The organism is Methylobacterium sp. WL64, assembly GCF_008039945.1.
Lineage (GTDB): Bacteria > Pseudomonadota > Alphaproteobacteria > Rhizobiales > Beijerinckiaceae > Methylobacterium.
Genome location: NZ_VRVA01000017.1, coordinates 1 through 55,002, shown reverse-complemented (window position 1 = coordinate 55,002; position 55,002 = coordinate 1). Strand labels below are relative to the sequence as shown.

Genomic DNA, 55,002 nt, shown 5'->3' with positions numbered 1-55,002 from the left:
CGACAAGATCGGCACCTACCACCTCTATTGCTCGGAATATTGCGGCACCGACCATTCGGTGATGGGCGGCGAGATCAGCTTCATGAATCCCGGCGACTACCAGGACTGGCTGACCCATTCCGGCGCGCAGCAGGGCAAGGTCGCGGCCGGCCGCACCCTCTACGAGGCCTATGGCTGCGCCGGCTGCCACGATCCCGGCTCCTCCGTGAAGGCCCCGAGCCTGGCCGGCCTCTACGGCAGCCCGGTGAAGCTCGCCGACGGCCGCACGGTGACGGCCGACGACGCCTGGCTGCGCGAGAAGATCCTGAACCCGAACGGCGACCGCCTCGCCGAGGGCTACAAGCAGGTGATGCCGAGCTTCGCCGGTCGGATCCCGGAGGGCGAACTCGGGACGATCATCGATTTCCTCAAATCCTACACGGCGCCGGCCTCCGGCAAGGCCGCGCAGGCCACTCCATGACGGCCAATCCATGACGGCGACGAGGGCGACATCATGAGCGCATCGGGCAGCGTCGGCGGCACGGCCCGCCGCGAGCCGCACGCGCCGGAGGCCACCCTCGGGCGCAAGGCCGACTACCTTCACGCAGATTCGACCCTGCGCTCGTGGTTCCTCACCACCGACCACAAGCGCATCGCGATCCTGTACCTGGCCTCGATCACCGGCTTCTTCGTGATCGGGGCGGTCGCGGCCGGGGTGGTCCGGCTGGCGCTGATCGTGCCCAACGGCGCGATCATGACCAACGACACCTACAACAAGGCTTTCACCATCCACGGCGTGGTGATGGTGTGGTTCTTCCTGATCCCGTCGATCCCGGCGACCTTCGGCAACTTCCTGATCCCCCTCATGATCGGGGCGAAGGACCTGGCGTTCCCAAAGCTCAACCTGACGAGCTGGTACGTGTTCATGGCCGGGGCGTTCTTCACCCTGGTCTCGCTGGTGCTCGGCGGGGTCGACACCGGCTGGACCTTCTACGCGCCGCTCTCCACCGCCTTCTCGAACACCTGGGTCCTGCCGGCCCTGATCGGCGTCACCATCGTGGGCTTCTCGTCGATCCTGACGGGGCTCAACTTCGTGGTCACCATCCACACCATGCGGGCACCCGGCATGACGTGGTTCAAGCTGCCGATCTTCGTCTGGGCCCACTACGCCACCAGCCTGATCTTTCTGCTCGCCACGCCGGTGATCACGACCGCGCTGATCCTGCTGATCATGGAGCGGGGCTTCCACATCGGCGTGTTCGACCCGGCCTATGGCGGCGACCCGGTGCTGTTCCAGCACCTGTTCTGGTTCTACTCGCACCCGGCCGTGTACATCATGGTCTTGCCCGGCATGGGGGTGATCTCGGAGATCGTCCCGGCCTTCGCGCAGAAGAAGCTGTTCGGCTACCGGTTCGTCGCCTACGCGTCGATCGGGCTGGCCTCGGTGACCTTCTTCGTCTGGGGCCACCACATGTTCGTCAACGGCCAGAGCGACTTGGCCTCGCTGGTGTTCTCGGCCCTGTCGTTCGCGGTGGCGGTGCCGTCGGCCGTCAAGGTCTACAACTGGACCGCGACGATCCATAAGGGGAGCTTACGGCTCGATACGCCGATGCTCTACGCGATGGGCTATATCGGGCTGTTCGTGCTCGGCGGCCTCACCGGGCTCTACCTCGCGACGCTCGCCATCAACCAGCACATCCACGCGACCTACTTCGTGGTCGCCCACTTCCACTACATCATGGTCGGTGGCACGGTGCTGGCGTTCCTGGGTGGCCTGCACTTCTGGTGGCCGAAATTCACCGGGCGGATGTACAGCGAGCCCTGGGGCCGGGTCTCGGCGATGCTGATCTTCATCGGCTTCAACGTGACCTTCTTCCCGCAGTTCATCCTCGGCTATCTCGGGATGCCCCGGCGCTACGCGACCTATCCGGTCGAGTTCCAGCTCCTCAACGTGCTGTCCTCGGCCGGCGCCACGATCCTGGCCGCCGGCTACATCTTCCCGATGCTCTATCTGGTCTATTCCCTGTGGTTCGGCCGCAAGGCACCCGCCAACCCCTGGAACGCCAAGGGGCTCGAATGGGAGACCGGCTCGCCGCCGCCGAAGCACAACTTCCTCTCTCCGCCGGCGGTGCCGCGCATCCCCTACGATTACCCGATCCAGGCCCAGGAAGCCCAGGACCAGCACGGATGAGCAAAGGGCTGGCAGACGGCGTCGGGGTCGCCCGCGCCGGGCATTTCGAGACGGTGGCCCAGCAGCGCGCCGCCGCGACGCTGGGCATCTGGGCCTGGCTGATCACCGAGCTGCTGCTGTTCTCGGCCCTGTTCCTGGTGGCGCTGATCGTCCGGATCCAGCACCCGGAGGCGACCGTCGCGGCGGCCAAGCACCTCAAGTTCTGGATCGGCGCCACCAACACCGTGGTGCTGATTTGCTCCAGCTTGACCATGTCGATGGCGATCGAGTTCTCGCGGATCGGCTGGCAGCGCGCCATGGTCCGGGCGATGCTGGCCACCGCGGCGCTGGGCGGCCTGTTCCTGGTGCTCAAGGGCTACGAGTATTACGCGGACTGGGACGAGCACATGATGCCGTTCCTGGGCAGCCGGCCCTTCGCGCTGGCCGAGACACCGCCCGCGCGGCTGTTCGTGAACCTGTATTACGTCGCCACGATCCTGCACGCGGTGCACCTGTTCACCGGCATCGCGCTCCTGCTCGGCATGACTTGGATGGCCGCGAAGGCCGGCTTCCTGTCCCGGCACCAGAACTGGATCGAGGTCTACGGCCTGTACTGGCACTTCATCGATCTGATCTGGATCCTGGCCTTCCCGATCCTCTACGTGGTCAACCGGTAGGATGCGCAATCCCCTCGCTGCCTTGAGCGCCGACGACCGCGCCCTGCTCCGGCGCCGGCTGCGCACGCCGGTGCTGACCTTCCTGGCGCTGCTGGCGCTGCTGGCCGTCAACGTCACCCTGGGCGCCACCCTGCCCTTCGCCCAGGTCTGGATCGTCGAGCTCCTGGTCGTCGCCGTGATGGTGGCGCTGATCCTTCTGGTCTCCATGGAGGTGATCCACGAGCCGCCGCTGATCCGGCTGTTCTCGGGGATCGGCTTCTTCTGGGTCGCCATCATGTTCGGCATGACGCTGACGGATTACCTGGCGCGGTGACGCCCATGAATTCCGTCGTCCGGGCGTCAGGCGGCGCCAACACAGTGTCGTGATCCGGTCCGATGCACCGAGCCGGCTTCCACTTCGGCGCCACGCACTCTAAACGTCACCCCGTCCCCGCTCGGCTCCGGCTTTATCCTGATGTGCGAACTGCTCGGCATGAGCGCCAACGTGCCGACCGACATCCGCTTCTCGTTCGCCGGGTTGGCCAGGCGTGGCGGCGAAACCGGCCCGCATGCCGACGGCTGGGGCATCAGCTTCTACGACGGGCGGACCTGCCGCAGCTTTCACGAGCCGGAGCCGAGCTCGCGCTCGCAGCTGGCCCGGCTGCTGCGCGACATGCCGATCAAGAGCCGCATCGTCGTCGCCCACGTGCGCAAGGCCAATCGCGGCCGGGTCAGCCTGGAGAACACCCATCCGTTCGCCCGGGAATTGTGGGGCCGCCGGTGGACCTTCGCGCATAACGGCCAGCTCAAGGGCGTGAAGCGTCTGCCGCTCGGCGGGTTCATGCCGATCGGCTCGACGGACAGCGAGCACGCCTTCTGCTGGATGCTCGGCCGCCTCCAGACCCGGTTCCAGGCCCTGCCCCGTCCCGCCACCCTGGACCGCGCCGTCGCAGACCTCGCGGGCGACCTGCACGCCATGGGCGTGTTCAACATGCTGCTGACCGACAGCCGCACCCTCTACGCCCATTGCGGCAAGCGCCTGTGCTACCTCACCCGCCGCGCCCCGTTCGGCACCGCCACCCTGATCGACGAGGATTGGCAGGTGAATTTCGCGCAGGAGACCTCGGAAAGCGACGTGGTCACGGTCGTCGCCACCCAGGCGCTGACCCGCGACGAGCGCTGGACCGACCTCGCCCGCGGCGACGTCCTGTCCCTGCGGGACGGGGCGATCCGCCTGTTGAGGCCGGCCGGAGCGTCTTAAGTCCTACTTGAGCGAGGGTGCATGCCGCCCCCCGATGCGCTAGAACGACCGTAACAGGAGCGCATCGGCCGGGCTTCAGGGGAGTTCGGCCGGCAAGCGATCCGCCTCGACCGTCCCGGACCGCAGGTCGAGCCACGATAAGCTGACGAGCGCGATACGCATGACCCGCGACGACACCGACACCGCCCTGTCCCACGAGGACGGGCTTCGGGATGCGCTTCGGGATGGCCGCCCGAATCTCGCCCCGAACATCCGCACACATCTCGGCGAGCACCTGCGCACGGTCTACGAGCGGATCGGCGAGGAGGTGCTGCCCTCTCGCTTTGCCGACCTGATCGAGAAGCTGGAAGAGGCTCTGCGCGCCCGCGGCGAGGCGATCGAGCCGGAGTTCCGCAACGGCCTGCTCGCGGCCGTCCCGTCCTTGCGCGCCTTCGCGCTGTCGCTGACCTCGAACCCCGCCCGCTCCGACGACCTCGTCCAGGACACCCTGCTCAAGGGCTGGCAGCACCGCGCCCGGTTCCAGCCGGGGACCAACCTCAACGCGTGGTTGTTCACGATCCTGCGCAACATCTTCTACTCCGATCATCGCAAGCGGGTCCGCGAGGTCGAGGACCAGGACGGCTCCTACGCGGCGCGGTTGGCCACGGCCCCGCACCAGGGCGACCGGCTCGATGTCGAGGACCTGCAATCGGCCCTGGCCAAGCTGCCGCCGGACCAGCGCGAGGCGCTGGTGCTGGTGGGTGCCGAGGGCGTCTCCTACGAGGAGGCCGCCACGATCATGGGCTGCAAGGTCGGCACCGTGAAGAGCCGGGTCAGCCGCGCCCGCGGCCGCCTGGCGGAGCTGCTGGGCTACGACGAGGAGGATCTCGGCTCCGATCGGTTCATCCAGTCGGCGATGCCCAAGGACGCGTAGGGCAAGAACGCGTAAGGATCGCGCCGGGCGGTTCGTCCCCGCCCCGAAAAAAGATGCATCCGAATCCGAGGATCGGACGTTACCGGCCCGAGCTTCGTCGCCTCGCTGCGGCGGAACGCCACGGAATGGAGATGTCCCGCATGACCTTCAAGACCCTTATCGCAGCCTCGGCTCTGGCTCTGTCGCTGCCCCTCGCCGCCCAGGCCCAGGGCACCATCCCGGGTGCCGAGCGTGGCGCTGCCGCCGGCAACGACGCGGCCGGCCCGATCGGCGGGATCGTCGGCGGTGCCGTCGGTGCGGCCACCGGCACGGTGGGCGGCATCCTCGGCGTCGACATGGCGCCGCGCTTCCGCAGCTACGTCCGCGAGCGCAACGTCCGCTCGTACGATTACGACGGCCGCGTCGCCGTCGGCTCGACCCTGCCGTCCTCCGGCGTCACCTACTACGACGTCCCGAACGAGTACCGCGTGCAGCCGGGCTACCGCTACACCGTCGTGAACGACCGTCCGGTGCTGGTCGATCGCGGCCACCGGATCGTCGAGGTCATCGACTGATCGCACGGGCCGGTCCCGCGCCGGCCCCTCGGGCCCCGGAGCGACCCGCTCCGGGGCCCGTCCTCGATCCGCAGGACGACGGAGGCGCAACGGTTCTCCGGCGAAGCCGTTGATCCGCCACGTGAACCATGAGGCGACCATGAGCCAGGATCCGAGCGACCCCGGTGCGACACTGCCGGAACCGGTGCGCGATCACCTCGGCCAGCAATTGCGCGGCGTCCTGCCGGTCGGGACCGACAAGCCCCGCTTCCTCGGGGACGATCCGGTGCCGGACGCGTTCGAGCCGCAGATCCGCCGGCTCGAGACCCGGTTGAAGACCCATGAGGAGGGCACGGAGGCGGTTGGCCAAGCCCTCGATCAGATCCTCGATGCCCTCGGCGTGAAGCCGGACGGCGCCGACAAGCCTCAGGTTTAAACGCCAAGTCCCGGGTTTGAAACGCGATGCCGTGTCAGACCCGCGGCTTCTCGGCCAGCAGATCGCGGATCTCCGACAGGAGCTTCACGTCCGCCGGGACCTCGGCCACCGCCTCGGGCTTCTTGGCCTCGGCGTTCTGCAGCTTGTTCATGGCCCGGATCACCAGGAACAGCACGAAGGCCACGATCATGAAGTTGATGGTCAGCGTTAGGAACTGGCCGTAACCCAAGACGGCGCCTTGCTTCTTGGCGTCCACATAGGGCAGCCCGGCCTGCACCTTCGACGAGAGCGGGATGTAGTAGTTCGAGAAATCGAGCCCGCCCGTGATCGCCCCGATCGCCGGCATGAACAGGTCCTGCACGGCGGAATTGACGATCGCCCCGAAGGCCGCGCCGATGATCACGCCGACCGCGAGATCGACGACGTTCCCGCGTAGGGCGAACTTCTTGAATTCCTCGAGCATGCACAGTCCCCCGCCGATCCCGGGGGCAGACTACGGAAGATCGGTCGGAAAGCCAGCGCGGCGCCCGCCTATCCCCCGCTGATCGTCGGCGCTGCGGGCTCGTCGACCGCGGTAGCCGCCTCGGCCTTGGCGCGACGGCGGTATTGCGCCGCGACCACCGGGATGGTCAGCAGGTAGCCGCCGCTCACCGCCACCAGCGCCTCGAACGGATAGCTGATCAGGATGCCGAACGCGGCGACGCCGAGCAGGAAGATGGGCAGGACGAGGCTGCGCGGCACCCGCTTGCCCATGGTCTTCCCCGAGAAGGTCGGGACCGTGGACACGACCAGCAACGCGATGGCGAGCACGTAGATCAGGATCGCCGAGGCGATCCAGCCCTCGGCGCTGAAGCCGAGGAAGTGCAGGTAGAGCGGCAGCATCGCGGTCAGCGCGCCCGCAGGGGCCGGCATGCCGACGAAGAAGTCCTTCTTCCATTCCGGTCGGTTCGGATCGTCCAGCATGGCGTTGAAGCGCGCGAGCCGCAGGGCCATGGCGATGGCGAAGATCAGCGCTACGATCCAGCCGGCGGATTTGAGGTGGAACAGCGCGAACCCGTAGAGGATCAGCGCTGGTGCGCAGCCGAAATTCACGAAGTCGGCCAGCGAATCGAGCTCGGCCCCGAAGCGCGAGGTGCCCTTGAGCAGCCGCGCGACCCGCCCGTCGATGCCGTCGAGCACGCCGGCCGCCACCACGGCGATGACGGCGGGCTCGAACTTGCCCTCGAAGGCCAGCCGGATCGCGGTCAGCCCGAGGCAGAGCGCCATCAGGGTGATCATGTTGGGCGCGATCATCCGGAACGGCACCGGCTTGAACCGGCGCGGGCGCGGCTCGTTCGGATCCGGCGCGAAGGGCGGGAACAGGTCGTCCATGGCCGTCTAGATCCGCTTGAACTGCCGTCCGGGGCCGCCGCCGAGGTCGGCCAGCACCGTCTCGCCAGCCACGGCCTTCTGGCCGAGTCCGACCAGCACGGTGGCGCCCGCCGGCAGGTAGACGTCCACCCGGGAGCCGAACCGGATCAGGCCGAACCGCTCGCCCACCGACAGCACGTCGCCGGCCGAGACGAACCCGACGATCCGGCGCGCCACCAGGCCGGCGATCTGGACCACGCCGACGCGCTTCGCCTGCCCGGCATGGCTGGTCTCGATGACCATCCCGTTGCGCTCGTTGTCGTCGCTGGCCTTGTCGAGCTCGGCGTTGAGGAACAGGCCGGGCGTATAGTGGATCTGCCCGATTCGCCCTGAGACGGGCACCCGGTTCACGTGGCAGTCGAACACGTTCATGAACACCGAGACCCGCAAGGTGGGCACCTGCGGCAGGTCGAGCTCGGGCGGCGGCAGCACGGTGGCGATCAGGTTGACGCGCCCGTCCGCGGGCGAGACCACGAGCCCGTCTTCCACCGGGGTGATCCGCTCCGGATCGCGGAAGAAATAGCAGACCCAGAGGGTGAGGATCAGGAAGATCCAGCCGAAGAACTGCGAGAAATAGCCGGCCAGCACCGTGAGCACGATGCCGATCAGGATGAAGGGATAGCCCTCCTTGTGGATCGGCACGAGCGTCCGACGGATCGTCTCGATCAGGTCTGTCATCGTGTTCCGGACTCAACGGCGCCGCGGGCGGGCGGACATGTCGGACGCGCGGATGGCAGCCCGCCGGGCCGGCGTCAACGTGTCGGGGCGTTCCGTCTCTCTATCAGACATGCGTCATCGTCCCCACCCGCCCGCGGCGGCCAGGCATGGTCCAGCAAACCCGACCCAGGGGATGCGGGACGCCGCGAAGACCCTGGCGTCGGCCATAGCTGCACGGCATCCACGATTGCGCCCTCTGCCGACACCTCTGATACAGTTCACCCCTGATGGGCAGGCTGCGCACGCGACGACGGCGTGAGCCGAGCGCGGCCGCCCAGGATAGTGCCGCCGGTCCGGTCCGCGGCCGCAATGGAGGAAGCCGCCCGGTGCAGAAGCTCGCCATCCTCGGCCTCGGCGCCATGGGCCACCCGATCGCCCGCAACCTCGCGGCCAAGCGCCTGTCCGATTCCGAGACCGTCGTGGCGGTGGATTCCGACCCGGCGCGCCTGGCCGGGCTCGACGCGCCGGGCCTCGTCGCGACGGCGGATCGTGCGGCGGTCGACGGCGCCGCGGTGCTGTTCCTGTGCCTGCCGAACGGCGACGTGGTCGAGGCGGCCCTGTTCGGCGCGGATCGCCTGGTCGAGCGGCTGGCGCCGGGGGCGATCGTGGTGGATCTCAGCACCATCGCGCACGCCAAGGCGCTCGCGATCGGGCGCGCCGTGGCCGCGACCGGGCGGTGTTTCGTCGATGCCCCGGTCTCGGGCGCGCCGGCGGGCGCCAAGGCCGGGACGCTCACGGTGATGTGCGGCGGCGACCCGGAGCGCGTCGCGGCGGTCCGGCCGCTGCTGGAGCGGATCGGCACCAGCGTCCTGCATATGGGGCCGGCGGGATCCGGCCAGCTCACCAAGACGATCAACAACGTGCTCTACGACATCAACATCGCGGCGCTGGCCGAGGTGCTGCCGATGGCGGTGGCCATGGGGCTCGACCCGGAGCAGATCGCCCAGGTGGTCACCACCGGCACGAGCCGGAGCTACGCGGCGCACTATTTCGTGCCGCGCATCCTCCAGGGCCGCTTCGACGAGGGCTACCCGATGGGCGCGGCCTACAAGGACCTCGTCGCGGCCGCAGCGATCTCGGCCGAGGGCGGCTATCCCATGCCGGTCACGGCCGCCGCCACGGCGACCTACCAGACTGCGCTACGCCAGGGCCACGGCGACCGCGACAAGGGCGCGATGGTGCTGCCGTTCGAAGCCTTGCTGGGGGTGAAGGTCCGCTCCGGCGGTTGAGCCCCTGCCCTCGCGGCTGCGCTCCGTGAAAGGCTTCAATCCACCGCCGGCGCGTGCAGCTCCGCGTCGGTGAACCGAGCCTGCTCCTCCATCACCAGCTGGCCCAGCTCGCGCTTGATGGCGTTGAAGTCGGCGCTCGCCGGGTCCCGGGGCCGGGGGATCGGCACGGTGACGTCGCGCTTAATGCGCCCGGGCCGGTAGGTCATCACGAGGATCCGGTCGGCCAGGTAGATGGCCTCCTCAATCGAGTGGGTCACGAACACGATCGTCTTGCGTGAATCGGCCCAGATCCGGAGCAGCTCGTCCTGCAGCGTGCGGCGCGTCAGGGCGTCGAGCGCCCCGAACGGCTCGTCCATGAGCATCACCGGCGGGTCGAGGGCGAGGATGCGGGCGATGGCCACGCGCTGGCGCATCCCGCCCGACAGGTCCTTCGGGTAGCGGGTGCGGAAGTCCGACAGGCCGAGCGTCGCGGTGATGCGGTCGACCGTCTCGGCGGCCTGGGCGCGCGGCACGCCCTTGATATCGAGGCCGAAGCGGACGTTGTCCTCGACGCTCATCCACGGGAACAGGGCGTATTCCTGGAACACCATGCCCCGGTCCGGGCCGGGATCGACCACCGGCTTGCCGCCCACCGTGATCGTGCCCGAGGTGAGCGGGCTGAAGCCGGCCATCGCGTTGAGCAGGGTGGACTTGCCGCAGCCCGAGGGCCCGAGCAAACACAGGAACTGGCCCTCCGGCACCGTCGCCGAGATGTCCTGAAGGGCGGCGACGCCCGAAGCGCCGCTGCCGAACACCTTGACGGCGTTCGCGACCACGATCTCTGCCGACATCGTCCGGGTTACCGCTCCAGGCCGCGATGCCAGCGCAGCAGGTGATCGTTGAGGCGGCTCATCGCCCCGTCGATGATCAGGCCGAGGATGCCGATCGTCAGCATGCCGCCGATGATCTTGTCCGACCACATGTATTCCCGGGCCTCGAGGATCCGGTAGCCGAGCCCGTCCGAGACCGCGATCATCTCGGCGACGATCACCACGATGAAGGCGGTGCCGATGCCGATGCGCATGCCGGCGAGCACGAACGGGCTCGCGGCCGGCAGGATCACCCGGCGGAACATCGTCCAGGAGCCGGCGCCGAGGTTGCGGGCGGCGCGGATGTAGATCGAATCGACCTGGCGCACCCCCGCGATGGTGTTCACCAGGACCGGGAAGAAGGTCCCGAGCGCGATTAGGAACAGGGCCGGCGGGTTGCCGAGCCCGAACCACACGATGGCGAGCGGGATGTAGGCGATCGGCGGGATCGGGCGCAGCACCTGGAGCAGCGGGTTGAACAGGGCGTAGAGCCCGTCGTTGGTGCCGAGCACCAGGCCGACCGGGACGGCGAGCCCGGCCCCGATCAGGAAGCCGGAGACCACCCGGGACAGGCTCGACGCCGCGTCGTGCGGCATCTCGCCGGAGAACAGCCAGGACAGATAACTCTCCTGGCCCGGATCGTACGGCAGGGCCGGCAGCAGGCCGGACCACCATTTCACCGCCACCGCGCTCGGCGGCGGCAGCACCACGGCCGAGACGAGCCCGGTGCGGCTCGCCAGCTCCCACAGGATCAGCAGCGCGACCGGAACCAGGACGCCGCGAAGGTCGCGCAGGGCCATCGGATCACTCGACCTTCAGGTCGGCCTTGGCCTTGTCGAGCAGATCGAGCTTGACCCACTCGGCATCGCTCTTGGGCGGGTTCTGCATCTTACCCAGCCCGTACTTGACCATGTAGTCGGTGGTGACCTGCATGTGCCCCGCCGGCATGGCGTAGGTGTAGCTCGCGTTGGCCATGCCATCGCGAAAATCCTGGCTCGTGAGCTGACCCTTGAACACCTGCTCGCGGACGTATTTCTCGGCGAGCGCCGGGTCGTCGATGAAGGCCTTGGTGGCGGCCACGAACAGGCGCAGCACCTTGGCGGCCACCTCCGGCCGCTCGGTGTACATCTTCTCGGTCATCACCAGGGGCCGCACCGGCTTGCCAATCGGCGTGTCGTAGGGCTTGACCAGCTCGACGCCCCAGCCGGCGCTGATCGCCTGGGTCGATTGCGGCTCCGACTGGCAGATCACGTCGACGTATTTCTGCCCCAGGGCCTGGTTCAGGTCGGCGTAGTTGTTGAAGTAGGTCAGCTGGACGTCCTTGCCCGGGCGCTCGGACCAGGTCAGCCCGTGCTTGTCGAGCTCGGCCAGGAGCATCAAGTCCTGCGTGCCGCCGCGCACCGTCGCGACCTTGAGGCCCTTCAGGTCGGCCGCGCTCTTGGCCGGCAGGTCCGGCCGCTTGAGGATGCGCACGCCGCCGTCGGCGAAGCCCGCCACCACCACCAGCTTCACGCCGTTGCCGCGGGCGGCCACCGCGCCGTCGCCCCCGGAGGCCGCGATGTCGATCTGGTCCACGGCCATCGCCGGGTAGATGTCGGCGCCCTTGGCGAACTGGCGCTCGTCGATCTTCAGGCCGTATTTCGGCGCGATCTCCTTCATGTAGGAGATGGCGCCGTAATGGGCGAATTTCAGGTTGCCGAGTCGGACGACATCCTCCGCCCGGACAGTGCCGCCGAGGGCGACCAGCATGGCGCCGGCCGCGATCAGGCCCTTCAACATCGATGTCTCCCCCGACCGGACGGCATGAGCCGATTCGCAGCGCGGCCTTCATGATGGGCCGTTCAGCGCAGTATAACGAATACAGCCGGGGAAGTAATCCGCCTTCCGATGTCCTATTCCACCGGTTCAGTCGCCGGCACGGCTCCGCGCCCGGCCCGGATCGGCAGGACCGGGGCGTCGGCGCGCTGGAGCACTTCGAGCGCCGCGTCGGCCTCGCGCTGGCGGTCCCAGAGCGCCGCATAGATGCCGCCGGCCTCCAGCAACTCGCCATGGGTGCCGCGCTCCGCGATGCGGCCGTGGTCGAGCACCAGGATCGCGTCGGCATTGACCACCGTGGACAGCCGGTGGGCGATCACCAGGGTGGTGCGCCCGCGGCTGACCCGGTCGAGCGCCGACTGGATCTCGGCCTCGGTGAAGGAATCCAGCGCCGAGGTCGCCTCGTCGAGCACCAGGATCGGCGGCGCCTTGAGGATGGTCCGCGCGATGGCGACCCGCTGCTTCTCGCCGCCCGACAGCTTCAGGCCGCGCTCGCCGACCGGGGTGTCGTAGCCCTCCGGAAGGCCGGAGACGAAGCGGTCGATCTGGGCGAGCTGGGCCGCCTCGCGCAACTCCGCGTCGGTGGCGTCGGCCCGGCCGTAGCGGATGTTGTAGCCGATCGTGTCGTTGAACAGCACGGTGTCCTGCGGGACCATGCCGATCGCCGCGCGCAGCGATTCCTGCGTCACCGCCGCGATGTCCTGGCCGTCGATGCTGATCCGGCCGGCCGACGGCTCGTAGAACCGGAACAGCAACCGCGACAGAGTCGATTTGCCGGCTCCCGAGGGCCCGACCACCGCCACCGTCTGCCCGGCCAGGATCTCGAAGCTGACGCCGCGCAGGATCGGTCGCTCCGGGGTGTAGGAGAAGCGCACGTCCTCGAACCGCACCGTGCCGCCCGCGACCGTCAGCGGCGCGGCGCCGGGCCGGTCGGCGATCTCCGGGTTCTGTCCGAGGATGCGGAACATGTCGTCGATGTCGATCAGCGCCTGTTTGATCTCGCGGTAGATCATGCCCATGAAGTTCAGCGGCATCGACAGCTGCACCAGCAGGGTGTTGGCGAGCACGAAGCCGCCGATCGTCGTGCGCCCGGCCAGGATGTCCCGGGCCGCGAGCCACATCACGATCGTCATGCCGATGGTGAAGATCATCGCCTGGCCGGCATTGAGCACCGCCAGCGAGACGTAGGTCTGGGTCGAGGCTTTTTCGTACTTGGCCATCGACACGTCGTAGCGGGCGGCCTCGCGGGCCTCCGCGCCGAAATACTTCACGGTCTCGTAGTTGAGCAGGGAGTCGACCGCCTTGGTGTTGGCGTCGGTATCCGAGGCGTTCATCCGGCGGCGGATGGCGATCCGCCACTCGGTCGCCTTGTAAGTGAAGGCCAGGTACGCCCCGACCGTGAGGAACGCCACCAGCGCGTAGCGCCAGTCGAACTCGTAGGCCAGCACGCCGAGCACCAGCGCGAACTCGACGATGGTCGGAACCAGGGTCAGCACCATCAAGCGCGACAATTCCTCGATGCCGGCGCGGCCGCGCTCCAGCACCCGGGTCAGGCCGCCGGTCTTGCGCTCCAGGTGGAAGCGCAGGGACAGGCGGTGCATGTGCTCGAAGGTCCGGAGCGCCAGGCGGCGCACCGCGTGCATCGCCACCTTGGCGAACAGCCCGTCGCGCACCTGGGTCAGCGCCGACATGGCGATCCGCGATACGCCGTAGAGGGCGATGAGCAGCATCGGGGCCGCGAACAGGCCCGTGGGCAGCGGCGCGTCCTTCCCACCGATCGCGGCGACCAGGGCGTCGGTGATCCACTTGAAGGTGAACGGGGTCACCATGGTCACGAGCTTGGCCGCGAGCAGCAGCCCGAACGCCAGGAAGACCCTGCGCTGCAGGTCGGGCCGTCCGTGCGGCCAGAGATGCGGCCAAAGGCGCCGATAGGTGGCGAGCAGCCCGGGGCGCTCGGCCGGGTGTGCGGACCCGGCCGGGGGCGCGGTGTCGTCGGTCATGCGGGATTCGATGCAGGAGGAACGGCGGGAGGAAGGATCTTCCTCCTGCATATAGGCCCGTGGAACGGAGCGGGCACCCGCAGCCGCCGCAGGGCCGGTCATCCTCTCCAGAACGGCTTCCGGATCTCGCGGCGCAGGTGCCAGGGTTCGATGCCGGCATCCCGGAGCTGGTCCGGATGCAGGGCGGCGAGCAACCTCCGGGTCCGGATGCGCTGGAGCCAGAGACCCAGCAGGGACGGGACGGCGGACCGGTTCGCGGAGCGCGCGGGCCTGGCCGTGGACGGAGCCGCGGACGACAGTGTGACGATCGACATGGCGTAGGTTCCGGTGACGGGACGCAGTCCGGCCGGGATTGCGGGGGCAGGATTGAACCGATAGATATCTCGGATCAATCGAAACATTGCACTCGGAGCAATGATGCGGGCTTCGGATTATCGCACCGTCGCGGACGCGGTCGCCGGCGAGATCGCCTCGGGGCGTCTGCGCCCGGGCGACCGGCTGCCGCCGCAGCGGGACTTCGCCTATGCCCGGGGCATCGCGGTCTCGACGGCGAGCCGGGTCTACGCAGAGCTGGGCCGGCGCGGGCTCGTGACCGGCGAAGTCGGACGCGGCACCTTCGTCCGCTCCGAGCCCGGCCAGGCCGTGCGGCTCCAGCCGGAGCCGCCCCCGGCGGCGATCGACCTGCAGCGGACCCATTCGCGTTTGCCGGAGCAGGAGGTCGTGCTGGCCGAGACCCTGGCGGCCCTGGCGGGCGCGGGCGCCGAGATCGGGTTCAGCCAGTACGGTCCCGCGGGCACGCCCCGGGCCCGCACAGTCGCGGCCGACTTCCTCGCCCGCGACGGCTACGCGCCCCGGGCCGCCGACATCCTGTTCACCGGCAACGGCCGGCAGGCGCTTGCCGCCGCGCTCGCAGCCCTGGCGGCGCCGGGGGAGCGGATCGGTTGCGAGCCGCTGACCTATCCGGCGGTGCGGGGCATCGCGGCCCGGCTCGGGATCACCCTGGTGCCGCTGGCCATGGATACTGAGGGCGTGTGCCCGGATGCGCTCCTCCAGGCCCATCGGGCGACCCCGCTGAGCGGCGTCTATCTCCAGCCGACCCTGCAGAACCCGCTCGGCGCGACCATGGGCGCCGCGCGGCGTGCCGACCTCGCCGGCATCCTCGACACGGTCGGTCTCACCGCCATCGAGGATGCGGTCTACGGCTTCCTCGCCGACGCGCAGCCGCTCGCCAGCCTAGCGCCGGACCGGACGATCCTGGTGGACAGCCTGTCGAAGCGGGTGATGCCGGCCCTCACGGTCGGGCTGATCGCCGGGCCCCCGCACCTGACCGACCGGCTCGCGGCCTCCGTGCGCCAGGGCGCCTGGACCGCGCTCGGGCTGTCGCTCGCGGCCGGCATGCACTGGATGTCGGGCGGATCGGCCGCGACCCTGGCGGAGGCTAAGCGCCGGGACGCGGCGTCACGCCAGACGCTCGCCCGGGAGATCCTGGCGGGACTCACGGTGGTCGGCGACCCCCGCGCCTATCACCTCTGGCTCGAATTGCCCGAGACGTGGCGGGCCGAGGCGTTTGCGGCGGCGGCGTTGCGCCGGGGCATCGCGCTGCTGCCGGCCGCGGCCTTCGCGGTGAATCCCGGCCACGCGCCGAACGCGGTCCGCCTCGCCCTGGCGACGCCGTCGCCGGAGGACCTGTCCGAGGCGCTCACGACCCTGCGCCGCCTGGCCCTCTCGGAGGACGACCAGATCGTGGACTGACGGGGGCGTCAGCCCCGCTTGTCGGTTGGCAGGATGAAGATCTGGCCCGGATAAATCCGGTCCGGGTCGCGGATCTGCCCCTGGTTGGCGTCGTAGATCACGGTGTAGCGCTCGCCCCGGCCGTAGGTGCGCTGGCTGATCCGCCAGAGGTTGTCACCCCGGGTGATTTTTGCCGTTGTGATCTCCGGCACGAACACCGCGCCGGCCCCGGTGGGGCTGCGCGCACCCGCGGCATCCTGGCTGAGGGCGGAGGGAGTGTCGGCCGCGCCGGCGCTGTCGCCTTGGGGGCGGCCCCCACCCTGCATGGCCGAGGAGGCTGCCGACCGCCCGGACGGGCCCTGCGGCCGATCCTGCCCGACGCCTTCGCCGGCGGCGACGCGGGTCGGCTCGGGCACCGCGAGCGGCACCTCGGCGCGGGTGGAGACCTTGCCGGTGCGGGGATCGATCTGGTCGATCCGCACCTGATACTGGCCGGGCTTGACCCCGCGGCCGATCGTGAAGCTCGCTCGCCCGTCCGGCCCGACGCTACCCGGGGCGATCAGCGTGTCGTTCAGGTAGAGCCGGAGCTTCGCGCCCGGGATCCCGGTGGCGGTCACGAACAGCCGGCCGCTCTCCTGCACGTCCACGCTGACGATCTTGGCGGCCGGCGCCTTGCCGTCGGCGGGGGCTGCGGGCGCCGCCTTCGCCTGGGTCCCCGTCGCCGCCGGCCCGGGGGCGCCGGGCTGCGACAGCACGATCGTGGCGGCATCCGGGGCGGTCAGCGCCACCAGGGGCTGGCGGTCGCGGCCCGGGGCGACGTCCACCGCCACGCTCTGGCGTGAGTCTGCGACGCGGCCGTCCTTGGTGGTCATGCGCAGCCGCAGGGCGCTGGAGCCCGCCGGCAGCGCCGGCGGCACCAGGGCGAACTGGCCGTTGGCGTCGGCGGTCGCCCGGGCCACGGGCTTGCCGTCGACCAGCATCTCGATCACGGCATCCGGCGCGCCGCGCCCGGCCACCACGGCGTCGCCGTTCGGCTCGACCCGGACGATGTCGAAGCGCGGCACCTCGGTGGCGTCGGGCTCGGCCGGCTTGCCGTCGGGCGCCCGGTCGGCCGTGCGCGCCGCACCCGATGCCGGATCGACGGCATTGCGCGCGTCCGAACGGGTGTCGCCGGGCTTGATCTCGCCGGGCTTAATTTCGCCGGGCTTAGCGCCATCCGGCCTGCTCGCCCCCGACGTGTCGTCGCGGAAATCGATGGGTGGCGCGCCGGCTTCGGCCGTCGCTCCGGGGGCGGCCAGGCCCCGCACGCCGCTCTGCGGCGCGGGCGCCGCGGCGGCGGGCGGCTCCGGATCGTGCCGGCCGATCATCCGCCGCAGGGACTCGCCGCCGAACAGGACCAGCACGAGGCCGAGACCGCCGAGGAGGCCGGCGAGCGCCAGGGCGAGACTGCGCCGCACCTGTCTCGACATCGCCACGAAGGCCTCCCTGCTCGTCCGGCCGCCCGGCGAATGGGCAACCTGCCCGCTCAAAAACCGTCGACTGCGGCGCCCATAATACCGTACATGGTCCCGACACCAAGCCGTCCCGCCGCTCCGGCGGGTGAATCCCACGCGAATTCAGCAGTTTGGCGCGTGGAGCGCCGGGCGCGGGGGTCTTTCTCGACGGCTCGCAACGGTTGCGTGATGGAGGGCGCCGGATGGCCCCGGTGAGGACTGTCTGTGTCTATTGCGGCTCCGGCTTCGGCGGAGACCCGGCCTTCCGGGCGGCTGCCGAGACCCTCGGCACGGCGATCGCGCAGGCCGGAATGGGCCTGGTCTATGGCGGCGGTGACGTTGGGCTGATGGGCGCCGTGGCGCGCGCCGCGCTGGCGGCCGGCGGCCACGTGACCGGCATCATCCCGGACTTCCTGCAGGCGCGTGAGCACATGCTCGACGACGTGCAGGAGACCATCGTGGTCTCCGACATGCACACCCGCAAGCGCCTGATGTTCGAGCGCTCGGACGCGTTCGTGACCCTGCCGGGCGGCATCGGCACCCTGGAGGAACTGGTCGAGCAGCTCACCTGGGCGCAGCTCGGGCAGCACCGGAAGCCGGTGGTTCTGGTCTCGGTGGCCGATTTCTGGGCGCCGCTGCTCGACTTGTTCGAGCACATGCGCCGCCACGGCTTCATCCGGGCTGGGCTGGACCTGAGCTACACCATCGCCCGGGACGCGGCCGCGGTGGTGCCGCTGCTGCGCGAGGCCGGCCACGAGCCGGACCCCCAGGCCGAGGAGACCGTCAAAGAACGGATGTGAGGCCGGGCCCGGCCTCTTGGCTCCTCGGACGCTTGGCTCCTCGGACTCTTGACCCCTCGGACGCTTGGCCGCGCCGGTGATCCGGAAGGTCGGTGTATGAGGCCGGCGCCGCCGCACGGGGCGGCGGCAGGCGGAGTCCGAGCATGCGCGTCCCGATCCTGGCGGCCCTGGCGCTCGCCTGCCTCGCCGCCGCGGCGTCCGCGGAGGCGCCGCCGGTCCTCCAGACCCTCGATTACGCCAACACCCGCTATTCCGACCTCGCCCAGATCGACGCCGGCAACGTCTCGCGCCTGAAGGTCGCCTGGACCTTCTCCACCGGCGTGCTGCGCGGGCACGAGGGCGCCCCGATCGTGGTCGGGAACCGGATGTTCGTGCACACCCCGTTCCCGAACGTGGTCTACGCCCTCGATCTGGATCACGACGGCAGGATCCTCTGGCGCTACGCCCCGCGCCAGGATGCGAGCGTGATCGCGGTGATGTGCTGCGACACGGTCTCGCGCGGTCTCGCCTACGCGGATGGGCGGCTGTTCCTGCAGCTGGCCGACACCACGGTCGTGGCCCTGGACCCGGAGAGCGGCGGGGTCCTGTGGTCGGTGAAGAACGGCGACCCGGCCCGGGGCGAGACCAACACCGCCACGGTCCTGCCGGTGCACGGCAAGCTCATCGTCGGCATCGCCGGGGGCGAGTACGGCGCCCGCTGCCACGTCACCGCGTACGACCAAGCGACGGGCCAGCGCCTCTGGCGCGCCTACGCCACCGGTCCTGATGCCGACATGCTGGTCGATCCGGACACGACCACCGAACTCGGCCGCCCGATCGGCCGGGATTCCTCACTGACGAGCTGGGAGGGCGACCAGTGGCGGATCGGCGGCGGCTGCAGCTGGGGGTGGTTCTCGTACGATCCGGCGCTGAACCTCGTCTATTACGGCACCGGCAACCCGGCGACCTGGAACCCGGCCCAGCGCCCGGGCGACAACCGGTGGACCATGGCGATCTTCGCCCGCGACCCCGACACCGGGCTCGCCCGCTGGGTCTACCAGATGACGCCCCACGACCAGTGGGACTACGACGGCGTCAACGAGATGATCCTGACCGAGCAGGTGATCGACGGACGCCCGCGCCGGGTGCTGACCCATTTCGACCGCAACGGCTTCGGCTACACCCTCGACCGCGCGACCGGCGAGGTGCTGGTGGCGGACAAGTTCGACCCGAGCGTCAACTGGGCGAGCCGGATCGACCTGGACCGCGCCTCCCCGGGCTACGGGCGGCCGGTGGTCGACAAGCGCTACGCGCCCGGCGAGGCCGACGAGGAGGAGGTCACCAAGAACATCTGCCCGGGGGCGCTCGGCGCAAAGAACCAGCAGCCGGCGGCCTACTCGCCGGTCACCCGGCTGTTCTACGTGCCGACCAACCACATGTGCATGGATTACGAGGCGTTCCGGGTGAGCTACACGCCGGGCCAGCCCTATGTCGGCGCGACGCTGACCCTGCACCCGCCCGAGGGCTCCGACCGAACCGGCGCGTTCATCGCCTGGGACGGGGCCAAGGGAAAAATCGCCTGGACGATCCCGGAGCCGTTCTCGGTCTGGTCCGGGGCGCTCGCCACCGCCGGCAACGTCGTCTTCTACGGCACGCTCGAAGGCTACCTCAAGGCGGTCGACGCCCGGGACGGGCACGAACTCTACCGGTTCAAGACGCCGTCGGGCATCGTCGGCAACGTCACCACGTACGCACACAACGGCCGGCAATACGTGGCGGTGCTGTCCGGGATCGGCGGCTGGGCGGGCATCGGGCTGGCCGCCGGACTGACCGACCCGGCGGACGGTTCGGGCGCGGTCGGCGGCTACGCGGCCCTGTCGCAGTACACGGCGCCCGGCGGCCAGCTCACGGTGTTCGCGCTGCCGGAGTGAGCCCGTGCGGACCAGTGCCGACGAAGTCCACGAACGCCCGCAGCGGCGCCGGCAGGTGCCGGCGGCCGGGATAGTAGAGGAACGGGCCGGAGAAGACCTGCCACCAGGGTTCCAGCACCGGCTCCAGGGCGCCGCTGTCGAGCTGCGGGCGCAGCCAGTCCTCGAACAGGTGGATGATCCCGGTTCCGGCCACCGCCGCCGCGACCGCGAGGTCGCTGGCGCCGACGCGTACGATCAGCGGGCCGGACGGATCCACGCGGACGATCTCCCCGTCGCGCTCGAACTCCCACGGCGCCGTCAGGCTGCCGCTCGGGAACCGGCCCAGCAGGCAATCATGGGCCAGGAGGTCGCGCGGATGCTCCGGGCGCCCGCGCCGGTCGAGATAAGCCGGCGCCGCCGCCGTGGCGAAACGCTGCCGCCGTGGGCCGATCGGCACCGCGATCATGTCCTGCTCCAGCCGCTCGTCGTAGCGGATGCCGGCGTCGCAGCCGGACGCCAGCACGTCCACGAATCCGTCCTCGACCACCAGTTCGAGCCGGATCTCGGGATAGGCCGCCAGGAACGGCGGCACGATCGAGGGTAGGACGAGGCGTGCCGCGCTCAGAGGCACGTTGAGTCGGAGCGGTCCGGCCGGCCGGTCGCGGAACCCGTTCACCACATCGAGGGCGGCCTCGACTTCTCCGAGTGCCGGGCCGAGCCGCTCCAGCAGGCGGATGCCGGCCTCGGTGGGCGCGACGCTGCGGGTGGTCCGGTTCAGGAGGCGCACGCCGAGGCGCGCCTCGAGCCGGCGCACCGCCTCGCTGAGGCTCGACGCGCTGCCGTTTCCGGCGCGTGCGCCCTCGCGGAAGCCGCCGGCCCGCGCCACGGTCACGAAGGCGGTCAGGTCCGACAGGTCCATCGTCATTGTTCGAGATCTCGCACAGCCCGTGCCGAACATCAGCGCTTATCCGATCAGGCCGCGCCTTCTACATCCGGGGCGCACACAGGAGATTCGCCATGACCGACATCGCGCAGGCCGGCACGTTCGCGCTCGGCGACCGCACCGTGAAACGCCTCGGCTACGGGGCCATGCAACTCGCCGGGCCGGGCGTGTTCGGACCGCCGAAAGACCGCGGGACGGCCGTCGCGGTGCTGCGCGCGGCGGTGGCCGAGGGGGTCGACCACATCGACACCAGCGACTTCTACGGGCCGCACGTCACCAACCAGATCATCCGCGAGGCGCTCCACCCCTATCCCGACGATCTGGTGATCGTGACCAAAGTCGGCGCCAAGCGCGGGCCGGACGCCTCGTGGAACCCGGCCTTCTCCCCGGAGGAACTCACGCGGGCCGTCCACGACAACCTGCGCAATCTGGGCGTTGACGCCCTCGACGTGGTCAACCTGCGCCTGATGTTCGACGCCCACGGTCCCGCGGAGGGCCCGATCGAGGCGCCGCTCACCGTGCTGGCGGAGCTGCAGCGCCAGGGGCTGATCCGGCGGATCGGGCTGAGCAACGCGACGCAGGCGCAGGTCGCCGAGGGCCGGCGGATCACCGAGATCGTCTGCGTGCAGAACCAGTACAATCTCGCGCATCGGGCCGACGACGCCCTGATCGACGCGCTGGCCGAGGCCGGCACCGCCTACGTGCCGTTCTTCCCGCTCGGCGGCTTCAGCCCGCTGCAATCCACCGCCCTGTCGGAGGTCGCCGCCCAGCTCGGGGCGACGCCCATGCAGGTGGCGCTGGCTTGGCTGCTGCGCCGGGCGCCCAACATCCTTCTGATCCCGGGCACCGGCTCGCTCGGCCACCTGCGCGAGAATCTCGCGGCGGCCGCGCTGAGCCTGCCTGACGACGCGATGGCCACGCTGGGCGCGATCGGGGCCGCGTGACCGGCGAGGCGGCTGCCTACTTGGCCCCTACTTGGCCCGCAGGCCGGCCACCATCGGGCAGCCGCCCTCGCTCATCGGCCGGAACGCCTGCTCGGCCGGGATCGTCTCCAGCACCTTGTAGAGATCCCACTCGCCCTTCGACTCGGCGGGCGTTTTGGCCTCGAACAGGTACATCGGGTGGATCTTGCGCCCGTCCGGCCGGATCGTGCCCTTGCCGAACAGGGGATCGTCGGTGGGCAGCTCCTTCATCTTGGCCACCACGGCGGCGCCGTCCTTGGCCGAGTGCAGGGCCGCCACGGCCTTCAGGTAGTGCAGCGTGCTGGCGTAGACGCCGGCCTGGTACGAGGTCGGCTTCCGGCCGGACATGCGCGCGCCGAACCTGTCCGCGAAGGCCCGGGTGCCGTCGTTGAGGTCCCAGTAGAACGAGGCGGTGAACGCCAGGCCCTGGGCGACTTCGAGCCCCAGGGAATGGATGTCGGTGATGGCGATCAGCAGGGCGGCGAGCGTCTGGCCGCCCTGGCGGATGCCGAATTCATGCGCCTGCTTGATCGCGTTGGCCGCGTCGAGGCCGGCATCGGCCAGGCCGATCACCTGCGCGCCGGAGGCCTGCGCCTGCAGGAGGAACGAGGAGAAATCGGGGTTCGGGAAGGGCGTGCGCACGCCGCCCACGACCGTGCCGCCGCTCTTCTCCACCACCGCCTTGGTGTCGCGTTCCAGGGCGAGGCCGAAGGCGTAGTCGGCGGTGATGAAGTACCAGGACTTGCCGCCGCGCTTGAGCATCGCCTTGCCGGTGCCGTTGGCGAGCGCGGCGGTGTCGTAGGTCCAGTGGACGGTGTTGGGGGTGCAGGCCGGGCCGGTCAGGTCGGCGGTGCCGCCGCCCGAGTTGATGAAGGCCTTGTTCTTCTCCTTGGTGATCTGCGCCACCGCGAGCGCCACCGAGGAGGTCGGCACGTCGAACACCGCGTCGACCCCGTCGCGGTCGTACCATTGCCGGGTGATCGAGGCGCCGACATCGGGCTTGTTCTGGTGGTCGGCGGCCACGACCTCGACCTTCAGCCCCTGGGTCTCCGGCTTGAAATCCTCCACCGCCATGCGGGCCGCCACCACGGCGCCCTCGCCGGTGGAATCGAAGTAGACGCCCGAGCGGTCGTTCAGCACGCCGATCTTCACCGGCACGAGGTCGGCCGCGAGCGCCGCCCCGGCTCCGAGCGCGCACAGAAGCCCCGTCAGTGCCGCGACGCGGTGGCGGACCGTCATGTCTCACTCCCTGTTTCTTTGATCGCGGCGGCGTTGTTCGCCGCTCGGATGTCGTCCGAATGCAGTCTAGGCGGACCGGATCAGAGCCGATACCGGCCGGTGAGAGGATGCGGGCGATCCGTCAGGGCCTCCCCTCACCCGCGCGGCGCCAGCCCGAAGATCGCCCGCGCCTCGTCGGGCGTGGCCGGTTCACGGTCGAGATGGGCCAGCAGGCTGACGGCCTTCTCCACCAGGGCGGCGTTGCTGGGGGCGAGCACGCCCCGGGACAGATAGAGGTTGTCCTCCAGCCCGACCCGGACGTTGCCGCCCATCCCGGCGGCCACCGCCAGGATCGGAAACTCCTCCCGGCCGATGCCGAAGGCCGACCAGACCGCGTCCTCGGGCAGCCGCGCTCGCATCGCCACCAGCGCCTCGGCGGTCGCGGGCGCCCCCCAGGGGATGCCGAGACAGATCTGGAACAGGGGCGGCCGCGCCAGGTGCCCCTCGGCGATCAGGTGCCGGGCCAGCTCGATCTGGCCGAGATCGAACACCTCGATCTCGGGCCTCACCCCGGCCTCGCGGATCTGCGCCGCCATGGCCCGCAGATGCGCGGGGGTATTGAGGAACAGGTGCTCGCCGAAGTTCATCGTGGCGACGTCGAGGGTGCAGATCTCGGGGCGTAGCGCCGCGACGTGCCGGGTCCGGGTCTCGGGTGACGCGAAGGTGGTGCCGGGGCCGGCCGCCGACGGGTCGGGATCGCCGGGCACGAACCGGCCGCCGGCCCCGGTGGTGAGGTTGAGGATCACGGCCTCGTTCTTCTCGCGCACCCGCTCGACCACCTCGCGGTAATGGGCGAGTTCCATGCTGGGCGCGGCGGTCTCGGGATCGCGGACATGGATGTGGACCACCGCGGCCCCGGCGGAGGCGGCCTCCAGGGCGGATTGGGCGATGGCCTTCGGGCTCACCGGCACCGCCGGGTTCTTCTTCGGCGTGTCGAACGAGCCCGTGAGGGCGCAGGTGATGACGGTCGTCCGGGACATACTTTCCTCCCTGGCCTGATCCTGACGGTGCCGTCCCGCGTGTGGACGAGGGCCGCTATAGCGCCCCGCCATCCACCGTGATCGTCTCGCCGGTGATGTAGGCGGCGCCCGCGGCCAGGAAGAAGATCGTCTCGGCGATGTCCTCGGGCCGGGCCATGCGGCGCAGCATCGTGTGCTGCACCGTCGCGGCCTTGCGCGCCTCCGGCCACGGCTCGGTCCACGGGGTGGCGACGAGGCCGGGGGCGACCGCGTTGACGCGCACGTCCGGGGCGAGGGCCCTGGCCAGGCTGCGGGTGAGGTTGATCAGCCCGGCCTTGCTGGCCGAATAGGCGATCGAGGAGCCCCGCCGCCCGAGCCCGGCCACGGAGGCCGTGTTGACGATCGCCCCGCGGTTGTCTTTCAGACTCGCCGCCGCGGCCCGCGAACAGCGGTACGGGCCGAGGAGGTTCGTGGCCAGGATCGTGGCCCAAAACTCTTCCGTCATCGCGTCGAGGTCCTCGAAGGCGATCGGCGCAGTGGTGCCGGAGGTCCCGGCATTGTTGACCAGTACGTCGAGGCCGCCGAGCGCCGCGATCCCGGCCGCCACCATCGCCTCGGCCTCGCCGGGCTGCGACACGTCCCCGGGCAGCGCCATCACGGCCAGGCCCTCGGCGGCGAGACGCTCGGCCTCCGCGGGGCCGCGGGGATCGTCGGGGAGGTGGTTCAGCGCCACGCTGGCGCCGTTGCGGGCGAACAGCGTCACCGTGGCCAGCCCGATGCCCGAGGAGGCGCCGGTGACGAGGATGCGCCGTCCGGACAGGTCCGCGCCGATCATGGGCCCTCCATCCGGCCGATCCCGGCCATCGCCTTCTTCAAGGCCAGCAGCTTGCGGTCGCGCTCGCGGAACAGGTCCGCAGGCTCGCGCCCGCCCCAGTCGAAATAGCCGCGCCCCGCCATCACTCCGGTCCGGCCCCCGGCGCAGAGTGCGTCCAGGGTCTCCGACCGGGTCCGGGCCGGGGGCGGCGCGTAGCTGCCGTTCGCCAGGGCGCGCCGGGTCAGGTCCAGCCCGGTGAAATCGGCCTTGGCGAGGTGGCCGAGGATCGGGATGCGTAAGCTGAGCCCGTGGATGATCGCGTCGTCGATCTCGCGCGGCTCGGCGATGCCTTCGTCCAGCAGCCGGAACACCTCGGCGCTGATCGCCGACTGGATGCGGTTGGCGACGTAGCCGGGGATGAAGCGCTTGAGCACGATGGGCACCTGACCGAGGCCGAGCACGAGGTCGTGCATCGCCGCGATCACGGCCGGATCCGTGCCGGGCCCCGGGACCACGTCGACGAGGTCGACGATGTAGGGCGGCGTGTACCAGTGCATCACGAGCGCCCGCGCCTGCCGGGCCTGCGGGATCAGCGGGAAGACGTCGAGGTAGCTGGTGTTGCTCGCCAGGATCGCGTCGGCCGGGCAGAGCCGGTCGAGCGCCCCGAACAGCGCCCGCTTGGATTCCGGGTTCTCGGTGATCGCCTCGATGACCAGGCCGGCGCCCGCGACCGCCGGTTCGAGCTCCGCCTCGACCCGGACGGACCGGGCGAGCCGCGCGGCGTCCCACCCGTCCGGCGCAGCGCCGCCCTCCTGCAGGGTCGCCAGCGCGGATTCCATGAGCGCCGGCACCCGGGCACGGGTCTGCGCATCCGTGTCGGTGATCCGGACGCCGTGCCCCCGGAGCGCCAGCACCAGGGCGATGCCGTGGCCCATCAGGCCGCCGCCGACGATCGCGATCTCCATCGTGCCCTCCCTCAAACCGTCGCGATCGGCGTCGTCGGCGAGCCGACCGCCCCTGGCAGGCGCAGCGGCGGCGCCGTCAGCAGGAAGCGGCTGCGGCCATGGGCGCGCAGCCACTCCGCGAGCGGCGTCAGGTGCCACAGCTCGCCGAGGTTGATTCCGAGCTTGAACAGGCAGTGCTCGTGGAGCGGCAGCGTCGCGCAGCAGGCCGGTCCCACCCCGGCCGGATAGGCCTCCACGGCGTAGTTGTCGGCGATCAGCGCGCACAGCCCCGAGCGGGTGATCCAGTCGAGGAGCCGCGGGTCCCGGCCGTCGAGGCCGGCGCAGAGGTTGTGGACCTGCTTCGGATCGGGCGTGCCGCCCATGGCGATCAGCCGCTCGGCGAAGCCGGTGTGCAGGCAGACCATGTCGCCGGGCTCGATCACGACGCCGTCGGCCTCGAGGATCCGGGCGAGCTGGTCGTAGCCGACCTTGACCTTGGCGTCGCCGAGATGCGCGCGCAGGTCGATCATCACGGCCCGACCCTGCATGCCGACTTCGGCCAGGCGCTCGATCCCGAGTCTGTTCGCCCGGGACGGCTGGTCGGCCGCCTCGTTCGTGCTCGGGCCGACGATGTCCCGGCCGCCGCGGAAGCCGTTGTAGAAGGTCGGGCCGGCGCCGGTGCCGTCCGCATTGAACAGCGAGCCGACATGGGCGAGCGAATCCCACTGCGTCGAGTATTGCAGGTGGATCAGCGCGCGGTCGTCGCAGATCACGTCGGTGGCGCCCGCGACCTCCTCGCAGACCGGGAAGTTCATGTTCGGCCGGCCGTCGGCCCGCCGGGTCGGGGTGATCTGCGGCGGGTGGCGGCGCGGATTGAGGACGGTGCCGCCTGGCAGGTCCAGCGGCAGGCTGAGGCAGAAGGTCAGGCCCTCGCGGACCTCGGCGACGCCCTGGCGGACCTTCTCGGGGGTCAGCAGGTTCAGGCGCCCGAGTTCGTCGTCGGGGCCGAAATCCCCCCAGGTCGAGCCCTCCGGGCGCCGGGTCCAGCGCAGGCTCATGAGCGCCGCCCCGTCGCCCGAGGCCGCAGGACGCGTCGCCTCGCAGGAATTCGGGGCCGCGGTCCGGGGCGAACCCCGGCCGCGGCCGAGCGTGCGTTCCTCACCTGTCCGTCGCCCTTCTTCGAGGCCGTCGAGCCCGCTTTTCGCGGAGCCGGTGCGAGCCTAGGCTGGCGCGGCGCGAGTCGATACCCCGGTCGGAAAACGACTGGGCCGAAACGTCACCGGCCGGTCCCGGTGCGGGCCTTGTGCTCTGGTTTTGCGCGGATACAGTTCATCCCAAGCCCGCGAATAAAAAATTCGGGCACTTGGGATGAGGAATCGCCGATGTCCGAGACCGTGCGCGTCGTCGCTCGGCGTGCCCCGATTCGGCGCGCGCTGCCCACGCTGCTCGCTGCGGGGCTGATCGTGTCGGGACAGGCCCACGCGGCCGACCCGATCAAGGTCGGCGTGATCGCCGAGGCGCAGTCGGTGGCCGGCGCCGCGATCCCGAAGGCGGTCCAGCTCGCCGCCGACGAGATCAACGCCCAGGGCGGGGTCGACGGGCGGCAGATCCAGGTCGTGACCTACGACGACAAGAGTTCCGCCTCCGACGCGGTCCGGGCGTTCCAGCGGGCGGTCAGCGAGGACAAGGTCAACCTCGTCATCGCCAGCTACATCTCCGAGGTCGTGCTGGCGCTGATGCCTTGGTCGGCGCGGCTCAAGACCCCGATGATTACCCCGGGGGCCGCCTCCAACGAGATCAGCGTCGCCGTCCACAAGGACTACGCGCGCAACCGCTACACCTTCCACGGCTACCTGACCTCGCACGCCCTGGCGCAGTCGGTCTGCGACTCGGCCAAGGAGGCGCTGGTCGGGCTGCTCAAGGCGAAATCCGCCGCGATCATGAGCGAGGACGCGGCCTGGACCCGTCCGCTGGATGCGGCCTACGAGGAGTGCCTACCCAAGGCCGGGCTCAAGGTGGTGGAGCATGTCCGGTTCTCGCCGGATACGGGCGACTTCACCCCGATCTACAACAAGATCGAGGCGGCCAAGCCCGACCTGATCGTCACCGGCATCGCCCATGTCGGCGTGCAGCCCACCGTGCAGTGGCAGAACCAGCAGGTGCCGATCGCCATGACCGGCATCAGCGGCCAGGCGACTTCGTCCACCTTCTGGGCCAACACCAACGGCGGCACGCAGGGCGTGCTGTTCGACGCGATCGCCGTCCCCGGCGTGGCGATGACCGAGAAGACGAACGCCTTCACGGACGCCTACGTCAAGCGCTTCGGCGGCGCCCCGTCCTACGCGGGCTACATGGCCTACGACGCGATGCACTACGCGGCGGACGCGGTGAAGCGCGCCGGCTCCACCGAGGCCGACAAGCTGGTCGAGGCCCTGGAGAAGACCGACTGGCTCGGCACGGTCGGGCGCATCCAGTTCTACGGCAAGGACGAGACCTTCACCCACTCGATCAAGTACGGGCGGGGCTTCGTCACCGGGCTGCTGGCCCAGTGGCAGAGCGGCAAGCAGGTCGCGATCTGGCCGACGGAGGTGGCCAACGGCAAGCTGGTCCTGCCGCCCGCGGTCAAGCCGGCGGTGCAGTGAAGCGGGCGGGGAGAGCGCGATGATCGGCCTCCAGATCCTCGTCGACGGCTTCGCGATCTCGGCGCTCTACGCGCTCGGCGCGATGGGCTTCACCCTGATCTTCGGCGTCTCCGGCGTGCTCAACCTCTCGCACGGCGCGCTGATGGTGATGGCTGCGGTCGCCGCCTGGGCGGCCTCCGCCCAGTTCGGCCTCGGCTCCTACGCGGGCGCCGGGATCGGCATCCTGTGCGGGCTGGCCGCTTCCCTGGTGACCTACTTCGCCATCGTCGCGCCGATCGAGCGCAGCAGGGCGATCCCCCGGGAGGAGAAGGAGATCTTCGTCCTCACCGGCACCCTGCTCTGGGGCATCATGATCCAGGAGCTGGTCGCCTACTTCTTCACCGACAACCCGAAGACGGTCCTGCCGATCGTCGAGGGCGTGATCGAGATCGCCGGGGTGCGCACGCCCCGCAACGAGATCTTCACCGCGGTGATCTGCTGGATCGTGATCGGCCTGCTCTGGCTGTTCGTGAACAAGGCGCGGGCCGGCAAGGTCCTGCTCGCCGCCTCCATGAACCCCCGCGGGGTCACGCTGCTCGGCCACGACATGGGCCGGATCTACGTCGCGGTCTGGGCGATCTACGGGCTGCTAGCGGGGATCGCCGGGGTGCTGCTCGGGATGTTCCTGGGGGTGTCGTCCTACTCGGTGGGGCCGCTCACCGCGAGCGCCTTCTCGATCGTGGTGCTGGGCGGGCTCGGCAGCGTCACCGGCTCGCTGATCGCCGCCTACGTGGTCGGCTATCTCGAGACGGCCACCGCCTACCTGATCTCCCCGGCCTACCGGGTGATCCCGGCCCTGCTGCTGCTCGTGGCCGTCATGTACCTGCGCCCGCAGGGCCTGCTGGGGCGGCGGTGATGGTTCTTTCGGGACTCTCCCGCCGGCCCGAATGCCACATGCGCGACCTCCGCGGAACGCTCTCCCCTCTCCCGACCCGGCCTGACGGCCGGCCTACCCTCCTCCGCAGAGGGCGGATGGCAACGCGCGGAGGATGGAACCGCTCATGAAGCTCCTCACCACCCCGGGCTTCTGGGTCGCGCTGCTGGCGCTCGCCCTGGCCGCGTTCCTGCCCTGGTGGGTCTCGGGCTACATCCTCGGGCTCCTCACCATCGCGTATTATTTCGGCGTCTTCGCCATGGCCTGGGACCTGCTCTTCGGCTTCGCCGGCGAGGTGAATTTCGGCCCGACCTTCCTGATCGGGCTCGGAGCCTACGGGGCCGGCATCCTCAACAACCGCTACGAGCTGCCGATCCCCTACTGCCTGGCGGCCGGGACCGTGCTGGCGGTGGTCGGCGGGCTGGCCCTGGCGCTGCCGGCCCTGAAGGTGCGGGGTCCGTATTTCGGGCTGATCACCCTAGTCGCGGTGCTGCTCCTGCAGAACATGATCGTGGTGTTCTCCGGGATCACCGGCGGCGAGATCGGGCTCACGGTGCCGGACGTGATCTCCATCGACGCCGACACCAATTACTGGATCGCGCTCGGCTTCATGGCCTTTGCCGGGCTGGTCCTCACGGCCATCGCCCGCTCCCCGGTGGGGCTGATCCTGCAGGCTGCCGGCCAGGACCCGATCGTGACCGGCGCGCTCGGCTTCAACGTCGCCAAGCACAAGCTGGCGGCCTTCGCGGTCAGCGCCGCCTTCTCGGGCCTCGCGGGTGGGCTGGTGGTCTTCTACATGGGCACCGCCTCGGTCGGCACGCTGATCGACACCGCGGTGGGCGTGCAGGTGATCATCGCGGCGGTGCTCGGCGGGCGGCGGACCATCGTGGGCGCCGCGCTCGGGGCGGTGTTCCTGATCGCCGCCGGCGAATTGCTGCGCCCGCTCGGTCCGCTCTCGACCTTCGTGGTCTCGGCCGTGGCCCTGCTGGTCATCCTGTTCGTGCCCTCGGGGCTGCTGGGCCTCGCATCCATCCGGAGAGCGCGATGACCGTCGCCGTCAGGCCTGCGCTGAACGCCGCCCCCCTCGCCGAGCCCTGCCTCACGGTGCGGGGCCTGACCAAGCGGTTCGGCGGCCTCGTCGCCGTCAAGGACATCGACCTCGATCTGCGCCCCGGGGAGATCCTGGGACTGATCGGGCCGAACGGCTCGGGCAAGTCCACCGTGATGAAGCTGATCATGGGGCTGGAGCGGCCGAGCGCCGGCTCGATCCGCCTCGACGGCGCCGAGATCGGCGGAATGCCGGCCCACCGGGTCGCCCGCCAGGGGATCGGCCTCGTGTTCCAGCACGCGCGACCGCTCCAGCGGCAGACCGTGCTGGAGAACATCAGCCTCGCGCTGCTGCCCGACAGCCTGATCCGCCTGGCCGCGGATCCCCACGTCGCGCGCCGCGCAAGGGACATCGCCGAGCGCGTCGGCCTCGGCGCGGTGGCCGACCGGCGGCCCGGTACCCTCCCCTTCGCGGACCTGCGCCGCCTGGAACTCGCGAAGGCGATCGCCCGCGACCCGCGGGTGGTGCTGGTGGACGAGCCGTTCGCGGGCCTGACCGGGGGCGAGGTCGCGGCCTTCTCCGAGCTGATCCGGGGCTTCCGGGACGAGGGCAAGGCCGTGCTCCTCGTCGACCACAACGTGAAGAGCGTCGCGGCCCTCGTGGACCGGGTGTTCGCCATGTATCTCGGCGAACGCATCGCGGAGGGCTCGGCCGAGGCGGTGATGGCCGACCCGACGGTGCGCCGGGTCTATCTCGGCGGCAGCATCGAGACCGCCGCCAGGCCCGAGGCCGCGTTCAAGGCGGATTCACTGCTCACCGTCGAGGGCGTCGACGTGCTCTACGGCAAGGCGCAGGCCCTGCGCGCCGCCTCGATCCACGTCCACGAGGGCGAGTTCGTCTCGGTGGTGGGCCTCAACGGCGCCGGCAAGACCACGCTGTTCAACGCCATCTCGGGCCTCGTCCCGCATTCCGGCACGATCCGGTTCGACGGCCAGGATCTCGGCCGCATGAAGCCGGCCGCGATCGCCCGGGCCGGGATCGTCCAGGTGCCCGAGACCCGCGAGCTGTTCGGCGACCTCAACGTGCGCGAGAACCTCGATCTCGGCGGCCAGCACGTCACCAAGGCCGAGAGCGTGCAGCGGCGCGAGTGGCTCTACGAGCTGTTCCCGATCCTCAAGGCCCGCGAAGGCCAAACCGCCCGCACGCTGTCGGGCGGCGAGCAGCAGATGCTGACCATTGCCCGCGCCTTGATGATGCGCCCACGCCTCCTGATCCTCGACGAGCCGACGCTCGGCCTCGCCCCGGTGATCCTGGAGCTGCTGTCGAAGGCCCTGGAGCGCCTGCGACAGACCACGCCGATCACCGTCCTGCTCGGCGAGCAGAACGTCACCTTCGCGCTGCCCCATGCCGACCGGGTCTACGTGCTGGAACAGGCCCGCATCGTCTGGGAAGGCCCGCCGGACCGGTTCGCCGGCGAGATGGGATCGAAGTATCTGTGAAGGGGGGAATCGGACCCGCTGCTCCCCCTCCCCCCTTTGCGGGGGAGGGTGGCCCTCGCGTCAGCGGGGGTCGGGAGAGGGGAACCCGGCATCAGAAAGGGGCGGAGCGGTGATGAAGGCCGCCAGCCTTCTTCGGCACCGTCGCTCCCCTCTCCCGACCCGGCCTGACGGCCGGCCCACCCTCCCCCGCAAAGGGGGGAGGGAGAGGCGCGGATCCCATCGGAACGAAACTCGGGAGCGGACACCGTGGATTTCGACCTCTCCCCATCCCAGACGCACTGGCTGACCCGGGTCCGCGCCTTCATCGCCGACGCGATCCAGCCCGCCGCCGCCGCGGTGGCGGCCGAGCGGGCGGCAAGCCGCGCGCCCTCGCCCACCATGGAGCGGCTGAAGGGCCAGGCGCGGGCCGAGGGCCTGTGGAACCTGTTCCTGCCGCCCTCCCCCGAGCATGACACGGACGCCTACCGCGGCGCCGGCCTGACCAACCTCGATTACGCGCTCTGCGCCGAGGCGATGGGCCGGGTCGGCATCGCGTCGGAATGCTTCAACTGCGCGGCGCCCGACACCGGCAACATGGAGGTGCTGCACCGCTACGGCAGCCCGGCCCAGAAGGAGACGTGGCTGCGGCCGCTGATGGCCGGGGAGATCCGGTCGGCGTTCCTGATGACCGAGCCCGACGTCGCCTCCTCGGACGCCACCAACATCGAGACCGCGATCCGCCGCGACGGCGACCACTACGTCATCGACGGACGCAAATGGTGGTCCACCGGGGTCGGCGACCCGCGCTGCACCCTCGCGATCCTGATGGGCAAGACGGACCCGGACGCGCCCCGCCACCGGCAGCAATCCCAGATCCTCGTGCCCATGGACACGCCCGGCCTGCGGGTCGCGCGCCTGCTGCCGGTCTTCGGCTACGAGGACGCGCCCAAGGGACACGGCGAGGTGGTGCTCGAGAACGTGCGCGTCCCGGCCGAGAACCTGATCCTCGGCGAGGGGCGCGGCTTCGAGATCGCGCAGGGGCGGCTCGGGCCGGGGCGCATCCACCATTGCATGCGCACCATCGGGGTCGCCGAGGCGGCGCTCGAGGCCATGGCCCGGCGCCTCGTCTCGCGGGTCGCCTTCGGCAAGCGCATCAGCGAGCAGTCGGTCTGGGAGCAGCGGGTCGCGGAGGCGCGGATCGACATCGAGATGACCCGGCTGCTCTGCCTGAAGGCCGCCGACATGATGGACAAGGTCGGTGCCAAGGGTGCGAAGCTCGAGATCGCCATGATCAAGGTCGCCGCCCCGCGGATCGCCCTCAAGGTGATCGACGACGCGATCCAGGCCCATGGCGGCGCCGGCGTGTCCGAGGATTTCGGACTGGCCAGGATGTACGCCCATATCCGCACCCTGCGGCTGGCCGACGGGCCGGACGAGGTGCACAACCGCTCCATCGCCCGGCTCGAATTCGGGCGCTACACCAACGCCCGGGAGGGTGCATGAGCGGCCCCGACGCCTTCTCCGGCGTGAAGCCGGTCGAGCCGCGCCAGCGGATCGACGAGGCCCGGCTGGCCGCCTGGCTCGCCGAACACGTCCGCGACTATGCCGGGCCGCTCACCGTGCAGCAATTCCGCGGCGGCCAGTCGAACCCGACCTACCGGCTGGAGACGCCCGGCCAGGCCTACGTGCTGCGGCGCAAGCCGTTCGGGCCGCTCCTCCCCTCCGCGCACGCGGTGGAGCGTGAGTTCCGGGTGATCGGCGCGCTCTACGGCGAGGGGTTTCCGGTTCCGAGGCCGTTCGCCCTCTGCGAGGACGAAACGATCATCGGCGCCGCCTTCTACGTGATGGAGGCGGTGGGCGGCAGCGTGCACTGGGACGGCACCCTGCCCGGCCTCGACCCCCATGCCCGGCACCGGCACTATGCCGGCATGATCGCGACGCTCGCGCGCCTCCACGCGATCGACCCGGAGGCGGCGGGCCTCGCCGATTACGGCAAGCCCGGCAACTACTTCGCCCGGCAGGTCGATCGCTGGACCCGCCAGTACCGGGCCGCCGAGGACGGCCGGCTCGCGGATGTGGAGCGCCTGATCGCCTGGCTGCCCCGCACCGTGCCCGAGCAGCAGGGCACGGCCATCGTCCACGGCGATTACCGCCTCGACAACCTGATCTTCTCGCCCGACGGCGGCGTCAGCGCGGTGCTCGACTGGGAGCTGTCGACCCTCGGCGATCCGCTCGCCGATTTCAGCTACCTGCTGATGCATTGGGCTTTGCCGGCGGACGGGCGCAGCGGCCTCGGCGGCCTCGACCTGCCGGCGCTGGGCATCCCGACCCGGGAGGAGGCGGTGGCGCTCTACTGCCGGGCCGCGGACCGGGCGGCCCTGCCCGACCTCGACTGGTACTTCGCCTACAACCTGTTCCGGCTGGTCGGCATCCTCCAGGGCGTGGCCGCGCGCGCCAAGGCCGGCAACGCCGCGAGCGAGCACGCCGCCGCCATGGCGGCGCGGGTGCCGGCTCTGGCCGCCGCGGCCTGGGCGTTCGCCGAGCGCGCGGGGGCCTGAGATGGATCTCGCCGGTCGCGTCGTCGCCGTCACCGGGGCCGCCCGGGGCATCGGCCGTGCGCTCGCCGAGGCCGCCCACGCGCGGGGCGCCTGCGTCGTCGCCCTGGACCGGGACGGCGCCGGGGCCCAGGCCGTCGCCGCCCGGCTCGGCGGCCGCGCCTGCGCGCTCGACGTGGCCGATCCCGATGCCGTGGCCGAGTCCATCGCGCGGATCGAGGCCGAGACCGGGCCGATCGCGCTGTACTGCTCCAATGCCGGCATCCTGGAGCGCGACCCGGATCCCGGGCTCGCGACCTCGGCCGATCCGGCGAGCTGGGAGCGCGCCTGGTCGGTGAACGTGATGGGCCACGTCCACGCGGCGCGGGTCCTGGTCCCGCTCTGGCTCGCCCGGGGCGAGGGGGCGTTCCTCGGCACCGTCTCGGCGGCCGGATTGCTGAGCCAGATCGGTAGCGCGACCTACTCGGCGACCAAGCACGCCGCCCTCGCCTTCCTGGAGCACCTCGCCATCGCGCATGCGGGGGACGGCATCCGGATCGCCGCCCTGTGCCCGCAGGGCGTCGACACCGCCATGCTCGGTGCCGCGAGCGCCGCCGCCCGCGACGGCGTGCTCGCGCCCGAAGCCGTGGCCGAGGCGGCCTTCGACGGGCTGGCCGCCGGCCGGTTCCTGATCCTGCCGCACCCGCAGGTCGCGGACTACGCACGCCGCCGGGCGGACGACCCCGAGCGCTGGCTCGCCGGCATGGCGCGCCTGCGCCGGTCGATGCTGGACGCCGGATGACCCCCGACGGACCCAGGGAGGACGCGCCATGTCCCTGTTCGATCTGACCGACAAGGTCGCGCTGATCACCGGCTCGTCCCGGGGCATCGGCCGGGCGATCGCCCTGCGGATGGCCGAGCACGGCGCGCGGGTGGTGATCTCGTCGCGCAAGCGCGAGGCCTGCGAGGCGGTGGTGGCCGAAATCGAGGCCGCCCACGGCCCGGGCCGCGCGGTGGCGATCCCGGCGAGCATCTCGGTAAAGGCGGAGCTGGAGGATCTGGTCGCCCGGACCGAAGCCCGGTTGGGTCCGGTGGACGTGCTGGTCTGCAATGCCGCCAGCAACCCGTATTACGGGCCGCTCGCCGGCATCTCGGACGCCCAGTTCCGCAAGATCCTGGAGAACAACGTCCTGTCGAACCACTGGCTGATCCAGATGGTCGCCCCCGGGATGGTCGCGCGGCGGGACGGGGCGATCGTCATCGTCTCGTCCATCGGGGCGCTGAAGGGGTCGCCGGTGATCGGCGCCTACAACGTCTCCAAGGCCGCCGACCTTCAGCTCGCCCGCAACTACGCGGTCGAGTACGGCCCGGCCAACGTGCGGGTGAACTGCCTGTGCCCGGGGCTGATCCGCACCGATTTCGCCCGGGCCCTGTGGGAGGATCCCGAGATGCTGGCATCCACCACCGAGGCCGCGCCGCTCCGCCGGATCGGCGAGCCTGACGAGATCGCGGGCGCGGCCGTGTTCCTGGCCTCGCCGGCTGGCCGGTTCGTCACCGGCCAGGCGCTGGTCGTCGACGGCGGCGTGACGATCGCGCGATGACGAGCCCCGATCCCCGCCTTCCCGCCGGCTGGCCGGCCCTCTCCTTCCGCGAGGCGGAAGCGCGCCTCACCGCACCAGGGGCGCCGTTCGCGATCGCCACCCTGCCGATCCGGGGCGTCCCGACCCGGATCTGGACGAGCGCGCCGCCGACGCTGCGCGACCTGTCCCGCATCGCCCGAGGGCACGGGGACCGGACCTTCGTGGTCTACCGGGACGAGCGCGTCACATTCACGGGCTTCACCCGGGCCGCGACCGCCCTGGCCCACGCCCTGGTGGCCGCCGGGATCGGTAAGGGCGACCGCGTCGCCATCGCGCTGCGCAATCTGCCGGAATGGCCGGTCTGCTATTACGGTGCCCTGCTGGCCGGGGCGATCGCGACGCCGCTGAACGCGTGGTGGACCGGGCCGGAACTCGCCTACGCGCTCCGGCATTCCGGCGCCCGGGTGCTGATCGCCGACGGCGCCCGGTTCGAGCGGATCGCCCCCCACCGCACGGAATGCCCGGCCCTGGAGCAGGTTTTCGTCACGCGGATGGAGCCCGACGACCGAATGACGCCACTCTCCGCGGTGATCGGCCCGGTGGCGGACTGGGCCGCTCTGCCCGAGCGGGCCCCGCCCGACATCGCCCTCGACCCGGAGGACGACGCGACCCTGTTCTACACCTCGGGCACCACCGGCCGGCCCAAGGGTGCGGTCGGCACCCACCGGGCTGCGGCCACCACCGTGATGGCCTACCCCTATTCGGCGTCGCGCAGTGCGCTGCGCCGGGGCGAGACGCCGCCGAAGCCCGATCCGTCCGCACCGCAGCGGGCCTCGCTGCTGGTGATCCCGCTGTTCCACGTCACCGGCTGCCACGCGAGCCTCGGGGCGGCGCTCTACGGCGGCCACCGCCTGGTGATGATGCATCGCTGGGACGCCCATGAGGCCCTCGACCTCATCGACCGGGAGGGCTGCACCGGAGCCGGCGGCGTCCCGACCATCGCTTGGCAGCTCGCGACAGCCGCCCGGGAGGCGGGCCGGCCGCTGCCGAGCCTCGAATCGGTGACCTATGGCGGCGCGCCCGCGGCCGGCGACCTGGTGCGCGCGCTCGGCGAGGCGTTCCCGAAGGCGGCCCCCGCCACCGGCTGGGGCATGACCGAGACCTCGGCGACCTTCACCCACCACCAGGCCGAGGATTATCTCGCCCATCCCGAATCCTGCGGCCCGCCCCTGCCGGTCTGCGAGGTGCGGATCCTCGATCCGCTCGGGCAGGACCTGCCGCCCGGCAGCGTCGGGGAGCTGTGCGTGAAGGGCCCCAACGTGGTCCGCGGCTACTGGGACGACCCGGACGCCACCGCCGAAATCCTGTCCGACGGCTGGCTGCGCACCGGCGATCTCGCGCGCGCCGACGACGAGGGGTTCCTGACCATCGTCGACCGGATCAAGGACATGCTGATCCGCGGCGGCGAGAACATCTATTGCTGCGAGGTCGAGAACGTCCTCTACGCGCATCCGGACGTGATCGACGCGGTGGTGCTGGCGGTGCCCCACCCGACGCTGGGCGAGGAGCCCGGCGCGATCGTGGCCCTGGCCGAGGGGGCCCGGACCGGACCCGAGGAGATCCGGGCCTTCGCGGCCGAGCGGCTCGCGGCGTTCAAGGTTCCGGTGCGCGTGGTGGTCTGGGACGGGCTCCTACCCCGCAACCCCGCCGGCAAGATCCTGCGGGCGCCCCTGCGGTCGGTGTTCGCGGTCGGATCAGCTCAGAACGGCTCGCCCTCGTCGTCCGGCCGGTAGACGCGCAGCGACCGGCCGTCCGGGAACTCCACCGTGCGGCGGCGTACCACCATGTAGCCGGCGGCCTCCGCGGCACGCAGGCGCTCCAGCCGCTCGTCGGCATAGCCGGGGCCGTAATTGTAGGCCCGATAGCGCGGATAGCCGTCCGGCAGCGGCGGCGGTGGGGGCGGTGCGACCGCGACCATCCGGTGCGGACGCATGGGCCGGGCCGCCGCTGCGGCGACACGCGACCGGTGCGCCGTCGTGGCGCCCCGCGTCGTAGCGACCCGCTTGGCCTCCGGGGCGGGGCGGCGCGTCGCGACGCGCTTCTGAGTGGGCCGTGCGGCGACCGCCTTGCGGGCCGGTGCCGCGGCAGCAAGAGTCGATGCGGGCGGCGGATCGGCTTTCTGAGCCTCGGCCGGGCTCGCGGCCGGGGCCACCTTGCGGGCTGGCGGGTCGGTCCAGCCCGAGGCCGGCTCGGCGCGCGCGCCGGTCGCGCCCAGGGCGAGGGCGAGGACGAGCGCGGCGAGACTCGTTCGTGCACCGTACGGCATGGTGCCCTCCTGAGATCGCGGTGTTTCGGATCGGTCCGCTGGGCCGCACGACAATAGAGCGAACCGTCGCGCAGGGGAATTCCGCAGCATCATTTCGACGGCGATCCCCCAGGACATTTTTAGATCAGTGAATCGTTCCCGATGATCCGAGCTGCGAAGCTGGAGATCGGCTGGCTTGAGAGGAGCGCGTGCCCGTTGCTTCAAACCGGTGTCCGGCTCGGCTGGACGGGCCTGCCGCGGCGCGAGCCCTTGAACCGAACCGCGGGCTCCGTACCCGTCGCGTCGGCGATCCGGCGCAGCGTCTCCACAGTGGAGCTCGAAGGCCCCGATTGCCATCGCGGGTCCCGGCCCGATCCGTTCCCATCGTCTCAGCCCGTTGCGTCTGCGACGGCGGGGACGGCGTTTTGCGCGGAACTCGCTGCCCCCGCCGTGGTTGCACCGCCATGTCCACCCCCGCCGATGCGTCCTCCGGCTCACCACCCGGCCTGCGGGTGTGCGTCGATCTCAACCTCTGCCAGGCCTACGCCCAGTGCTGTTACGCGGCGCCGCGGCACTTCCGCATCGAGGGACACGAGGCGCTGTTCTACGATCCCGCCCCGGCCGCGCAGGACCGCGCCGACATCGAGCGGGCGCGCGTCGCCTGCCCGGTCCAGGCGATCCGGGTCGAAGATCCGGGGCAGGCTGCCTGAGATGGCGTCGGGATCGACCACCGAGCGCGCGATCGTGGTGGGCGCCGGCCTGGCGGCTTTGCGCGGCGCCGAGGCGATGCGGGAGGCCGGGTTCGCCGGTCCGCTGACCATCGTCGGCGCCGAGCCGTACCGGCCCTATGACCGTCCGCCACTCTCGAAGCACGTGCTCACCGGCGAGACCGGACCGGACGCGACCGCCCTGCCGAGCAGCCTCGGCGCGGACGTGGAATGGCGTCTCGGAAGCCCGGCCGAGCGCCTCGACCGGGGGGCGCGCACCCTCCACCTCGCGGACGGGCGCGCCCTGCCCTACGACCGCTTGCTGATCGCCACCGGCACCCGCGCCCGGGCGTGGCCAAACCCCCATGAGGGCCGGCTGGCCGGCGTCTTCACCCTGCGCGGGCGGGATGATGCCGCCGCCCTGCGGACCGCGCTGGCCGCGGCTCCCCGCCGGGTGCTGGTGATCGGCGGCGGCTTCATCGGCTGCGAGGTCGCCAGCGTGTGCCGGCAGCTCGGCCTGCCGGTGACCCTGGTCGAGCCCGGGCCGACGCCCCTGGCCCGCGTCCTTGGAGGCACGGTCGGGGCGTTCATCGGGGCGATCCACGAGGGGCGGGGCGTCGATCTGCGCTGCGGCAGCGAGGTCGAGTGGCTCGAAGAGGCGGATGGCCGGTTCGTGCGCGCACACCTCACGGACGGCACCCGCATCGACGCGGACGTCGCGGTGATCGCCCTCGGGGCCGTCCGCAACACCGAATGGCTCGACGGCTCCGGCCTGTCGGCGGATCCGGGCGGCGTCGATTGCGACGCGGCGGGCTACGTCCTCGACACCGACGGGGCGGCCGACCCGCGCATCGCCGCCGCCGGCGACGTGGCCCGGTTCCCCCACCCGCTCTACGGCGGGCGGCGCGTGGCGCTGGAGCATTGGAGCCAGGCGGTGGCGCAGGGCATCCATGCCGGGCGGCTGCTGGCCGGGGCGAAGCCCGAGGGCCCCTACGGCGCGTTGCCGACCTTCTGGTCCGCGCAGGGCAGCGTGGTGGTCAAGTCCGTCGGGCTGACCGAGGGCGCGGACGCCCTGGCGATCACCCATGGCGAGCCCGGCACCGGCCGCTTCCTCGCCGTCTACGGACGGGCGGGGCGGTGCATCGCGGCCGTCTCGGTGGACAGCGCCCGCTGGTTGCCGGCCCATGCCGAGCGGGTCGCCGCCGGCGCGCCGTTCCCGCCGGACGGGACCGCCGCCGATCGCCCGGCGAAAGGGATCACCCTCCTCACCCCCGGCTTTCCCTGACCGCTCAGGCGCCCCGCCCGGGATCCCGGGCGACGCGCCGAGGTTTCGATTTGGATCGTCCCGGACGTCTCCGTCCGGACGATGCGCAACTTGGACACCGCATGCCCGACGCCACCCTCCTCGATCAGGTCAAGGATTTCGCCAACCGCGCGGACCCCTATCCGATCTACGCCAAGCTGCGGGAGCATCCGGTCTCGCGCCAGGACGACGGGACCGAGGAAGGGACCTGGGTGGCCGCGACCCACGGCGCCATCTCGAGCTTGCTGCACGACCCGCGGGTCAGCTCCGAGACCCTGCCCCCGGCCGACCGGCCGCGCACCGGCAACCCCCTCACCGACCTCATCGTCAAGCCGCTCAAGGACTGGATGATGGACCGGCACCGGGTCTTCATCTTCCGCGACCCGCCGGACCACGACGTCCTGCGGGCGTCCGTGATGCACCAGTTCTCCCGTGCGCGCGTCCAGGCGATGCGGGCCCGCTCCGACCGGCTGGTGGCCGACCTGCTGAACGAGAAGTGCGGCGCCCGGGAGATCGACGCGGTCGACGACCTCGCCTACCCGCTGCCGGTGACGGTGATCTGCGAGTTGTTCGGCGTCCCCCGGGAGGACGAGCCGAAGTTCCACGGCTGGGCGACCCAGCTCGCCACCGCCCTCGAGCCGGACAGCCTGTCGGATCGGGAGATCCGCGATGCGAACAGCCGGACCTTCGACGCGATCGGCGGCTACATGGCCGACCTGATCAAGGAGAAGCGCCGCCATCCGCAGGACGACATGCTCTCGGGGCTCGCCAACGAGGCGACGCCGGAGGGCGCCAAGATGGGCGATTACGACCTGATCGCCACCTCGATCCTGATGCTGGTGGCAGGCCACGAGACCACCGTGAACCTCATCACCAACGGGCTGCTGACCCTGCTGCGCCACCCCGACGAGCTGGAGCGCCTGCGGCAGGATCCCGGCCGCGCCCCGCGCCTCATCGAGGAACTGCTGCGCTACGAGCCGCCCGTGCAGTTCCGGACCCGAAAGACGCTGTCGGCCATCGACATCGCCGGCGTCACGATCCCCGAGGGCGCCGACCTCGTGCTGCTGCTCGCCTCCGGCAACCGCGACGGCGCCGTCTTCCCGGATCCCGATCGCTTCGATCCCGACCGCGCCGGCATCCGCCACCTCGGCTTCGGCGGCAGCCTCCATTACTGCGTCGGCGCACCGCTCGCCCGGTTCGAGGCCGAGGCGGCGCTCACCGCCCTGGCGAGCCGGCTCAAGGCCCCCCGGCTGATCGAAAACCCGCCGCCCTACCGCTCCGGGGCCGCCCTGCGCGGGCCGGAACATCTCCGGGTGGCGATCGACGGGATTCTTTGATTTTCTCTGGTGCGGGCTACCGATCGAAGCCGGGTTGCGCGTCGTCCCCTCAGGACGAAGCGCGGGTTCCCCGCTCCTCGCAAGCGGGGCGAGGAGAGCACCTCTTCATCGCGCCGGAGCGGAAGCTTAGGCCACCCTCTCAGGCGGCTTTGACCGCAGCGAGGAACGTGGTCACCTCCTGTCCCAGCCCGGAGGCGTAGCGCGCCAGATCCTGCGCGGCGCTCAGCACCTGGCTGGCGGCGGCGCCGGTCTCGCCGGCGGCTTCCCGGACCTCGGCGATGTCGGCGCTGACGGCCTGCGTCCCCTGCGCGGCCTGGGTGACGTTGCGCACGATCTCGCTCGTGGCGGCGCCCTGCTCCTCCATGGCGGCGGCCACGCTCAGGGCGACCGTGCGCATGGCATCGATCGTGCCCCCGATCGTCCGGATCGACTCGACGGCGTGCCGGGTCTCGTTCTGGATCGCGGCGATCTGATGGGCGATCGTGTCGGTGGCCTTGGCGGTCTGGGCCGCCAGGGCCTTCACCTCGCCGGCCACGACGGCGAAGCCTTTGCCGGCCTCCCCGGCCCGGGCGGCTTCGATGGTGGCGTTGAGCGCCAGCAGGTTGGTCTGTCCGGCGATGCCGGCGATCAGGCCCATCACCTCGCTGATCTGGTCCGTGCCCCGGGACAGGACCTGCATCAGGTCGTTCGTGCGGGCGGCGTCGACGCTGGCCTGGTCGGCCATCGTGGAGGACTGGGCGACGCGGGACGCGATCTCCTGGATCGAGGCGGACATCTCCTCGCTGGCGGCGGCCACGGTCTCGACGTTGGACGACGTCTGCTCCGAGGCGGCCGCGACACGCCCGGACTGGTCGGTGGTGCGGGCGGCCGTGCGGGTCATCTCCCGGGCGGTGGCCTCCATCTCCACGGCGGCCGCCGACAGGCTCTGGGTCAGCGCGCCGACATGGGCGTCGAACCGGCCGGTGAGTTCGTCCAGCGCCTGGGCGCGGCGCATCTTGGCGGCGTTCTCGGCGGCGGCGACGGTCTCGGCGTCCCGCTTGGCGATCAGCGCGTCCTTGAAGACCTGTACGGCCCGGGCCATCGCGCCGACCTCGTCGCCGCGCCGCTGGTCCGCCACCGGCACCGCGAGGTCGCCGCCGGCGAGCCCCCGCATCGCCGCGGTCAGGCGCACGATCGGCCGCGACAGGCCGTTGCCGATGAGTACGAGCAGGGCGAGCACGGGAAGCACCAGGCCGGCGGACCAGAGGGCATTGGTCAGCGCGCGGTGGCGTACGGCCGCGTAGACGTCGTCGCGATAGAGCCCGGCGGCGACGACCCAGCCCCAGGGCTTGAACATCTGGACGCTGGCGACCTTCTCGACCGGCTCGCTCCCGCCCGCACGCGGCTTCATGTAGTCGACGAAGCCGGCACCGTCGCGCTTGGCGACGTCCACCATCTCGGCGAAGTAGCGTTTCCCGCCTGGGACGTCGGTCTGCTCCAGAACCACCTTGCCGATGTTCTTGGCGTTGAACGCGTTGGCGATCAGCCGTCCGTCGGTATCCAGGACGAAGAAATAGTCGGCGTTGCCGAAGCGCAGGGCGCTCACCGCGTCGAGGGCGGCCTTCTGGGCCTGATCGAGCGGCATCCGGCCGGCGGAGGCCAGTGCCTCGTAATGGGCGAGCAGGCTCTGGGCGACGTCGCCGAGGTTTCTGGTCATCAACGCCCGGTCCTCGAGCGCCGAGGAGCGGGTGTCGACGTAGTTCAACCCACTGAGGGCGCCGACCGCCGCCAGCACCAGGGCCATCACCGCCGCCAGCTTGTGGCGCAGCGTGACGTTCGAGAGGCTCCACCGGGGCACGGCGTGGCCCTCGGACGAGCGGTCGGTCTGCGAGCGTATCATTGAGGCACCGGAAACGGGACGGGCCAAGGCCGTCGAGGGCTGCCGGTGCCGGGGGGCGGCACCGCCCACGGCGGCCCGGACCCCACGGCACCGTTCCGGGGCGAAGGTGTGACACGGGATTGGTAAAGATTCGGTCCACACCGGGTATCGACAGCGTATTGGATACGCTTTCCGGTCTCGATAAGTCTCTGGACACATATTCGATGACCACATCGCGCGACGAGCGCGGGGGATCAAGAGGTTTCCAAAAAAAACTACGAACCTCTTCGCGGAACAACCGCCCGCCCCGGCGGGATTGTGTGGCCTAAGCGTCGATCCGATAGTGAATCGGCTTGAAGCTTCCGTTGTTCGATTGCAGCGCCGAGCAGGCTGTCAATCCGATGATCAGGTCGGTCTCGGCGGTGAACACGATCCGGTCGCCCGCCCGGCTCAGCGGCGGCTCGACCGTGAGCGCCCCGGTCGTTCCATCGATCGGCACGTTCATAAAGCAGTTGAACGCCACCGGGATCGCGTCGGGTGCGATGCCGTAGGGGGCGAGCGCCGCGGCGAGGTTGCCGAAGCAGCCCCGGTGCGGGTCCGTGTCGCCGTAGATGATCCGGAACGTGTCGGCCGAGCACGGCGTCAGCAGGAAGTCGTGGCGGCCGACCGTGTCCTCGACGATGCGCAGCAGCACGTTCGAGCGGTTCGAGTAGAGCGGGTCGCCGGTGGTCAGGTAGATCCGGCTGGCATAGTCGAGGGTCCGCCCGGACGAGATCACCTCACCCGTGTCGTGACGATTGTAGGCGACCAGATCGGCCACCTGCTCCCCGCGCGGGTCGATCACCGTCAGCCGCTGGCCGCGGTCCAGGGTGAAGGCGACGCCTGAGCGCGGCTCGATCTGCTGCACATCCGCCCGGTCCATGGTGTCTTTGCTCCCGCTCCGCTCCGGCCGGCAACGCGGCAGGCGCCGCCGCGATCCAGCGGCGCCTCAGGCGCCGCTGGTCGGGAAGGTGAGGTCGCGCGGGGAAGCCAGCGGATGCCAGTCGTCTACGACCGGTGTGGCGGGCGCCGCCGGACGGCCCTGCATCGGGCAGCGCCACTCGTCGCCGACCACGCGGCCGCTGTACTGGCGCGCCTCCGAGGACTCCCCGTGACGCGCCAGCATCGGATTGAGGCTGCCGGCCAGGGCCTCGTCGCGCTCCAGGATCGAGGCGCGGAGCTTCTCGTAGCGGCCCTCGGCCCGCAGCCGCTCGAACTGGGCGTGCAGGTTGAACACCAGAACCGGCGAGGAGAACCGCCGCGCCGGCCGGCTCGCGTTCGGATGCAGGCCGACCACGAAGAACGCCTCGCCGCCGAAGCTCAACGAGAAGTGCGGGTTGTCCGGATCGTCCGCCACCCGGGCGTCGTGGGGCTGGCCGAGCCAGGCATCCTTGTCGGTCAGGGATTGCGCCCGCGCCCAGAGATTCTGCTCGAACGCTTCCTCTGACAGGTCGCCCGGCCCCTCGAACACCACCGCGAAGCTCTGGAACAGGTCGGGAGCCTCCCGGTAGCGCGCCACGAAGGCGAGCAGAGCCGGGTAGATGCGCATGTCGTCCCAGCCCGAGGTGATGTCCCGGGCCACGACGATCTTCATGCGCCCGCGCGACAGCGCCGACTTGGCGCCGACGCAGGGGAACGGGGGATTTCGAATGAAGTCGCGGAAGGCCTGGGCACGCGGATGCTCTTGGTCGTCGCGGGGAAACTGCATGCGCTCCGTAGCCCGTATCTGCGCAGGTCCGCCCCGGAGGGGGCAACCGCTGGTCGGGACTCGGGCAACTGCGGTTTCAGGTCACTGTTCCCGCCTGCGACAGGTCGTCCGGGGAGAAGGTGAATCGAAAGCCGTCACGCGAAGGATCGAGGACGGTGTTCGAAAGAACTGTCGCAATGTTCGCCTACGGCACAAACATAGATTAAGGTCGGATAGACTCGCTCCACCCCCGCGCGAATGTTGCGGGACTCGTGGCGTGACTTCTCCGCATGGTCTGCCGGCCCGATCCAGATCGGGGCCCGTCTGGCTCGTCTTTCCCATCCTCGCCCGCGTCCTGAGGCGACGGACCGAGACTCGGATGGCTTACGCCTGAGGATCTGGGGGCGGGTTGGAGGGGCGCTGATCGAGAGCGGACGCGTGCCTGTCGGACGCCGTGCATGTCGGGCAAGCCGACCCGGCCCTGCGGGAGAGCCGGGTCGGCATGGCGTCCTCAGGCAGGCCGCCGAAGTCGCCCCGGGCTCGGCGGCGCGCTGCGGCTCCGGACGCGGTTGGTCCTAATGGTCGTGGTTGCAGCCCGGACCGTGCACGTGCCCCGGATGCGCATGGTCATGCGTCCCGGCCTGGTCGTGCGCGTGAGGGTCGTGATCAGGGCCATGGCCGTGCCCCTGATCATGCGCGTGCCCGTGATCATGCGCATGTGCGTGATCGTCGGCGTGCGCGTGGGTGTGCCCGTCGGTGTGCCCGTGGGCGTGTTCGTGGGCGTGTTCGTGATCATGCCCGTGGTCGTGATGGTCATGCCCGTGATCGTGCCCGCAGGTGCTGTGGTCGTGCGCGGCATGCTCGGGCCGGAACGGACGCGAGACCGGGCTCGCGGTGCAGCCCTGCCCGCGCACCAGCTCGGCATTGGCCGGCGAGGCCGGGACGTAGAGCACGTCCGCGGCGATCTCGGCGGGGACGTGGTTGCCGCCGAGCTGCCAGGCCAGCCGGGTCAGCCGGGCCGGGTTCCCGGCGCGCACCTCCAGCAGCGCCTCCGCGGCGGCCCGCACCGCGACGAGGCGGCCGTCCTCCAGGCGCAGGGCGTCGCCGTCCTCCAGCGCCGCCGCCTTGGCGAGCGCCACCTCGAACCCGAGGCCGCCCTCCGCGACGAGGGATCCGGAGGCCGCCGCCCGGCTCGCGTGGTCGAGGCTCACCGTGTCGACGACGCGGTCGGGGCGAACCGCGGCCCGGCGGACGATCGTGGTGGCTCTCGACATGGGACCCTCGGGGATGGCGCCGCGGCGCCCCGGCCGGAGCGCCGCCTCAGGCCGGTGGCATAAGGCGAGACGGGAAGCGGGCGCAACTCCGGCCGCCGCCGGTGGGAGGTGCCGGCGCGGCATTCGGGACCCGCGCGCGATCGACGGCTCCGGGCAGGGAACCTTAGCCGTAGGGAGCGCATTGCTTTACTGCTAAGCTCACCGCGATCCGCCACGACGACGGCCGGACCGGATGCACAAGGGAGATCAGGGGACCATGAAGAAGCTGACCGCAGCCGCCCTCGCCACCATCGCAGCCCTGTCGCTGGGCGCCTGCAACACGCCGGAGGACCGGGCTCTCGGCGGTGCCGGCCTCGGCGCGCTCACCGGCGCGGCCATCGGCGCTGCCGCCACGGGCCGCGCTGGCGGCGCCCTGGCGGGTGCCGCGATCGGCGGCGCCGGCGGCGCCATCGTGGGCGCCTCCACGGCGCCGCGCTGCCCCTACGGCACCTACCGGGACGCCTACGGCAACATCTACTGCCGCTAAAGCCGGGGGGCCGGGCGCGTCCCGGCCCTTCCGCACCGCCCGAGGAGCGGTTATCCCGGCCTTGGCCGGGGCGTCCCCGGTGCCGGACCTGAAGCCGCCGACCATGACCGCATCGCGTCCGCGTTCCCCTTCGGGATCGCCCAGTCCATGAGCCAGGGGGCCAAGCTCCAGGGCCCCTGGGGCAAGCTCGGCGGTGCCGGGCTCGGCCTCGCCGTGGGCGGTCCGCTCGGGGCGCTGATCGGCGGCGTCGCGGGCCACTTCCTGGTCGACCGGATCGGCGCGCCGTTCGGCCCGACGCCGCGCGACGTGGTGTTCACCACCGGACTGGTGGCGCTGGCGGCCAAGATGGCCAAGTCCGACGGCGTCGTGCTGCCCTCCGAGGTCGAGGCGTTCGGCCGGGTCGTCCGCGTCGACGAGTCCGCGCGGTCCGGCGTCGAGCGGCTGTTCGACCTGGCCAAGAAGACCACGAACGGCTTCGAAGCCTACGCGCGTCAGCTCGCGACGACCTTCGGTGACGAGCCGGCCCTTCTCGAGGACGTGCTCGACGGCCTGTTCCAGATCGCGGGCGCCGACGGCGCGCTGCACGAGGCCGAGGAGCGCTATCTGCGCGCCGTCTCGGAGATCTTCGGCTTCGACGATGCCGCCTTCCGGCGGATCGCGGCCCGGCACGTGCGGCTGCCGGACGATCCCTACGCGGTCCTCGGCCTCGACTCGGGGGCCGACGAGGCCACCGTCAAGGCCCGTCACCGGGTGCTGGTCGCCGAGCATCATCCCGACCGCGCGCTGGCCCGGGGCCTGCCCGCCGAGGCCGTGACCATCGCGACCCGGCGGCTCGCCGCCATCAACGCCGCCTACGACCGGATCGTGCAGGAGCGCGGAGCGCGGTGAGCCTCGATCCGGACAGCCCCCTCGCCCGCCGCGTGGCGCCCTCGCCGAACCACGGCGAGCGCCGCGGAGCGAAGCCCGACATGCTGCTCCTGCACTATACCGGCATGGCGGGCGGCGCCGCCGCGCTGGCGCGGCTGCGGGATCCGCTGAGCGAGGTCTCGGCCCACTACCTCGTGTTCGAGGATGGCGGCATCGTCCAGATGGTGCCGGAGGCTCGGCGCGCCTGGCACGCGGGCCGGGGTGCCTGGAAGGGCGTGACCGACCTGAATTCCCGCTCGGTCGGGATCGAGATCGTCCATCCGGGCCATGCCGGCGGGCTGCCGCCCTACCCGGACGTGCAGATCGACGCCGTGATCGCTCTGGCCCTGGACATCCTGGGGCGCTGGCCGATCCCGCCGGAGCGGGTGCTCGGCCATTCCGACATCGCCCCGGAGCGCAAGGAGGATCCGGGCGAGACCTTTCCCTGGGATCGCCTCGCGGCGGCCGGCATCGGCCACCGGGTGCCGCCGGCCCGCCTCCGGGATGGGCGGTTCTTCGCGCAGGGCGATGCCGGCCAGCCCGTGGAGGCGCTGCAGGCGATGTTCGCCCTCTACGGCTACGACGTGGCGGTAACCGGGACGTTCGATGCGCGCACGCATGCGGTCGTCACGGCCTTCCAGCGCCATTTCCGCCAGGAGCGCGTGGACGGCGTGGCCGACGCCTCGACCATCACCACCCTGCGCGACCTGATCGCCGCGCTACCAGCCTAGCACGGGGAAATCCCGGGCTTCCAAAGGGCTCGGCCCTTTGGCGCGGTGTCGGGACGGAGCCCCGATGAACCAGGGCCCCGCCCTGGCCCCGCACAAGGTCCCGGACCTTTTGAAACCAGGACTTCAGGCCCGATGGGCCGGCGCCTCGTGGCCGTGGGCCGGGCCGGAGACCGCCGGGGCCGGCGCGTCGGTGCGGGTGCGCCACAGGCTGTAGAGCACGCCGATCGTCAGCAGCGACAGGGTCACCACCAGGGACACCCACGGCTGGACGTGGATCAGCCCGAACGTGTCGGCGATGACGATCTTGGCGCCGATGAAGATCAGGATGAAGGCGAGCGCGGTCTTGAGATAGGCGAACCGGTCGACCATCGCGGCGAGGGCGAAGTAGAGGGCGCGCAGTCCCAGGATCGCGAAGATGTTGGAGGTGTAGACCACGAACGTGTCGGTGGTGATCGCGAAGATCGCCGGCACGCTGTCGACCGCGAAGATCACGTCGGCGCCATTGACCAGCACCAGCGCCAGGGCGAGCGGGGTGAACCACAGGGCCTTCTTGCCGGTAGCCGGGTCGGGCCGGCGCACCGCGAAGTGCTGGCCGTGCAGCTCGGGCGTGACCCGGAAGGTCTTCTTGATCCAGCGCACGATGGCGCTGTTCTGGAAGTCGCCCTCTTCCTCGGGGCCCGAGAACAGGATCTTGAGGCCGGCGAAGATCAGGAAGGCGGCAAACAGCGACAGCACCCAGTGGACCTGGTGCACCAGCGCCGCGCCGAGCCCGATCATCAGGCCGCGCAACAGCACGGCGGCCAGGATGCCCCAGAGCAGGACCCGGTGCTGGGCGGCGCGCGGGATGCCGAGGGCGGCCAGGATCATGGCGATGACGAAGACGTTGTCCATCGACAGCGACTTCTCGACCACGAGGCCGGTGACGTATTCCTCGCCCGCCTGCGGACCGAGATACCACCAGATCCAGCCGCCGAAGGCGAGCCCGAGCGCGAGGTAGAAGCCGGTCAGCAGCAGGCTCTCGCGGACCCCGATCTCGTGGTCCTTGTCCCGGTGCAGCAGCCCGAGATCGAAGGCGAGCAGACAGGCGATCAGGACGTGGAAGCCGAGCCACATCCACAACGGCTTGCCGAGCCATTCGACGGTTAGAACGTCCATCATGTGCGGGACCTGATGCTGATTCCGGAAGGAAAGCATCGGCTCCGACATCACGGGCGCCGAAAAGCGCCCGCCAGAGGGGCCCGCAGCCGATAGGGGCGAGTTAAGCGGGCGAACCGGGCGAATCAAGGGCACGGTGGCGGCGCGCGGGTGACTCGCGCGTCGGACCGCGTCCGCGGCCGGTGCTCAGGCCTCCCCGGAGAGCTTCATCAGCACCAGGCCCGAGACGATCAGCGCCGCCGCGGCGATCCGCAACGGGCTCGCGCTCTCGCCGAGCATCAGGATGCCGAGCAGGAAGGCGCCCACCGCCCCGATGCCGGTCCAGACCGTGTAGGCGGTGCCCAGCGGCAGGCTGCGCATCGCGAAGGCCAGCAGGACGAAGCTGCCGAGCGCGGCCGCCACCGTCACGGCGCTCGGGATGGGCTGGGTGAAGCCGTCGGAGCGCTTCATCGCGTAGGCCCAGACCACCTCCAGCAGGCCGGCCGCGAGCAGGATCAGCCAAGCCAAGGTCGTGTCCTCATGTCGGGGTGTCGGCGGCCGGCGCTGCGCCGGGCTTTGCCGCGGGACGTTCACCGAGCGGGCGCTCTTCCATGTAGGCGAGGAACCCGAGGGCCGCCACCAGGCCGACGCAGGCGGCCAGGAACACGGAGCGGAAGGTCTCTGCCAGATGCGCGGGATCGCCGCCGCGGATCAGGCTCTCCACGTCGTGCCCGGTCCCGGCGGCCCCCCCGAGCACGATCGTCCCGAAGGCGGCCACGATCAGGGCGCCGCCGAGCGAGCGGAAGAAGTTCATCGCTGCCGTGGCGATGCCGAGCTGGTGCGGCTCCACGGCGTTCTGGATCGCGATGGTGGAGAGCGGCAGGATCGTCCCGATCCCCATGGAGAGCAGCGCCAGCATCACCTCCATCAGCCAGAACGGCAGCGCCCGCCCCTCCAGGGCGATGATGGCGCAGCAGGCGATGCTGACGCTCATCATGGCCAGCGGCACGCGCTTGTAGTGCCGGAACAGCAGCATCGACCGGCCCGACAGCGTCGCCCCGGTGACGGTGCCGACCATCAGGGGCACCAGGGCCACGCCGGATTCGCTGGCGGTGAGCCCGAGCACGCCTTCGAGGAAGATCGGCACGTAGATGGTCAGGCCGATGAAGGTGCCCATGGCAAAGCAGGCCGACAGCGTGGCGCTGTAGACCACCCGGTCCTTCAGCACCTGCGTGGGGATCAGCGGCTCGGCTGCCGTGGCGAGCCGGGCCGCGAAGCCGCACCCGAGCACGGCCGCAACGGCGAGCAGGCCGAGCACCGGCGCGGAGCCCCAAGGGTAGCGCACGCCGCCCCAGCTCAGGGCCAGCATCAGGGTGGTCGAGCTCAGCACCAGCAGGATGGCGCCGGGATAATCCAGCGTGTGGCGGCGCTCGTTGCGCGGCAGCAGCTTCAGCTTGGCGTTGGTCAGCGCGAAGGCGAGGAAGCCGATCGGCAGGTTGATCCAAAAGATCAGCGACCAGTGCAGGTGCTGGGCGAAGAAGCCCCCGAGCAGGGGCCCCGCCACCGAGGCCGCCACGAACACGCCCGCGATCACCACCTGGTAGCGCGCCCGCTCCTTGGGCGCCATGATGTCGGCCAGGATGGTCTGCGACAGGGCGATCAGCCCGCCGCCGCCGATGCCCTGGAGGCCCCGGGCCAGCGCCAGGGTCACCATGGTGGGCGCCACCGCGCAGGCGAGCGACCCGAGCACGAAGGTCGCGATGGCGATCAGCAGCATGATCCGCCGGCCGTGGATGTCGGAGAGCTTGCCGTAGAGCGGCGTGACCGCTGTGGAGGCGAGCAGGTAGGCGGTGACGATCCAGGGCAGGTTGGCGGCGTCGCCGAGATCGAGCCCGATGGTCGGCATCGCGGTCGCCACGATGGTCTGATCGAGGGCCGCGAGCAGCATCGCGGTCATCAGGCCGAAGACGATCGACCGGATCTCGAGCGGGCTGAGGCGGGCTTTCGAGGGCACGGCGGGGGCCGGCGTGGACGGATCGGTCGCGGTGACGGCGGTGGAGAGCGTCACGGGCGGGAAGCCTCTTCTGGGTTTGCGCCGGATCGGCAGACTGGACGGGAACGAGGCTGCAGCATCACGGTTGCGCGCAGAGGACGGCATTAACGTCGGGCCGCGCCGGATCCTACGCGTTCCGCGGTCGTCTGCCGTGTGCGTGACACGGGGTGAATTGCCCGCAGGCGGTGCCCCACGGATAATGTGCGGATGGCCGACATCATCTACCGGGCCGCGCGGGCGACGGACGCGCAGACCATCGCTGCGATCCACGTAGCGAGTTGGCGCGATGCCTATCGGTCGATCCTCGATCCCGCGTTTCTGGCCGAGCCCGTCGAGGAGGATCGCCTTTCGCACTGGCTCGGAAAGCTCGACACGCCGGCCTTGAATTTCATGGTCGAGATCGCCTCGACGTCCGATGAAGGACTTGTCGGCTTCGTAGCGACGCATCGTGATCTTGATCGGCGATGGGGCAGCTTGGTCGATAACCTGCACGTCCGTCCAGAGATGCGGGGCAGGAAGATCGGGGAGGCACTGCTGCGCTCGGCTGCGCGAAAGCTCGCCGCCCAGCAGGCGGGAAATGGCCTGTACCTATGGGTTTTCGAGGCCAATGAGGCTGCGCTTCGCTTCTATGAGCGTATGGGCGGCCAGGTTGTCGAACAAGCCATCTCGCAGATCCCGGCCGCGAACGGCAGGACAATTCTGCGGGTCCATTGGCCGACACTGTCGGATTTGTGTTAGAATCTGTTGTTCGATCTTTCCCATCCTCCCCCCCCCTCATCCTGAGGCGCCGGAGCGCAGCGGAGGCCTCGAAGGAGCCCTCCAGCCAGCCGCGCGATCCCTGGAGGGCTCCTTCGAGGCGGCTGCGCCGCACCTCAGGATGAGGGGGGAGTGTGGGATCTCCGCCAACCGGAACCGTCACGCGACGGGAACCGGGCGGACAAACAGGCTGTCGGGGAGCCGCATCGTCGCAGAACGGCGCCGGGTAAGGCGGTCCGGCCCCTGAGACGCCGCCGACATCGGCCACATCTTGACAGGTGCGGGCAGCCTGCCGCTCTCCAGGCGGATGCCGGACGACATCAACGATATCGCCATCGTGGGCGGCGGGCCGGCCGGGCTGGCCGCGGCCGAGGTGCTGGCGCAGGCCGGCCGCGCGGTCACGGTTTACGACCGGATGCCCTCTGTCGCCCGCAAGCTGCTGATCGCCGGGCGCGGCGGCCTCAACCTCACCCACAGCGAGCCGCGCGCGGCCTTCCTGGCCCGCTACCATCCCGCCGGCCACCTGGACGCCGCCATCGCGGCGTTTCCCCCGGAGGCCCTGCGAGACTGGTGCGCGGATCTCGGCGAGCCGACCTTCGTGGGATCGAGCGGGCGGGTGTTTCCGACGAGCTTCAAGGCATCGCCGCTGCTCCGGGCCTGGCTGGCGCGGCTCGACCGGCTCGGGGTCCGGATCCGCACCCGACACCGGCTCACGGCGATCGGTGAGGCACTTGCCTTCGCGACGCCGGACGGGCCGGTCGAGATCCGGCCCCGGGCTGCCCTGCTGGCGCTCGGCGGGGCGAGCTGGCCGCGGCTCGGCTCTGACGGGCTCTGGGTGCCGCTTCTCGAGGGGCTCGGCGTGGACGTCGCGCCCCTGGAGCCGGCCAATGCGGGTTTTGCCGTGGCGTGGTCCGCCCTGTTCCGCGAGCGGTTTTCCGGGGCGCCGCTCAAGCGGGTGGCGCTCGCCTGCGACGGCGTTGCGGTCCGGGGCGAGGCCGTGATCACCGCCGCCGGGATCGAGGGCGGGGCGATCTACGCCCTGTCGCGGCCCCTGCGGACGGCGATCGCCGGGCGGGGCCGTGCCCGGCTCACCGTCGATCTGCGCCCCGACCTGACCGGGACGGATCTCGCCCGCCGCCTCGCCGGCGCCCGGCCGGGGGACTCGACCGCGACCCGCCTGCGCAAGGCCGCGGGGCTCTCGCCGGTGGCCGCGGGTCTCCTGCGCGAGGCGGCCGGCCAAAACCTTCCCGGCGAGCCCAAGGCGCTCGCCGGGCTGATCAAGGCCGCCCCCCTCGACCTCACCGGCTCGGCCCCGATCGAGCGGGCGATCTCGACGGCGGGCGGGGTCCGGCTCGACGCCCTCGACGGCCGCGCCATGCTGCGTGCCCGTCCCGGCCTGTTCCTGGCCGGCGAGATGCTCGACTGGGAGGCGCCGACCGGCGGCTACCTGCTCCAGGGCGCCTTCGCGGGCGGACGGGCCGCCGCCGCCGGGATGCTCGACTGGCTGCGCCAGAGCGGCGGCTAGGGCGCCCGTCGCGGCTAGGAAGCTCGTCGCCGAAGGGGATACCGGCTCACCGCCGGGTGCAGAACCCGACGATCCCCGAGGCGTCCGCCGGGCAGGTGGCGCCCTCCCCGTCATAGACGGGGGTGCCGCCCTTGAGGCAGTGGGCGGTGACCAGCATCTCATCGGCCGCGCAGGTGACGGTGCAGCCGCCCGCGCAGTCGGACTTGCGCACGGCCCGCAGGGCGGATGCGCCGGTCTCGCCCCTGGACCCTGCCCCGCCGGCCGGGCCGGGCTCGCCCTTGATGCCCGGCTCGCCCTTCGGTCCTGGCTCGCCCTTCGGTCCCGGATCGCCCTTTGCGCCCGGAATTCCCGCAGCACCCGGCTCACCCTTCTCGCCAGGCTCTCCCTTGCTGCCCGGTTCACCCTTGCTGCCCGGTTCACCCTTGCTGCCCGGTTCACCCTTGCTGCCCGGTTCACCCTTGCTGCCCGGTTCACCCTTGCTGCCCGAGTCGCCCTTGCTGCCCGGTTCACCCTTCGGGCCGGCCTCGCCCTTCGGACCAGGCTCCCCGGTCGGACCCGCGGCGCCCTGGGGGCCGGGTGGGCCCGGCGGGCCTTCGGCGGCGCAGTTCGCGACGACCGCCTCGCGCTCGTCCGGGTCGGCCCTGAGGGTCACCACGCAGGTCGGCGGCCGGTAGGGGACCCGGAACGCGAAGCGCCCGCGCCGGTCGGCCTGGATCGAGATGTCGTCGTCCAGGACCACGATCGCCCCCGGCTTGCGCACCGAGCCCGAGATCCGCAGGTCGCCGGCCCCGATCCGGGCTTCGTAGACCATGATCGGCTGGCTCGGGACCGGCGCGTGCCGGGGGCGCGGCTTGGCCTGGCGCGGGGGCGCCTCGGAGGATGGGGC

54 protein-coding genes (1 of these 54 only partly in view) are annotated in these 55,002 nt (G+C 71.1%); 30 read left to right on the top strand and 24 right to left on the bottom strand.

The features are described from left to right. The 8 genes from coxB to FV242_RS11165 form a co-directional block, all read left to right on the top strand. Positions 1 to 460, top strand: the 3' portion of a protein-coding gene (gene coxB / locus FV242_RS11200; protein WP_147908321.1) for a cytochrome c oxidase subunit II. The gene continues 515 nt to the left of window position 1, outside the view; only the last 460 of its 975 coding nucleotides appear in the window; its start codon lies off the left edge, out of view; its stop codon occupies positions 458 to 460. A 33-nt stretch (positions 461 to 493) separates the two neighbouring features. After that, positions 494 to 2,170, top strand: coding sequence for a cbb3-type cytochrome c oxidase subunit I (locus tag FV242_RS11195; protein WP_147938965.1), 1,677 nt, complete (start codon positions 494 to 496; stop codon positions 2,168 to 2,170). Then, positions 2,167 to 2,826, top strand: coding sequence for a cytochrome c oxidase subunit 3 (locus FV242_RS11190; protein ID WP_147938964.1), 660 nt, complete (start codon positions 2,167 to 2,169; stop codon positions 2,824 to 2,826). The genes FV242_RS11195 and FV242_RS11190 overlap by 4 nt, the downstream gene beginning before the upstream one ends. A 1-nt stretch (position 2,827) precedes the next feature. After that, the gene (locus tag FV242_RS11185; protein ID WP_147908324.1) at positions 2,828 to 3,139 is read left to right on the top strand and encodes an oxidase; all 312 of its coding nucleotides are present in this window, start codon (positions 2,828 to 2,830) and stop codon (positions 3,137 to 3,139) included. Between the two features lie 141 nt (positions 3,140 to 3,280). Continuing rightward, positions 3,281 to 4,066: a class II glutamine amidotransferase gene (locus FV242_RS11180; protein ID WP_147938963.1), complete on the top strand. Its 786-nt coding sequence runs from the start codon at positions 3,281 to 3,283 to the stop codon at positions 4,064 to 4,066. Between the two features lie 160 nt (positions 4,067 to 4,226). Continuing rightward, positions 4,227 to 4,979, top strand: coding sequence for a NepR family anti-sigma factor (locus FV242_RS11175; protein WP_147855899.1), 753 nt, complete (start codon positions 4,227 to 4,229; stop codon positions 4,977 to 4,979). 140 nt (positions 4,980 to 5,119) lie between these two features. After that, positions 5,120 to 5,533 (top strand): DUF1236 domain-containing protein, encoded by a 414-nt coding sequence (locus FV242_RS11170; protein ID WP_147897179.1) that lies wholly within the window; start codon positions 5,120 to 5,122, stop codon positions 5,531 to 5,533. A gap of 139 nt (positions 5,534 to 5,672) precedes the next feature. Next, positions 5,673 to 5,948 carry a hypothetical protein gene (locus tag FV242_RS11165; protein WP_147908326.1) on the top strand — a complete coding sequence of 92 codons (276 nt, stop codon included), beginning with the start codon at positions 5,673 to 5,675 and terminating at the stop codon, positions 5,946 to 5,948. A gap of 34 nt (positions 5,949 to 5,982) precedes the next feature. Here FV242_RS11165 and mscL read toward each other — a convergent pair whose 3' ends face one another. The 3 genes from mscL to FV242_RS11150 all read right to left on the bottom strand — a co-directional run bounded on the left by mscL (position 5,983) and on the right by FV242_RS11150 (position 8,036). After that, positions 5,983 to 6,411 carry a large conductance mechanosensitive channel protein MscL gene (mscL, locus tag FV242_RS11160; RefSeq protein ID WP_147938962.1) on the bottom strand — a complete coding sequence of 143 codons (429 nt, stop codon included), beginning with the start codon at positions 6,409 to 6,411 and terminating at the stop codon, positions 5,983 to 5,985. Positions 6,412 to 6,479: 68 nt separating this feature from the next. After that, positions 6,480 to 7,319 (bottom strand): phosphatidylcholine/phosphatidylserine synthase, encoded by an 840-nt coding sequence (locus FV242_RS11155; RefSeq protein ID WP_147908328.1) that lies wholly within the window; start codon positions 7,317 to 7,319, stop codon positions 6,480 to 6,482. Between the two features lie 6 nt (positions 7,320 to 7,325). Continuing rightward, positions 7,326 to 8,036, bottom strand: coding sequence for a phosphatidylserine decarboxylase (locus tag FV242_RS11150; protein ID WP_147857019.1), 711 nt, complete (start codon positions 8,034 to 8,036; stop codon positions 7,326 to 7,328). Between the two features lie 365 nt (positions 8,037 to 8,401). Here FV242_RS11150 and FV242_RS11145 point away from each other — a divergent pair, with 365 nt between their 5' ends. After that, on the top strand, positions 8,402 to 9,304 hold the full coding sequence (locus FV242_RS11145; protein ID WP_147938961.1) for an NAD(P)-dependent oxidoreductase: 903 nt from the start codon (positions 8,402 to 8,404) through the stop codon (positions 9,302 to 9,304). A gap of 35 nt (positions 9,305 to 9,339) precedes the next feature. Here FV242_RS11145 and FV242_RS11140 read toward each other — a convergent pair whose 3' ends face one another. The 5 genes from FV242_RS11140 to FV242_RS11120 all read right to left on the bottom strand — a co-directional run bounded on the left by FV242_RS11140 (position 9,340) and on the right by FV242_RS11120 (position 14,281). Beyond that, positions 9,340 to 10,134: an ABC transporter ATP-binding protein gene (locus tag FV242_RS11140; RefSeq protein WP_147908330.1), complete on the bottom strand. Its 795-nt coding sequence runs from the start codon at positions 10,132 to 10,134 to the stop codon at positions 9,340 to 9,342. 8 nt (positions 10,135 to 10,142) lie between these two features. After that, the gene (locus FV242_RS11135) at positions 10,143 to 10,952 is read right to left on the bottom strand and encodes an ABC transporter permease (RefSeq protein ID WP_147908331.1); all 810 of its coding nucleotides are present in this window, start codon (positions 10,950 to 10,952) and stop codon (positions 10,143 to 10,145) included. 4 nt (positions 10,953 to 10,956) lie between these two features. Next, positions 10,957 to 11,931 (bottom strand): ABC transporter substrate-binding protein, encoded by a 975-nt coding sequence (locus FV242_RS11130; protein ID WP_147897185.1) that lies wholly within the window; start codon positions 11,929 to 11,931, stop codon positions 10,957 to 10,959. 113 nt (positions 11,932 to 12,044) lie between these two features. Then, the gene (locus FV242_RS11125) at positions 12,045 to 13,967 is read right to left on the bottom strand and encodes an ABC transporter ATP-binding protein/permease (protein ID WP_147938960.1); all 1,923 of its coding nucleotides are present in this window, start codon (positions 13,965 to 13,967) and stop codon (positions 12,045 to 12,047) included. Between the two features lie 98 nt (positions 13,968 to 14,065). Continuing rightward, a complete protein-coding gene (locus FV242_RS11120; RefSeq protein WP_147908334.1) occupies positions 14,066 to 14,281 on the bottom strand; it encodes a DUF1127 domain-containing protein in 216 nt (71 codons plus the stop codon). Positions 14,282 to 14,384: 103 nt separating this feature from the next. Between FV242_RS11120 and FV242_RS11115 the strand changes: the two genes are divergently transcribed. Then, the gene (locus FV242_RS11115; RefSeq protein WP_147908335.1) at positions 14,385 to 15,719 is read left to right on the top strand and encodes a PLP-dependent aminotransferase family protein; all 1,335 of its coding nucleotides are present in this window, start codon (positions 14,385 to 14,387) and stop codon (positions 15,717 to 15,719) included. Between the two features lie 8 nt (positions 15,720 to 15,727). Here FV242_RS11115 and FV242_RS11110 read toward each other — a convergent pair whose 3' ends face one another. Further along, positions 15,728 to 17,167, bottom strand: coding sequence for a LysM peptidoglycan-binding domain-containing protein (locus tag FV242_RS11110; RefSeq protein WP_147938982.1), 1,440 nt, complete (start codon positions 17,165 to 17,167; stop codon positions 15,728 to 15,730). 227 nt (positions 17,168 to 17,394) lie between these two features. On the opposite strand from FV242_RS11110, the gene FV242_RS11105 reads away from it, so the two are divergent. Together FV242_RS11105 and FV242_RS11100 are read left to right on the top strand one after the other, a co-directional pair. Continuing rightward, positions 17,395 to 17,991 (top strand): TIGR00730 family Rossman fold protein, encoded by a 597-nt coding sequence (locus tag FV242_RS11105; RefSeq protein ID WP_147908336.1) that lies wholly within the window; start codon positions 17,395 to 17,397, stop codon positions 17,989 to 17,991. Positions 17,992 to 18,134: 143 nt separating this feature from the next. Next, complete coding sequence (locus FV242_RS11100; protein ID WP_147938959.1) at positions 18,135 to 19,901, top strand: methanol/ethanol family PQQ-dependent dehydrogenase; 1,767 nt, start codon at positions 18,135 to 18,137, stop codon at positions 19,899 to 19,901. Here FV242_RS11100 and FV242_RS11095 read toward each other — a convergent pair. Continuing rightward, positions 19,876 to 20,805: a LysR family transcriptional regulator gene (locus tag FV242_RS11095; RefSeq protein WP_147938958.1), complete on the bottom strand. Its 930-nt coding sequence runs from the start codon at positions 20,803 to 20,805 to the stop codon at positions 19,876 to 19,878. The genes FV242_RS11100 and FV242_RS11095 overlap by 26 nt on opposite strands. Positions 20,806 to 20,897: 92 nt before the next feature. Here FV242_RS11095 and FV242_RS11090 point away from each other — a divergent pair, with 92 nt between their 5' ends. Then, positions 20,898 to 21,767, top strand: a complete 870-nt coding sequence (locus FV242_RS11090) for an aldo/keto reductase family oxidoreductase (protein WP_147938957.1) — start codon at positions 20,898 to 20,900, stop codon at positions 21,765 to 21,767. A gap of 27 nt (positions 21,768 to 21,794) precedes the next feature. Here the strand turns inward: FV242_RS11090 and FV242_RS11085 are convergent, their stop codons facing one another. The 5 genes from FV242_RS11085 to FV242_RS11065 form a co-directional block, all read right to left on the bottom strand. Further along, entirely contained in the window at positions 21,795 to 23,024 is a 1,230-nt protein-coding gene (locus FV242_RS11085) for an ABC transporter substrate-binding protein (RefSeq protein ID WP_147938956.1), read from the bottom strand. Between the two features lie 134 nt (positions 23,025 to 23,158). Next, complete coding sequence (locus tag FV242_RS11080) at positions 23,159 to 24,043, bottom strand: 3-keto-5-aminohexanoate cleavage protein (RefSeq protein ID WP_147938955.1); 885 nt, start codon at positions 24,041 to 24,043, stop codon at positions 23,159 to 23,161. 55 nt (positions 24,044 to 24,098) lie between these two features. Further along, complete coding sequence (locus FV242_RS11075) at positions 24,099 to 24,857, bottom strand: SDR family NAD(P)-dependent oxidoreductase (RefSeq protein ID WP_147938954.1); 759 nt, start codon at positions 24,855 to 24,857, stop codon at positions 24,099 to 24,101. Beyond that, the gene (locus FV242_RS11070; RefSeq protein WP_147938953.1) at positions 24,854 to 25,801 is read right to left on the bottom strand and encodes a 3-hydroxyacyl-CoA dehydrogenase family protein; all 948 of its coding nucleotides are present in this window, start codon (positions 25,799 to 25,801) and stop codon (positions 24,854 to 24,856) included. The genes FV242_RS11075 and FV242_RS11070 overlap by 4 nt, the downstream gene beginning before the upstream one ends. A gap of 11 nt (positions 25,802 to 25,812) precedes the next feature. Further along, the gene (locus FV242_RS11065; RefSeq protein ID WP_147938952.1) at positions 25,813 to 26,838 is read right to left on the bottom strand and encodes a cyclase family protein; all 1,026 of its coding nucleotides are present in this window, start codon (positions 26,836 to 26,838) and stop codon (positions 25,813 to 25,815) included. Between the two features lie 324 nt (positions 26,839 to 27,162). Between FV242_RS11065 and FV242_RS11060 the strand changes: the two genes are divergently transcribed. From FV242_RS11060 to FV242_RS11020, 9 genes are all read left to right on the top strand, one after another. Further along, positions 27,163 to 28,422, top strand: a complete 1,260-nt coding sequence (locus FV242_RS11060; protein ID WP_147938951.1) for an ABC transporter substrate-binding protein — start codon at positions 27,163 to 27,165, stop codon at positions 28,420 to 28,422. A 19-nt stretch (positions 28,423 to 28,441) separates the two neighbouring features. Continuing rightward, positions 28,442 to 29,317 carry a branched-chain amino acid ABC transporter permease gene (locus FV242_RS11055; RefSeq protein WP_147908346.1) on the top strand — a complete coding sequence of 292 codons (876 nt, stop codon included), beginning with the start codon at positions 28,442 to 28,444 and terminating at the stop codon, positions 29,315 to 29,317. Between the two features lie 145 nt (positions 29,318 to 29,462). Further along, positions 29,463 to 30,383, top strand: coding sequence for a branched-chain amino acid ABC transporter permease (locus FV242_RS11050; protein WP_147908347.1), 921 nt, complete (start codon positions 29,463 to 29,465; stop codon positions 30,381 to 30,383). After that, the gene (locus tag FV242_RS11045) at positions 30,380 to 31,882 is read left to right on the top strand and encodes an ATP-binding cassette domain-containing protein (protein ID WP_147908348.1); all 1,503 of its coding nucleotides are present in this window, start codon (positions 30,380 to 30,382) and stop codon (positions 31,880 to 31,882) included. The genes FV242_RS11050 and FV242_RS11045 overlap by 4 nt, the downstream gene beginning before the upstream one ends. 246 nt (positions 31,883 to 32,128) lie before the next feature. Continuing rightward, entirely contained in the window at positions 32,129 to 33,364 is a 1,236-nt protein-coding gene (locus FV242_RS11040) for an acyl-CoA dehydrogenase family protein (protein ID WP_147938950.1), read from the top strand. Further along, the gene (locus tag FV242_RS11035) at positions 33,361 to 34,419 is read left to right on the top strand and encodes a phosphotransferase family protein (protein WP_147938949.1); all 1,059 of its coding nucleotides are present in this window, start codon (positions 33,361 to 33,363) and stop codon (positions 34,417 to 34,419) included. Before FV242_RS11040 ends, FV242_RS11035 begins: the two co-directional genes overlap by 4 nt. 1 nt (position 34,420) lies before the next feature. Further along, entirely contained in the window at positions 34,421 to 35,197 is a 777-nt protein-coding gene (locus FV242_RS11030; RefSeq protein ID WP_147938948.1) for an SDR family oxidoreductase, read from the top strand. A gap of 28 nt (positions 35,198 to 35,225) precedes the next feature. Then, positions 35,226 to 35,996, top strand: coding sequence for an SDR family NAD(P)-dependent oxidoreductase (locus FV242_RS11025; protein ID WP_147938947.1), 771 nt, complete (start codon positions 35,226 to 35,228; stop codon positions 35,994 to 35,996). After that, positions 35,993 to 37,768, top strand: coding sequence for a class I adenylate-forming enzyme family protein (locus FV242_RS11020; RefSeq protein WP_147938946.1), 1,776 nt, complete (start codon positions 35,993 to 35,995; stop codon positions 37,766 to 37,768). The genes FV242_RS11025 and FV242_RS11020 overlap by 4 nt, the downstream gene beginning before the upstream one ends. Here the strand turns inward: FV242_RS11020 and FV242_RS11015 are convergent. Beyond that, positions 37,735 to 38,301 (bottom strand): hypothetical protein, encoded by a 567-nt coding sequence (locus FV242_RS11015; RefSeq protein ID WP_147938945.1) that lies wholly within the window; start codon positions 38,299 to 38,301, stop codon positions 37,735 to 37,737. The two genes, FV242_RS11020 and FV242_RS11015, sit on opposite strands and share 34 nt — an antisense overlap. A 443-nt stretch (positions 38,302 to 38,744) precedes the next feature. On the opposite strand from FV242_RS11015, the gene FV242_RS11010 reads away from it, so the two are divergent. The 3 genes from FV242_RS11010 to FV242_RS11000 all read left to right on the top strand — a co-directional run bounded on the left by FV242_RS11010 (position 38,745) and on the right by FV242_RS11000 (position 41,627). Then, the gene (locus FV242_RS11010; protein ID WP_147857803.1) at positions 38,745 to 38,990 is read left to right on the top strand and encodes a ferredoxin; all 246 of its coding nucleotides are present in this window, start codon (positions 38,745 to 38,747) and stop codon (positions 38,988 to 38,990) included. A gap of 1 nt (position 38,991) precedes the next feature. Then, on the top strand, positions 38,992 to 40,272 hold the full coding sequence (locus FV242_RS11005) for an NAD(P)/FAD-dependent oxidoreductase (protein ID WP_147938944.1): 1,281 nt from the start codon (positions 38,992 to 38,994) through the stop codon (positions 40,270 to 40,272). 101 nt (positions 40,273 to 40,373) lie between these two features. Then, a complete protein-coding gene (locus tag FV242_RS11000; protein WP_147938943.1) occupies positions 40,374 to 41,627 on the top strand; it encodes a cytochrome P450 in 1,254 nt (417 codons plus the stop codon). Between the two features lie 139 nt (positions 41,628 to 41,766). Here FV242_RS11000 and FV242_RS10995 read toward each other — a convergent pair whose 3' ends face one another. The 4 genes from FV242_RS10995 to FV242_RS10980 form a co-directional block, all read right to left on the bottom strand. Beyond that, the gene (locus FV242_RS10995; RefSeq protein ID WP_147938942.1) at positions 41,767 to 43,506 is read right to left on the bottom strand and encodes a methyl-accepting chemotaxis protein; all 1,740 of its coding nucleotides are present in this window, start codon (positions 43,504 to 43,506) and stop codon (positions 41,767 to 41,769) included. Between the two features lie 304 nt (positions 43,507 to 43,810). Next, a complete protein-coding gene (locus FV242_RS10990) occupies positions 43,811 to 44,407 on the bottom strand; it encodes a DUF1989 domain-containing protein (protein WP_147938941.1) in 597 nt (198 codons plus the stop codon). A gap of 66 nt (positions 44,408 to 44,473) precedes the next feature. After that, on the bottom strand, positions 44,474 to 45,232 hold the full coding sequence (gene gntA, locus FV242_RS10985; protein WP_147938940.1) for a guanitoxin biosynthesis heme-dependent pre-guanitoxin N-hydroxylase GntA: 759 nt from the start codon (positions 45,230 to 45,232) through the stop codon (positions 44,474 to 44,476). Positions 45,233 to 45,786: 554 nt separating this feature from the next. Then, a complete protein-coding gene (locus tag FV242_RS10980; protein WP_147938939.1) occupies positions 45,787 to 46,485 on the bottom strand; it encodes an urease accessory protein UreE in 699 nt (232 codons plus the stop codon). Positions 46,486 to 46,741: 256 nt separating this feature from the next. Between FV242_RS10980 and FV242_RS10975 the strand changes: the two genes are divergently transcribed. From FV242_RS10975 to FV242_RS10965, 3 genes are all read left to right on the top strand, one after another. Further along, positions 46,742 to 47,011 carry a hypothetical protein gene (locus FV242_RS10975; RefSeq protein ID WP_007560631.1) on the top strand — a complete coding sequence of 90 codons (270 nt, stop codon included), beginning with the start codon at positions 46,742 to 46,744 and terminating at the stop codon, positions 47,009 to 47,011. A 147-nt stretch (positions 47,012 to 47,158) separates the two neighbouring features. Then, positions 47,159 to 47,899, top strand: coding sequence for a TerB family tellurite resistance protein (locus tag FV242_RS10970; RefSeq protein WP_147938938.1), 741 nt, complete (start codon positions 47,159 to 47,161; stop codon positions 47,897 to 47,899). Continuing rightward, entirely contained in the window at positions 47,896 to 48,648 is a 753-nt protein-coding gene (locus FV242_RS10965; protein ID WP_147910814.1) for an N-acetylmuramoyl-L-alanine amidase, read from the top strand. The genes FV242_RS10970 and FV242_RS10965 overlap by 4 nt, the downstream gene beginning before the upstream one ends. A gap of 123 nt (positions 48,649 to 48,771) precedes the next feature. Here FV242_RS10965 and FV242_RS10960 read toward each other — a convergent pair whose 3' ends face one another. The 3 genes from FV242_RS10960 to FV242_RS10950 all read right to left on the bottom strand — a co-directional run bounded on the left by FV242_RS10960 (position 48,772) and on the right by FV242_RS10950 (position 51,739). Beyond that, entirely contained in the window at positions 48,772 to 49,806 is a 1,035-nt protein-coding gene (locus FV242_RS10960) for a TerC family protein (RefSeq protein ID WP_147910815.1), read from the bottom strand. A gap of 183 nt (positions 49,807 to 49,989) precedes the next feature. Further along, entirely contained in the window at positions 49,990 to 50,310 is a 321-nt protein-coding gene (sugE, locus tag FV242_RS10955; protein WP_147910816.1) for a quaternary ammonium compound efflux SMR transporter SugE, read from the bottom strand. A 10-nt stretch (positions 50,311 to 50,320) separates the two neighbouring features. Next, positions 50,321 to 51,739: an MDR family MFS transporter gene (locus FV242_RS10950; RefSeq protein WP_246692494.1), complete on the bottom strand. Its 1,419-nt coding sequence runs from the start codon at positions 51,737 to 51,739 to the stop codon at positions 50,321 to 50,323. Positions 51,740 to 52,042: 303 nt separating this feature from the next. On the opposite strand from FV242_RS10950, the gene FV242_RS10945 reads away from it, so the two are divergent. After that, the gene (locus tag FV242_RS10945; protein ID WP_147910817.1) at positions 52,043 to 52,573 is read left to right on the top strand and encodes a GNAT family N-acetyltransferase; all 531 of its coding nucleotides are present in this window, start codon (positions 52,043 to 52,045) and stop codon (positions 52,571 to 52,573) included. A gap of 325 nt (positions 52,574 to 52,898) precedes the next feature. Next, positions 52,899 to 54,116, top strand: a complete 1,218-nt coding sequence (locus tag FV242_RS10935; RefSeq protein WP_147938980.1) for a TIGR03862 family flavoprotein — start codon at positions 52,899 to 52,901, stop codon at positions 54,114 to 54,116. 46 nt (positions 54,117 to 54,162) lie between these two features. Here FV242_RS10935 and FV242_RS10930 read toward each other — a convergent pair. Continuing rightward, positions 54,163 to 55,002, bottom strand: an 840-nt coding sequence (locus tag FV242_RS10930) for a collagen-like protein (protein WP_246692669.1), incomplete at its 5' end; no start/stop codon positions are given.

Excerpts from the sequence above, each read along its gene's own strand:
- FV242_RS11195 (WP_147938965.1), top strand. The coding sequence starts at position 494 with ATGAGCGCATCGGGCAGCGTCGGCGGCACGGCCCGCCGCGAGCCGCAC.
- FV242_RS11190 (WP_147938964.1), top strand. The coding sequence starts at position 2,167 with ATGAGCAAAGGGCTGGCAGACGGCGTCGGGGTCGCCCGCGCCGGGCAT.
- FV242_RS11185 (WP_147908324.1), top strand. The coding sequence starts at position 2,828 with ATGCGCAATCCCCTCGCTGCCTTGAGCGCCGACGACCGCGCCCTGCTC.
- FV242_RS11180 (WP_147938963.1), top strand. The coding sequence starts at position 3,281 with ATGTGCGAACTGCTCGGCATGAGCGCCAACGTGCCGACCGACATCCGC.
- FV242_RS11175 (WP_147855899.1), top strand. The coding sequence starts at position 4,227 with ATGACCCGCGACGACACCGACACCGCCCTGTCCCACGAGGACGGGCTT.
- FV242_RS11170 (WP_147897179.1), top strand. The coding sequence starts at position 5,120 with ATGACCTTCAAGACCCTTATCGCAGCCTCGGCTCTGGCTCTGTCGCTG.
- FV242_RS11165 (WP_147908326.1), top strand. The coding sequence starts at position 5,673 with ATGAGCCAGGATCCGAGCGACCCCGGTGCGACACTGCCGGAACCGGTG.
- mscL (WP_147938962.1), bottom strand. The coding sequence starts at position 6,411 with ATGCTCGAGGAATTCAAGAAGTTCGCCCTACGCGGGAACGTCGTCGAT.
- FV242_RS11155 (WP_147908328.1), bottom strand. The coding sequence starts at position 7,319 with ATGGACGACCTGTTCCCGCCCTTCGCGCCGGATCCGAACGAGCCGCGC.
- FV242_RS11150 (WP_147857019.1), bottom strand. The coding sequence starts at position 8,036 with ATGACAGACCTGATCGAGACGATCCGTCGGACGCTCGTGCCGATCCAC.
- FV242_RS11140 (WP_147908330.1), bottom strand. The coding sequence starts at position 10,134 with ATGTCGGCAGAGATCGTGGTCGCGAACGCCGTCAAGGTGTTCGGCAGC.
- FV242_RS11135 (WP_147908331.1), bottom strand. The coding sequence starts at position 10,952 with ATGGCCCTGCGCGACCTTCGCGGCGTCCTGGTTCCGGTCGCGCTGCTG.
- FV242_RS11130 (WP_147897185.1), bottom strand. The coding sequence starts at position 11,931 with ATGTTGAAGGGCCTGATCGCGGCCGGCGCCATGCTGGTCGCCCTCGGC.
- FV242_RS11125 (WP_147938960.1), bottom strand. The coding sequence starts at position 13,967 with ATGACCGACGACACCGCGCCCCCGGCCGGGTCCGCACACCCGGCCGAG.
- FV242_RS11120 (WP_147908334.1), bottom strand. The coding sequence starts at position 14,281 with ATGTCGATCGTCACACTGTCGTCCGCGGCTCCGTCCACGGCCAGGCCC.
- FV242_RS11115 (WP_147908335.1), top strand. The coding sequence starts at position 14,385 with ATGCGGGCTTCGGATTATCGCACCGTCGCGGACGCGGTCGCCGGCGAG.
- FV242_RS11110 (WP_147938982.1), bottom strand. The coding sequence starts at position 17,167 with ATGTCGAGACAGGTGCGGCGCAGTCTCGCCCTGGCGCTCGCCGGCCTC.
- FV242_RS11105 (WP_147908336.1), top strand. The coding sequence starts at position 17,395 with ATGGCCCCGGTGAGGACTGTCTGTGTCTATTGCGGCTCCGGCTTCGGC.
- FV242_RS11100 (WP_147938959.1), top strand. The coding sequence starts at position 18,135 with ATGCGCGTCCCGATCCTGGCGGCCCTGGCGCTCGCCTGCCTCGCCGCC.
- FV242_RS11095 (WP_147938958.1), bottom strand. The coding sequence starts at position 20,805 with ATGACGATGGACCTGTCGGACCTGACCGCCTTCGTGACCGTGGCGCGG.
- FV242_RS11090 (WP_147938957.1), top strand. The coding sequence starts at position 20,898 with ATGACCGACATCGCGCAGGCCGGCACGTTCGCGCTCGGCGACCGCACC.
- FV242_RS11085 (WP_147938956.1), bottom strand. The coding sequence starts at position 23,024 with ATGACGGTCCGCCACCGCGTCGCGGCACTGACGGGGCTTCTGTGCGCG.
- FV242_RS11080 (WP_147938955.1), bottom strand. The coding sequence starts at position 24,043 with ATGTCCCGGACGACCGTCATCACCTGCGCCCTCACGGGCTCGTTCGAC.
- FV242_RS11075 (WP_147938954.1), bottom strand. The coding sequence starts at position 24,857 with ATGATCGGCGCGGACCTGTCCGGACGGCGCATCCTCGTCACCGGCGCC.
- FV242_RS11070 (WP_147938953.1), bottom strand. The coding sequence starts at position 25,801 with ATGGAGATCGCGATCGTCGGCGGCGGCCTGATGGGCCACGGCATCGCC.
- FV242_RS11065 (WP_147938952.1), bottom strand. The coding sequence starts at position 26,838 with ATGAGCCTGCGCTGGACCCGGCGCCCGGAGGGCTCGACCTGGGGGGAT.
- FV242_RS11060 (WP_147938951.1), top strand. The coding sequence starts at position 27,163 with ATGTCCGAGACCGTGCGCGTCGTCGCTCGGCGTGCCCCGATTCGGCGC.
- FV242_RS11055 (WP_147908346.1), top strand. The coding sequence starts at position 28,442 with ATGATCGGCCTCCAGATCCTCGTCGACGGCTTCGCGATCTCGGCGCTC.
- FV242_RS11050 (WP_147908347.1), top strand. The coding sequence starts at position 29,463 with ATGAAGCTCCTCACCACCCCGGGCTTCTGGGTCGCGCTGCTGGCGCTC.
- FV242_RS11045 (WP_147908348.1), top strand. The coding sequence starts at position 30,380 with ATGACCGTCGCCGTCAGGCCTGCGCTGAACGCCGCCCCCCTCGCCGAG.
- FV242_RS11035 (WP_147938949.1), top strand. The coding sequence starts at position 33,361 with ATGAGCGGCCCCGACGCCTTCTCCGGCGTGAAGCCGGTCGAGCCGCGC.
- FV242_RS11030 (WP_147938948.1), top strand. The coding sequence starts at position 34,421 with ATGGATCTCGCCGGTCGCGTCGTCGCCGTCACCGGGGCCGCCCGGGGC.
- FV242_RS11025 (WP_147938947.1), top strand. The coding sequence starts at position 35,226 with ATGTCCCTGTTCGATCTGACCGACAAGGTCGCGCTGATCACCGGCTCG.
- FV242_RS11020 (WP_147938946.1), top strand. The coding sequence starts at position 35,993 with ATGACGAGCCCCGATCCCCGCCTTCCCGCCGGCTGGCCGGCCCTCTCC.
- FV242_RS11015 (WP_147938945.1), bottom strand. The coding sequence starts at position 38,301 with ATGCCGTACGGTGCACGAACGAGTCTCGCCGCGCTCGTCCTCGCCCTC.
- FV242_RS11010 (WP_147857803.1), top strand. The coding sequence starts at position 38,745 with ATGTCCACCCCCGCCGATGCGTCCTCCGGCTCACCACCCGGCCTGCGG.
- FV242_RS11005 (WP_147938944.1), top strand. The coding sequence starts at position 38,992 with ATGGCGTCGGGATCGACCACCGAGCGCGCGATCGTGGTGGGCGCCGGC.
- FV242_RS11000 (WP_147938943.1), top strand. The coding sequence starts at position 40,374 with ATGCCCGACGCCACCCTCCTCGATCAGGTCAAGGATTTCGCCAACCGC.
- FV242_RS10995 (WP_147938942.1), bottom strand. The coding sequence starts at position 43,506 with ATGATACGCTCGCAGACCGACCGCTCGTCCGAGGGCCACGCCGTGCCC.
- FV242_RS10990 (WP_147938941.1), bottom strand. The coding sequence starts at position 44,407 with ATGGACCGGGCGGATGTGCAGCAGATCGAGCCGCGCTCAGGCGTCGCC.
- gntA (WP_147938940.1), bottom strand. The coding sequence starts at position 45,232 with ATGCAGTTTCCCCGCGACGACCAAGAGCATCCGCGTGCCCAGGCCTTC.
- FV242_RS10980 (WP_147938939.1), bottom strand. The coding sequence starts at position 46,485 with ATGTCGAGAGCCACCACGATCGTCCGCCGGGCCGCGGTTCGCCCCGAC.
- FV242_RS10975 (WP_007560631.1), top strand. The coding sequence starts at position 46,742 with ATGAAGAAGCTGACCGCAGCCGCCCTCGCCACCATCGCAGCCCTGTCG.
- FV242_RS10970 (WP_147938938.1), top strand. The coding sequence starts at position 47,159 with ATGAGCCAGGGGGCCAAGCTCCAGGGCCCCTGGGGCAAGCTCGGCGGT.
- FV242_RS10960 (WP_147910815.1), bottom strand. The coding sequence starts at position 49,806 with ATGATGGACGTTCTAACCGTCGAATGGCTCGGCAAGCCGTTGTGGATG.
- FV242_RS10950 (WP_246692494.1), bottom strand. The coding sequence starts at position 51,739 with ATGACCGCGATGCTGCTCGCGGCCCTCGATCAGACCATCGTGGCGACC.
- FV242_RS10945 (WP_147910817.1), top strand. The coding sequence starts at position 52,043 with ATGGCCGACATCATCTACCGGGCCGCGCGGGCGACGGACGCGCAGACC.
- FV242_RS10935 (WP_147938980.1), top strand. The coding sequence starts at position 52,899 with ATGCCGGACGACATCAACGATATCGCCATCGTGGGCGGCGGGCCGGCC.